General features: G+C 55.8%; 56 protein-coding genes and 1 riboswitch (2 of these 57 only partly in view). Of the genes, 29 read left to right on the top strand and 27 right to left on the bottom strand.

Going from position 1 to position 56,584, the window contains the following annotated elements; genetic code table 11:
• A protein-coding gene (locus BJP35_RS15065) for a phage integrase Arm DNA-binding domain-containing protein (RefSeq protein WP_086463358.1) crosses the window boundary here: on the top strand, window positions 1-750 show its 3' portion. It extends 390 nt beyond the left edge of the window; 750 of the gene's 1,140 nt are visible here — the last part of the coding sequence; the start codon falls outside the window, past its left edge; its stop codon occupies window positions 748-750.
• Window positions 751-900: 150 nt separating this feature from the next.
• Here BJP35_RS15065 and dcp read toward each other — a convergent pair whose 3' ends face one another.
• Entirely contained in the window at window positions 901-2,934 is a 2,034-nt protein-coding gene (dcp, locus tag BJP35_RS15060; RefSeq protein WP_086463357.1) for a peptidyl-dipeptidase Dcp, read from the bottom strand.
• 142 nt (window positions 2,935-3,076) lie between these two features.
• Between dcp and ydfG the strand changes: the two genes are divergently transcribed.
• Complete coding sequence (gene ydfG / locus BJP35_RS15055) at window positions 3,077-3,823, top strand: bifunctional NADP-dependent 3-hydroxy acid dehydrogenase/3-hydroxypropionate dehydrogenase YdfG (RefSeq protein ID WP_020884259.1); 747 nt, start codon at window positions 3,077-3,079, stop codon at window positions 3,821-3,823.
• Between the two features lie 91 nt (window positions 3,824-3,914).
• Window positions 3,915-4,601 carry a GntR family transcriptional regulator gene (locus BJP35_RS15050; RefSeq protein WP_014169893.1) on the top strand — a complete coding sequence of 229 codons (687 nt, stop codon included), beginning with the start codon at window positions 3,915-3,917 and terminating at the stop codon, window positions 4,599-4,601.
• Between the two features lie 35 nt (window positions 4,602-4,636).
• On the opposite strand, the gene BJP35_RS15045 is transcribed toward BJP35_RS15050, so the two are convergent.
• Window positions 4,637-5,068 carry a universal stress protein gene (locus tag BJP35_RS15045; RefSeq protein ID WP_014169892.1) on the bottom strand — a complete coding sequence of 144 codons (432 nt, stop codon included), beginning with the start codon at window positions 5,066-5,068 and terminating at the stop codon, window positions 4,637-4,639.
• A 289-nt stretch (window positions 5,069-5,357) separates the two neighbouring features.
• Here BJP35_RS15045 and ydfZ point away from each other — a divergent pair, with 289 nt between their 5' ends.
• Window positions 5,358-5,561, top strand: coding sequence for a putative selenium delivery protein YdfZ (ydfZ, locus tag BJP35_RS15040; protein ID WP_013096785.1), 204 nt, complete (start codon window positions 5,358-5,360; stop codon window positions 5,559-5,561).
• A gap of 43 nt (window positions 5,562-5,604) precedes the next feature.
• Here the strand turns inward: ydfZ and BJP35_RS15035 are convergent, their stop codons facing one another.
• The 5 genes from BJP35_RS15035 to BJP35_RS15015 form a co-directional block, all read right to left on the bottom strand.
• Window positions 5,605-7,068, bottom strand: coding sequence for a mannitol dehydrogenase family protein (locus BJP35_RS15035; protein ID WP_047744576.1), 1,464 nt, complete (start codon window positions 7,066-7,068; stop codon window positions 5,605-5,607).
• A gap of 220 nt (window positions 7,069-7,288) precedes the next feature.
• A complete protein-coding gene (locus BJP35_RS15030) occupies window positions 7,289-8,668 on the bottom strand; it encodes an MFS transporter (protein ID WP_014169890.1) in 1,380 nt (459 codons plus the stop codon).
• Between the two features lie 73 nt (window positions 8,669-8,741).
• Window positions 8,742-9,761 (bottom strand): Zn-dependent oxidoreductase, encoded by a 1,020-nt coding sequence (locus BJP35_RS15025; RefSeq protein WP_025204304.1) that lies wholly within the window; start codon window positions 9,759-9,761, stop codon window positions 8,742-8,744.
• Between the two features lie 14 nt (window positions 9,762-9,775).
• Window positions 9,776-10,990: a starvation-sensing protein RspA gene (gene rspA, locus BJP35_RS15020; RefSeq protein ID WP_047744575.1), complete on the bottom strand. Its 1,215-nt coding sequence runs from the start codon at window positions 10,988-10,990 to the stop codon at window positions 9,776-9,778.
• A gap of 113 nt (window positions 10,991-11,103) precedes the next feature.
• Window positions 11,104-11,430 (bottom strand): YnfA family protein, encoded by a 327-nt coding sequence (locus BJP35_RS15015; protein ID WP_025204305.1) that lies wholly within the window; start codon window positions 11,428-11,430, stop codon window positions 11,104-11,106.
• A 152-nt stretch (window positions 11,431-11,582) separates the two neighbouring features.
• Between BJP35_RS15015 and BJP35_RS15010 the strand changes: the two genes are divergently transcribed.
• Window positions 11,583-11,921, top strand: coding sequence for a DUF1283 family protein (locus BJP35_RS15010; protein WP_020884264.1), 339 nt, complete (start codon window positions 11,583-11,585; stop codon window positions 11,919-11,921).
• Window positions 11,921-12,481 (top strand): spermidine N1-acetyltransferase, encoded by a 561-nt coding sequence (gene speG / locus BJP35_RS15005; RefSeq protein ID WP_020884265.1) that lies wholly within the window; start codon window positions 11,921-11,923, stop codon window positions 12,479-12,481. Before BJP35_RS15010 ends, speG begins: the two co-directional genes overlap by 1 nt.
• A gap of 16 nt (window positions 12,482-12,497) precedes the next feature.
• On the opposite strand, the gene BJP35_RS15000 is transcribed toward speG, so the two are convergent.
• On the bottom strand, window positions 12,498-13,244 hold the full coding sequence (locus BJP35_RS15000; protein WP_032670404.1) for a YnfC family lipoprotein: 747 nt from the start codon (window positions 13,242-13,244) through the stop codon (window positions 12,498-12,500).
• A 387-nt stretch (window positions 13,245-13,631) separates the two neighbouring features.
• Here BJP35_RS15000 and catA point away from each other — a divergent pair, with 387 nt between their 5' ends.
• The 6 genes from catA (at window position 13,632) to dmsD (ending at window position 19,522) form a co-directional block, all read left to right on the top strand.
• A complete protein-coding gene (catA, locus tag BJP35_RS14995) occupies window positions 13,632-14,330 on the top strand; it encodes a type A chloramphenicol O-acetyltransferase (RefSeq protein WP_047744574.1) in 699 nt (232 codons plus the stop codon).
• A 173-nt stretch (window positions 14,331-14,503) separates the two neighbouring features.
• Entirely contained in the window at window positions 14,504-14,797 is a 294-nt protein-coding gene (locus tag BJP35_RS14990) for a DUF1161 domain-containing protein (RefSeq protein WP_014169881.1), read from the top strand.
• 145 nt (window positions 14,798-14,942) lie between these two features.
• Complete coding sequence (gene ynfE / locus BJP35_RS14985) at window positions 14,943-17,381, top strand: selenate/tellurate reductase subunit YnfE (RefSeq protein ID WP_047744573.1); 2,439 nt, start codon at window positions 14,943-14,945, stop codon at window positions 17,379-17,381.
• 10 nt (window positions 17,382-17,391) lie between these two features.
• Window positions 17,392-18,009 carry a DMSO/selenate family reductase complex B subunit gene (locus BJP35_RS14980; protein ID WP_014169373.1) on the top strand — a complete coding sequence of 206 codons (618 nt, stop codon included), beginning with the start codon at window positions 17,392-17,394 and terminating at the stop codon, window positions 18,007-18,009.
• Window position 18,010: 1 nt separating this feature from the next.
• A complete protein-coding gene (locus BJP35_RS14975; protein ID WP_047744572.1) occupies window positions 18,011-18,865 on the top strand; it encodes a dimethyl sulfoxide reductase anchor subunit family protein in 855 nt (284 codons plus the stop codon).
• A 42-nt stretch (window positions 18,866-18,907) separates the two neighbouring features.
• On the top strand, window positions 18,908-19,522 hold the full coding sequence (gene dmsD, locus BJP35_RS14970) for a Tat proofreading chaperone DmsD (RefSeq protein WP_014169877.1): 615 nt from the start codon (window positions 18,908-18,910) through the stop codon (window positions 19,520-19,522).
• Window positions 19,523-19,540: 18 nt separating this feature from the next.
• Here dmsD and atzF read toward each other — a convergent pair whose 3' ends face one another.
• From atzF to BJP35_RS14930, 8 genes are all read right to left on the bottom strand, one after another.
• A complete protein-coding gene (atzF, locus tag BJP35_RS14965) occupies window positions 19,541-21,340 on the bottom strand; it encodes an allophanate hydrolase (RefSeq protein ID WP_047744571.1) in 1,800 nt (599 codons plus the stop codon).
• On the bottom strand, window positions 21,337-24,939 hold the full coding sequence (uca, locus tag BJP35_RS14960; RefSeq protein WP_047744570.1) for an urea carboxylase: 3,603 nt from the start codon (window positions 24,937-24,939) through the stop codon (window positions 21,337-21,339). The genes atzF and uca overlap by 4 nt, the downstream gene beginning before the upstream one ends.
• Window positions 24,940-25,091: 152 nt before the next feature.
• Window positions 25,092-25,724: an urea amidolyase associated protein UAAP2 gene (locus BJP35_RS14955; RefSeq protein WP_014169873.1), complete on the bottom strand. Its 633-nt coding sequence runs from the start codon at window positions 25,722-25,724 to the stop codon at window positions 25,092-25,094.
• 11 nt (window positions 25,725-25,735) lie between these two features.
• Window positions 25,736-26,443: an urea amidolyase associated protein UAAP1 gene (locus tag BJP35_RS14950; RefSeq protein WP_040019021.1), complete on the bottom strand. Its 708-nt coding sequence runs from the start codon at window positions 26,441-26,443 to the stop codon at window positions 25,736-25,738.
• Window positions 26,444-26,456: 13 nt separating this feature from the next.
• A complete protein-coding gene (locus BJP35_RS14945) occupies window positions 26,457-27,233 on the bottom strand; it encodes an ABC transporter ATP-binding protein (RefSeq protein WP_014169870.1) in 777 nt (258 codons plus the stop codon).
• On the bottom strand, window positions 27,230-28,045 hold the full coding sequence (locus BJP35_RS14940; protein WP_014169869.1) for an ABC transporter permease: 816 nt from the start codon (window positions 28,043-28,045) through the stop codon (window positions 27,230-27,232). Before BJP35_RS14940 ends, BJP35_RS14945 begins: the two co-directional genes overlap by 4 nt.
• A gap of 17 nt (window positions 28,046-28,062) precedes the next feature.
• Window positions 28,063-29,121 (bottom strand): putative urea ABC transporter substrate-binding protein, encoded by a 1,059-nt coding sequence (locus BJP35_RS14935; RefSeq protein WP_032681129.1) that lies wholly within the window; start codon window positions 29,119-29,121, stop codon window positions 28,063-28,065.
• A gap of 57 nt (window positions 29,122-29,178) precedes the next feature.
• Window positions 29,179-29,277: riboswitch (guanidine-I (ykkC/yxkD leader) on the bottom strand.
• 216 nt (window positions 29,278-29,493) lie between these two features.
• Window positions 29,494-29,946, bottom strand: coding sequence for a MarR family winged helix-turn-helix transcriptional regulator (locus tag BJP35_RS14930; RefSeq protein ID WP_047366463.1), 453 nt, complete (start codon window positions 29,944-29,946; stop codon window positions 29,494-29,496).
• A 71-nt stretch (window positions 29,947-30,017) separates the two neighbouring features.
• Between BJP35_RS14930 and BJP35_RS14925 the strand changes: the two genes are divergently transcribed.
• The 8 genes from BJP35_RS14925 to clcB all read left to right on the top strand — a co-directional run bounded on the left by BJP35_RS14925 (window position 30,018) and on the right by clcB (window position 37,123).
• Window positions 30,018-30,308 carry a DUF1330 domain-containing protein gene (locus BJP35_RS14925; RefSeq protein WP_086463356.1) on the top strand — a complete coding sequence of 97 codons (291 nt, stop codon included), beginning with the start codon at window positions 30,018-30,020 and terminating at the stop codon, window positions 30,306-30,308.
• A gap of 106 nt (window positions 30,309-30,414) precedes the next feature.
• Complete coding sequence (locus BJP35_RS14920) at window positions 30,415-31,038, top strand: glutathione S-transferase family protein (RefSeq protein ID WP_014169864.1); 624 nt, start codon at window positions 30,415-30,417, stop codon at window positions 31,036-31,038.
• A gap of 156 nt (window positions 31,039-31,194) precedes the next feature.
• Window positions 31,195-31,938, top strand: coding sequence for a YoaK family protein (locus tag BJP35_RS14915; RefSeq protein WP_025204317.1), 744 nt, complete (start codon window positions 31,195-31,197; stop codon window positions 31,936-31,938).
• A gap of 273 nt (window positions 31,939-32,211) precedes the next feature.
• Window positions 32,212-32,922, top strand: coding sequence for an osmoprotectant ABC transporter permease OsmY (osmY, locus tag BJP35_RS14910; RefSeq protein WP_025204318.1), 711 nt, complete (start codon window positions 32,212-32,214; stop codon window positions 32,920-32,922).
• A gap of 18 nt (window positions 32,923-32,940) precedes the next feature.
• Window positions 32,941-33,840: an osmoprotectant ABC transporter substrate-binding protein OsmX gene (osmX, locus tag BJP35_RS14905; RefSeq protein ID WP_014169861.1), complete on the top strand. Its 900-nt coding sequence runs from the start codon at window positions 32,941-32,943 to the stop codon at window positions 33,838-33,840.
• An 8-nt stretch (window positions 33,841-33,848) separates the two neighbouring features.
• Window positions 33,849-34,496, top strand: a complete 648-nt coding sequence (osmW, locus tag BJP35_RS14900; RefSeq protein WP_014169860.1) for an osmoprotectant ABC transporter permease OsmW — start codon at window positions 33,849-33,851, stop codon at window positions 34,494-34,496.
• On the top strand, window positions 34,496-35,644 hold the full coding sequence (gene osmV / locus BJP35_RS14895) for an osmoprotectant ABC transporter ATP-binding protein OsmV (RefSeq protein ID WP_014169859.1): 1,149 nt from the start codon (window positions 34,496-34,498) through the stop codon (window positions 35,642-35,644). Before osmW ends, osmV begins: the two co-directional genes overlap by 1 nt.
• Before the next feature lie 168 nt (window positions 35,645-35,812).
• Entirely contained in the window at window positions 35,813-37,123 is a 1,311-nt protein-coding gene (gene clcB / locus BJP35_RS14890; protein ID WP_041162570.1) for a voltage-gated ClC-type chloride channel ClcB, read from the top strand.
• Here the strand turns inward: clcB and bioD are convergent.
• From bioD to BJP35_RS14875, 3 genes are all read right to left on the bottom strand, one after another.
• Entirely contained in the window at window positions 37,058-37,753 is a 696-nt protein-coding gene (bioD, locus tag BJP35_RS14885) for a dethiobiotin synthase (RefSeq protein WP_014169857.1), read from the bottom strand. The two genes, clcB and bioD, sit on opposite strands and share 66 nt — an antisense overlap.
• Window positions 37,754-37,883: 130 nt before the next feature.
• Window positions 37,884-39,104 (bottom strand): sugar metabolism global transcriptional regulator Mlc, encoded by a 1,221-nt coding sequence (gene mlc, locus BJP35_RS14880; protein WP_020884286.1) that lies wholly within the window; start codon window positions 39,102-39,104, stop codon window positions 37,884-37,886.
• Between the two features lie 94 nt (window positions 39,105-39,198).
• Window positions 39,199-40,131, bottom strand: coding sequence for a LysR family transcriptional regulator (locus tag BJP35_RS14875; protein ID WP_020884287.1), 933 nt, complete (start codon window positions 40,129-40,131; stop codon window positions 39,199-39,201).
• Between the two features lie 121 nt (window positions 40,132-40,252).
• On the opposite strand from BJP35_RS14875, the gene BJP35_RS14870 reads away from it, so the two are divergent.
• Window positions 40,253-41,506: an MFS transporter gene (locus tag BJP35_RS14870; RefSeq protein WP_020884288.1), complete on the top strand. Its 1,254-nt coding sequence runs from the start codon at window positions 40,253-40,255 to the stop codon at window positions 41,504-41,506.
• 1 nt (window position 41,507) lies between these two features.
• Here BJP35_RS14870 and BJP35_RS14865 read toward each other — a convergent pair whose 3' ends face one another.
• A complete protein-coding gene (locus tag BJP35_RS14865; protein ID WP_025204320.1) occupies window positions 41,508-41,870 on the bottom strand; it encodes a cell envelope integrity protein TolA in 363 nt (120 codons plus the stop codon).
• 154 nt (window positions 41,871-42,024) lie between these two features.
• Between BJP35_RS14865 and BJP35_RS14860 the strand changes: the two genes are divergently transcribed.
• The 3 genes from BJP35_RS14860 to BJP35_RS14845 all read left to right on the top strand — a co-directional run bounded on the left by BJP35_RS14860 (window position 42,025) and on the right by BJP35_RS14845 (window position 45,179).
• On the top strand, window positions 42,025-43,512 hold the full coding sequence (locus BJP35_RS14860) for a carboxypeptidase M32 (RefSeq protein WP_047744569.1): 1,488 nt from the start codon (window positions 42,025-42,027) through the stop codon (window positions 43,510-43,512).
• Window positions 43,513-43,689: 177 nt separating this feature from the next.
• Window positions 43,690-44,079, top strand: a complete 390-nt coding sequence (gene asr / locus BJP35_RS14855) for an acid resistance repetitive basic protein Asr (protein ID WP_032670412.1) — start codon at window positions 43,690-43,692, stop codon at window positions 44,077-44,079.
• A 278-nt stretch (window positions 44,080-44,357) separates the two neighbouring features.
• Window positions 44,358-45,179 (top strand): serine protease, encoded by an 822-nt coding sequence (locus BJP35_RS14845; RefSeq protein ID WP_020884292.1) that lies wholly within the window; start codon window positions 44,358-44,360, stop codon window positions 45,177-45,179.
• 1 nt (window position 45,180) lies between these two features.
• On the opposite strand, the gene BJP35_RS14840 is transcribed toward BJP35_RS14845, so the two are convergent.
• From BJP35_RS14840 to mdtJ, 3 genes are all read right to left on the bottom strand, one after another.
• Complete coding sequence (locus BJP35_RS14840) at window positions 45,181-47,343, bottom strand: bifunctional diguanylate cyclase/phosphodiesterase (RefSeq protein ID WP_014169850.1); 2,163 nt, start codon at window positions 47,341-47,343, stop codon at window positions 45,181-45,183.
• An 85-nt stretch (window positions 47,344-47,428) separates the two neighbouring features.
• Complete coding sequence (mdtI, locus tag BJP35_RS14835) at window positions 47,429-47,758, bottom strand: multidrug/spermidine efflux SMR transporter subunit MdtI (protein ID WP_014169849.1); 330 nt, start codon at window positions 47,756-47,758, stop codon at window positions 47,429-47,431.
• Window positions 47,745-48,107 carry a multidrug/spermidine efflux SMR transporter subunit MdtJ gene (gene mdtJ, locus BJP35_RS14830; protein ID WP_025204323.1) on the bottom strand — a complete coding sequence of 121 codons (363 nt, stop codon included), beginning with the start codon at window positions 48,105-48,107 and terminating at the stop codon, window positions 47,745-47,747. Before mdtJ ends, mdtI begins: the two co-directional genes overlap by 14 nt.
• Window positions 48,108-48,528: 421 nt before the next feature.
• Here mdtJ and BJP35_RS14820 point away from each other — a divergent pair, with 421 nt between their 5' ends.
• Window positions 48,529-49,572, top strand: a complete 1,044-nt coding sequence (locus tag BJP35_RS14820) for an AI-2E family transporter (RefSeq protein ID WP_014169847.1) — start codon at window positions 48,529-48,531, stop codon at window positions 49,570-49,572.
• A 96-nt stretch (window positions 49,573-49,668) separates the two neighbouring features.
• Here BJP35_RS14820 and BJP35_RS14815 read toward each other — a convergent pair whose 3' ends face one another.
• Complete coding sequence (locus BJP35_RS14815) at window positions 49,669-50,694, bottom strand: LLM class flavin-dependent oxidoreductase (protein WP_047744568.1); 1,026 nt, start codon at window positions 50,692-50,694, stop codon at window positions 49,669-49,671.
• Between the two features lie 178 nt (window positions 50,695-50,872).
• Here BJP35_RS14815 and yajD point away from each other — a divergent pair, with 178 nt between their 5' ends.
• Window positions 50,873-51,220, top strand: coding sequence for an HNH nuclease YajD (gene yajD, locus BJP35_RS14810; protein WP_014169845.1), 348 nt, complete (start codon window positions 50,873-50,875; stop codon window positions 51,218-51,220).
• Between the two features lie 56 nt (window positions 51,221-51,276).
• On the top strand, window positions 51,277-51,546 hold the full coding sequence (locus tag BJP35_RS14805; RefSeq protein WP_014169844.1) for a hypothetical protein: 270 nt from the start codon (window positions 51,277-51,279) through the stop codon (window positions 51,544-51,546).
• Between the two features lie 120 nt (window positions 51,547-51,666).
• Here the strand turns inward: BJP35_RS14805 and BJP35_RS14800 are convergent, their stop codons facing one another.
• Complete coding sequence (locus BJP35_RS14800) at window positions 51,667-52,434, bottom strand: arylamine N-acetyltransferase (protein ID WP_020884297.1); 768 nt, start codon at window positions 52,432-52,434, stop codon at window positions 51,667-51,669.
• 36 nt (window positions 52,435-52,470) lie between these two features.
• Between BJP35_RS14800 and BJP35_RS14795 the strand changes: the two genes are divergently transcribed.
• Window positions 52,471-53,979 carry a PLP-dependent aminotransferase family protein gene (locus BJP35_RS14795; RefSeq protein ID WP_047744567.1) on the top strand — a complete coding sequence of 503 codons (1,509 nt, stop codon included), beginning with the start codon at window positions 52,471-52,473 and terminating at the stop codon, window positions 53,977-53,979.
• 66 nt (window positions 53,980-54,045) lie between these two features.
• Here BJP35_RS14795 and BJP35_RS14790 read toward each other — a convergent pair whose 3' ends face one another.
• Complete coding sequence (locus tag BJP35_RS14790; RefSeq protein WP_047744566.1) at window positions 54,046-55,101, bottom strand: SDR family oxidoreductase; 1,056 nt, start codon at window positions 55,099-55,101, stop codon at window positions 54,046-54,048.
• 97 nt (window positions 55,102-55,198) lie between these two features.
• Between BJP35_RS14790 and BJP35_RS14785 the strand changes: the two genes are divergently transcribed.
• Window positions 55,199-56,080: a LysR family transcriptional regulator gene (locus BJP35_RS14785; protein ID WP_032678042.1), complete on the top strand. Its 882-nt coding sequence runs from the start codon at window positions 55,199-55,201 to the stop codon at window positions 56,078-56,080.
• A gap of 7 nt (window positions 56,081-56,087) precedes the next feature.
• On the opposite strand, the gene umuC is transcribed toward BJP35_RS14785, so the two are convergent.
• Window positions 56,088-56,584: the 3' end of a translesion error-prone DNA polymerase V subunit UmuC gene (gene umuC, locus BJP35_RS14780; protein ID WP_047744565.1), read on the bottom strand. 766 nt of this gene lie beyond the right edge of the window; 497 of the gene's 1,263 nt are visible here — the last part of the coding sequence; its start codon lies off the right edge, out of view — the gene reads right to left on this strand; its stop codon occupies window positions 56,088-56,090.

Below are 56,584 nucleotides of genomic sequence, written 5' to 3'. Positions count from 1 at the left end.
ATTCAGGAAGTCACCACCAAAATGCTGGCAGCCATTACAGACGAATATAAAGCCAGAGGCAAAGCACGAATGGCGCAAACGCTCCGCAGCGTCTGGATTGACCTATACAAAGAGGCGCAGCACGCAGGCGAAGTTGAGCCGGGATATAACCCGGCGCTAGCCACAAGAAAAGTCGTTGTCCGGGTAAGTCGTTCGCGACTAAACCTTGAGATGTGGAGGTCGATATTTGAAGCTGCCTCCAATATGGCGCCCTACGTCCAAAACTCCATGCTTCTGGCAGTTGTTACCGGGCAACGGCGGGGCGATATCGCCAAAATGAAGTTCTCTGATGTCTGGGATGGTCATCTCCACGTTGAGCAGCAAAAGACCGGAGCGAAACTGGCTATACCGCTCTCGCTACGCTGCGAGATGTTGGATATTACACTGGCGCAGGTGATCAAGCGATGTAGGGATCGGGTCGTAAGCCCCTGGATTCTCCATCACGTGACCTCAAGCGGTAATGTGAAAGCAGGCGATCAGGTTGGCGAGAACAGCCTTAGCGTCTCCTTCAAACTCGCGGTCGATAGTACTGGAATTTCCATAGAGGATGGAAAAACAATGCCGACTTTTCACGAGCAGCGTTCTCTATCGGAGCGTCTGTATGAGGGGCAAGGCATCAATACCCAGCAGCTACTAGGTCACTCATCAGACAGGATGACAGCGCACTATCATAACGATCGCGGTCTCGAATGGGTGAAAGTGAAGGTGTAGCTACGTCAATAATTGGACCGTATCCCCCTGCAAATTTCGCAGAATTTAAGAATTCATTTTGGGGAGGAATTTTGGAGGAGTTTTGGGGAAGAAAAAATCGGGCAAAATCCGGGCACCGCGCCCGGTTCTGCTTCCAGCCTGAAAAAGCCCTTACGAACTCAACCCGCGGTTATCCAGCATCGGTTCGATCTTCGGATCGTGGCCGCGCCAGTTCCGGTAAAGTTCAGCTAAATCAGTACTATTCCCGCGCGACAAAATGGCCTCGCGGAATTTCTGTCCGTTTTCGCGAGTCAAACCACCCTGCTCGACAAACCACTGATAGCCATCGTCTGCCAGCATTTGCGTCCACAGGTAAGCGTAATACCCTGCCGCATAGCCGCCGCCGAAGATATGGGCGAAGTAGCTGCTGCGATAGCGCGGTGGAACGGCGGGCAGATCCAGCCCCTCTTTGTGCAGTGCTGCTGCTTCAAAGGCGTCTACATCGTCCACAGGTTCGCTGATGCCGTGCCAGTTCATATCCAGCAGCGCAGCGCTAAGCAGCTCGGTCATGTCATAACCTTTATTAAACTGCGTCGCGTTAAGCATTTTATCGCGCAGCGCCTCGGGCATCGGCTCTCCGGTCTGATAGTGGCGGGCATAGTGGGCAAACACCTGCGGATGGCTCGCCCAGTGCTCGTTGATTTGCGATGGGAACTCGACAAAATCACGCGGCGTATTGGTGCCGGAGAGGGAGGCGTAGCGCTGGCTGGCAAACAGACCGTGCAGCGTATGACCAAACTCGTGGAACAGGGTGACCACATCGTCCCAGGAGATCAGCGCCGTCTGACCGTTAGCCGGTTTTTGATAGTTGCAGACATTGTAGATCACCGGGCGCGAGGCAAACTCATACGATTGCTCGACGAAATTCCCCATCCACGCCCCACCGGCTTTCGATTCGCGGGCAAAGAAATCCCCGTAGAACAGCGCCATCCCTTCGCCGGTGTGGTCGAAAATCTCCCACACGCGGACATCAGGATGGTAAACCGGAATATCGAAACGCTCGACAAAGCGGAGGCCAAACAGCTGGCTTGCAGCCCAGAATACGCCATCCTGCAACACCGTGTTGAGCGCAAAGTACGGCTTGATTTGCGACTCGTCGAGGGCATATTTCGCCTGGCGCACGCGCTCGGCATAAAAGGCCCAGTCCCACGCCTGCACGGTGAACCCGCCCTGCTCGTCATCAATCACTTTTTGGATATCGGCCTGCTCAAGCGTCGCTCGGGTGCGTGCGGCGGGTACAATTCCGCGCATAAAAGCCAACGCGGCGGCAGGTGTTTTCGCCATTTGATCGGCGATACTCCAGCTTGCGTAGTCCTCAAACCCCAACAATTTTGCCTGACGCGCACGCAACGCGGTGAGACGCAGGATCAGTGCCCGGGTATCGTTTTCATCCCCTTTCTGGGTACGCGTCCAGCCCGCGTTAAACAAATTTTCCCGCGTCTGACGGTCACGCAGCGCGGAAAGTGCGGGTTGTTGAGTGGTATTAAGCAGCGGAATCAACCAGCGATCGTTCAGCCCTTTCTCCGCGGCGGCATGGGCAGCCGTCGCAATCTCGTCAGGACTGAGTCCATCAAGCTGATGTGCATAATCCACGACCAGCCCACCGGCTTTGGTGGCGGCCAGCAGACGCTGATTAAACTGGCTGGTGAGGGTCGCCGCCTCGGTATTCAGCGCTTTCAGCTCCGCTTTTTCTGCATCATTCAGCCGCGCACCGGCCAGCACAAAGTGCTGGTACGTCTCTTCTGCCAGCCGACGGGATTCGGCGTCCAGCGCAGCACAATCCTGCCAGACGCTCTCCACGCGAGAGAACAGCGTGTCGTTAAGCCAGATATCGTTCGCCAGAGCAGCAAGCTCGGTAGAGATCTGCTCTTCAAGCGCCTGTAAGTCATCATTGGTGTGCGCAGAGGTCATGGCGAAGAAAACGCTGCTGACACGCGAGAGCATGGCACCGCTTTTTTCGAGCGCCAGCACGGTATTGGTGAAATCGGGGGCGGCCGTTTGCGCGACAATCGCGTCAATTTCGGCTCGCTTCTGGCGTATCGCTTCATCGAATGCCGGGCGGTAGTGGCCGTCGTTGATTTCGTCGAATCGGGGTGCCTGATAAGGCAACAGGCTGCTTTCAAAAAAGGGATTAGTGGCCGACATCTTTCACTCCTGAGTACGGTTATCTTCCCAGAGTAGGCCAGGCCGCCACTGCCTGCAATGCCGTCATACAAATGTTGCCTTAACGCATCCTTCGCGGCCGTGCTATGTTAGTACAACACAAAAAGCGTTGAGGAACAGTGAGATGATTATTTTAGTTACCGGGGCAACGGCAGGTTTTGGTGAAAGCATCACGCGTCGCTTCGTCGCCAACGGGCATAAGGTGATTGCGACGGGTCGTCGTCAGGAGCGTCTGCAGGAGCTGAAAGATGAACTGGGTGACAGCATCCTGACCGCGCAGCTTGATGTCCGTAACCGTGCCGCCATCGAAGAGATGATTGCTAACCTGCCGGCCGAATGGCGTGCCATTGACCTGCTGGTCAACAATGCCGGTCTGGCGCTCGGTATGGAGCCTGCCCATAAAGCCAGCGTTGAAGACTGGGAAAACATGATCGACACGAACAACAAAGGGCTGGTGTACATGACCCGCGCCGTGCTGCCAGGCATGGTTGAGCGCAATCGCGGCCACATTATTAACATCGGTTCGACCGCAGGAAGCTGGCCTTATGCGGGCGGTAATGTTTATGGCGCGACCAAAGCCTTCGTGCGTCAGTTCAGCCTTAACCTGCGTACCGATCTGCACGGCACCGCCATTCGCGTGACCGATATTGAGCCGGGCCTGGTAGGCGGAACCGAATTTTCTAACGTTCGGTTTAAAGGTGATGACGCGAAAGCAGACAAAACCTACGAGAATGCGAACGCCCTGACGCCGGAAGATGTCACCGAAGCGGTCTGGTGGGTGGCAACGCTGCCAAAACACGTCAACATTAACACGGTAGAAATGATGCCAGTCAGCCAGAGTTTTGGCGGACTTAGCGTCCATCGTGGCTAACATTGCCCTTCCCGGCCTGCGGGCCGGGTCTGTTTCAGGCCATAAAAGAATGGTAGTATGTTCAGGCTAACTCTCTGAGAAATGACAACTCATGGCCGCTGAATCGCAACTCAATCCTACCCAGCCTGTAAACCAGCAAATCTATCGCATTTTGCGACGTGATATTGTCCATTGCCTGATCCCACCCGGAACGCCGCTCTCTGAAAAAGAGGTGTCCGTGCGGTTTGACGTGTCCCGCCAGCCCGTGCGTGAGGCGTTTATCAAGCTTGCAGAAAACGGTCTGATTCAGATCCGCCCGCAGCGCGGCAGCTATGTGAACAAAATCTCGCTCTCCCAGGTGCGTAACGGGTGTTTTGTCCGTCAGGCCATTGAGTGCGCGGTGGCGCGCCGGGCCGCATCGCTGATTGACGATAACCAGTGCTATCTGCTGGAGCAAAACCTGCATCAGCAGCGTATTGCGATTGACCGCAAACAGCTCAACGACTTCTTCCAGCTTGATGACGAGTTTCACCAGAAGCTGGCGCAAATTGCGGACTGTCAGCTGGCCTGGGACACGATTGAAAACATCAAAGCCACCATCGACCGCGTGCGCTATATGAGTCTCGACCACGTCTCACCACCGGAAATGTTGCTCCGACAGCATCATGATATTTTCAGTGCGCTGGAAAAACGCGATCAGGACGGTGTAGAAAAAGCGATGACGCTGCACCTGCAGGAAATCAGCGAATCCGTACAGTTAATTCGTCAGGAAAACAGCGACTGGTTTAGCGAAGAGTAAAATACGCCGCCCCCGTTTCGGTTGCGGCGAAGAGATTAGCGAACCACCAGCACCGGAATACTCGCATAGCGCAGGATAGATTCCGCATTTGAACCGAGCAGATGGGTGCTGATGCTCGGGTTTTTCGACCCGATGACGATCACGTCATATTCCCCTTCTTTGCTCAGTTTGATAATTTCGTCACGCACGTTGCCAAAGCAGACCAGGCTGTGGATATTCTCCCCGGGGAGATCAAACAGCCTTTTTAGCTCGTTCATTTTCTTCCCGGATTCAGCGGTCATAAACGCTTCAAACTTTTTGATATCGGCGTTGAATCCGCGCAGCAACGAGCGGCTGCTGTTGGGGAGAATGTTCACCAGCGTAATCGACGCGCCTTCCGCCTTTGCAAGGTTGGCCGCGTGGCGAACCGCTTTGTCGCTCAATTCCATTTCAAATACATCAACAGGCATTAAAATCTTCTTATACATAAGCCTGACTCCTTATTTCTGTGAAAGGGGTATTCCCTGCTTCAAGAATGACAGCCGGAATATAAACAAACCCTAAACGCTTGCCTGCAGAAACTATCAATAAAGGAAAATAAATGTGGGCTTTGTAAATTGCTGTCGTGAACCGTCAGCACCCACCAATATTGAGAAAAAAGTGTGAGTTTGATCAAAAACAAAAAAATGAGATGCAGACAGGCGTATTTATAGTGCCCCGTGAACGGTGAAACCTGAAATAGCGCCGTAACGGATAAGTGAGAGAGGAGAAAATACCATGATGACATACGACCGTAACCGTAACGCAATTACCACCGGCAGCCGTGTAATGATCAATGGCACAGGACACACCGGCGTGATTAAAGCGATCCACAGCGAAGGGCTGGATGCCGCGCAGGTGCGTCGCAGCAAAACGGTAGAAGTGGAAGGTTGCGAAGGTAAGTTCGAACCGATTGAACTGATTCGCCTGGGTATGCACTGATTCATGCGACATCATGCCGCCGCACGCGGCGGCATGTGATGACTTAGCCGTTCGCCGCGTACTCTGCGACCGTGGCTTTTGCACCTTTTTGCACTAACGTCTGGTAAGCACGCATTACCGCATCCACAAAGACGGTTTCATGCGGGAGTTCTTTGCCAAAAATGGCCTCAATGCCCAGCAGCGCCTTCACCCGGTCTTCGCCCTCAGCACTTCCCTTCACCGCCGCCTGAATGACCGCCAGCTGCGGGTCGCTCACGTCGATAGCGTTGCCCTGCTCATCGACACCACCGACATACCGCATCCAGCCTGCAATGCCTAATGCCAGCAGCGGGAAGCTTTTTTGATGCACCAGATGCCAGCGCACGGAATCGAGCATACGCTGCGGGAGCTTCTGGCTGCCGTCCATCGCGATTTGCCAGGTACGGTGACGTAACGCCGGGTTGCTGTAGCGGGCAATCAACAGGTCAGCATAGTGGCCTAAATCAACGCCTTTCACTTTTAAGGTCGGCGCCTGCTCGTTCAGCATCAGCGCATAGGCGGCAGTACGGTAGTGCGCGTCTTCCATGCAGTCGTTGATATGCGGGTACCCCGCCAGATAGCCAAGATACGCGAGGAAAGAGTGACTGCCGTTAAGCATGCGCAGCTTCATCTCTTCAAACGGAATGACGTCTGAAACCAGCTCCGCCCCGGCCTTTTCCCACTGTGGACGGCCTGCGACAAAGTTGTCCTCGATCACCCACTGACGGAACGGTTCGCACGCCACGCCTGCCGGGTCACGAACGCCAGTCAGCTGTTCAATTTTATCCAGCGTCTCCGGTGTAACCGCGGGAACAATACGATCCACCATGGTGGACGGGAAAGTGACGCTGGATTCAATCCAGTCTGCCAGCTCGCCGTCAACCGCGCGGGCATAAGCGCAGGTCACATTACGCATGACGTGCCCGTTCTCCGGCATATTGTCACAGGACATGACGCTAAACGCGGGCAGCCCGGCAGCTTTGCGTCGCGCGAGTGCTTCGACGACCACACCCGGCGCAGATTTCGGCTGATGCGGGTTTTGCAGGTCGGCGGCGATTAACGGGTGATCGAGCATCAGTTTCCCGGTCGCTGGCGAGTGGCAATATCCCTTTTCAGTAATGGTGAGCGAGACAATCGCCACCTGCGGCTCACACAGTGCGGCCAGCACGCGTTCCAGCCCGTCAACCTGTGCATGCAGTGCGTTCCTGACCACGCCCACCACCCGCGATGTCCACGCATCGGCAGACATTTCCGCCACGGTGTAGAGATGATCCTGTGCGTTCAGATCGGCAATCTGCTGTTCACCGCCAATCAGGTTTACCTCACAGTAACCCCAGTCGCTGTTGTGTTCCGCGGCGAGAATGTCGGCGTACACCGCCTGATGCGCACGGTGAAATGCGCCAAACCCTAAATGAACAATGCGTGCCTTGAGGCAATCGCGATCGTACTGAGGAAGCGTCGCTTTCGCCTGTAATAACCGGTTTTCCATGATTAAGACTCGTTAAGTTATGTACGCTGGGATTCGCTGCCGCTCTAAACGAGCAGCAGCGCCTGCTGACTACACCAACTAGAATGGCAGTCGGGGTAAAAAAGAACTGCCATTAACCATACTGATCCTGCAGTTTGAGATTTTGATTTATATTAACTTTTACGCATGTGGTGTGACATGAACATAAAGTTGTGTGACAGGTCACTAAAGATATAAACCATTACCGCCGCGATGAAACCGCCCCATAGCCAACGGAATCACGTGCCGGCCCCTCCGCCGCATCTTCCGCCACGCTCAAATCACGATCGCAGACCTCTGGCATGCAGATGGCGGCGATCAGCCCAATCACGGAGTAGGCGATCATCATGGCGACAATTGGCCACCAGGAACCGGTCATATTGCAGAAGATCCCGGCGAGCACTGGCCCGAAACCTACCGCGACCAGCCCGCCCGCCTCTTTTGAGATAGCCATCCGGGTAAAGCGGTTACGCGAGCCAAACATCTCCGCCATCGTGATATTTTCCAGGGCAAACAGTCCCAGTACGGCGAAATTATGGATAACGATGATGGAAAGCATGATCACGCCCGGCGCATAGCTCTTATCAACGATAATCGACAGCATCGGGTACGCCAGAATAATGGCGGAGATATTGAGCAGAATGTACGGCAGACGACGCCCTACTTTATCGGAGAGCCAGCCCAACAGCGGGATAGAGATAAACCCGAGGATTGAGCTTATCATCAGCGCATCGGTGGGGATCGCTTTATCGAACAGCAGCGTCTGAACCAGATACCCGGCAAGAAACGTCTGGATCAGTCCCGAATTCCCCGCCTGACCAAAACGCAGCCCGGTTGCCAGCCAGAAGGACTTACTCTTCACCATCGCTGCAAATGATAAATCGTGTTTTGTCACCGGTGCGGTTGTCTCAGCCTCGTTCACTTTTTCAAATACCGGGCTCTCCTTCAGGTTCATTCGCAGCCAGATGGCGAAGATCATTACCACCACGCTGGCAAGAAACGGGACACGCCAGCCCCAGGCAACCAACTGTTCGCGGTCGAGGGCGAAGAACATAATTGCCCAGATAGCCGTTGCACTTAGCGTCCCGCAGTTGGTGCCCATCGCCACCAGCGAGGAGATAATGCCGCGTTTCCCTTTAGGGGCGTACTCCGCCAGCATGGTCCCGGCGCCGGAGATTTCAGCCCCTGCCCCCAGCCCCTGGATAATACGCAGCGTCACTAACAGGACGGGCGCGAAAATCCCAATCTGCGCGTAGGTCGGCAAGACCCCGATCAGGGTCGTGCAGATCCCCATCATAGTAATGGTGATAAACAGCACCTTTTTACGGCCAATGCTGTCGCCCATTCGCCCGAAGATAAAGGCGCCGACAATGCGCGCGATATAGCCTGCGCCGTACGTCCCCATCGCCAGAATCAGCGCCATTGCGGCCGATTGTTCCGGGAAGAAGATCTCATGGAATACCAGTGCGGCCCCCAGCGAATAGAGCTGGAAATCCATAAACTCCAGTGCGGTACCCAGCCAGCCGGAAACGGCGGCTTTCACCAGATCTGAAGTCGTTCTTTGTGGTTGTGTTTGCGTCATAATGGCTATCTCTGCAAGGTAAGATGCGTACCACTCAGAGTCTGTCTGCGCAGGCTCTTAACCGCGTGAATTATTATTGCCCGAACGTGAGTAAGACTTTGCAGCACTGCCGCTGATCTTTTTCAAACCGTTCGATGGCGTCTGTTACGTGGTGATAGTCAAAAGTGTGGGTGATCAGTTTGTCCGGGTCGATCAGCCCCTTTTCCAGCCAGTCGATGACGACGGGGAATTTGTTGGCATTCAGCCGTGATGAGAATATCGCCAGCTCTTTTCCGGTGATCCCCTGCTGAACAATCTGGCTTGGGTCGCTGGAAAACCCCATCAGCACGATGCGTGCCGCCGGAGAGGCAATGGTGATGGCTTCCTGTAAAATTGTCGGATGACAGGCTGCGTCAATAATAAGCGTTGGTTTGATCCCTTTTTCTTCCAGCGCCGCCTGTAACGACAGCTCCGCGTTGTTGAACACCCAGTCCGCGCCGCTGCGTTGCGCCATCGCCAGCCGTTCATTGATCCGATCGACAACGATAACCTGCTTCACCTTATAGACACCTTTCAGCGCCTGGACGGTGACAAGCCCCATGGGACCTGCGCCGTAGATCAGGGCGATATCCTGCCCGGTGGGTTGTGCGTGCCCCGTCACGTTAGCGGCAATCGTGAACGGCTCAATCATTACCGCGTGTTTATCTGGAATAGCATCCGGAACAACCCAGGCATTTTTTGCCGGTACGACGGCATACTCACTAAATCCTCCGTCGCGATGAACGCCCAGCACCACCAGAGAGGTACAGACATTGGGTTTGCCCACGGAGCACGGATAGCAGTGTCCGCAGCTGATCACCGGGTCAACCGAGACGCGCTCGCCCACGCGGGCCGGGTCAACACCCTCACCAACGGCATCAATCTCGCCAAAAAATTCATGGCCAATCACACGCGGGTATCGCGCAAACGGATTATGCCCGCGGTAAATATGGCTGTCTGAACCGCAAATACCGGCCAGTTTGACGTTGACGCGCACTTCACCTGCCGCGGGTTCCGGGAGTGGACGATCTTCAATCACCAGTGCATTGGGTTGTTGAATCACTACGCTTTTCATCGTTCGCTCCTCGTTTACCAGTTCCACAACGTGCCATCTTCGAGACGGGCAACCGGAAGATAGGCAGGATCGTACGGGTATTTCGCCGCCAGTTTTTCGTCAAATTCAATACCCAGCCCGGGTTTGTCGCCCGGATGCATATAGCCATTATCAAAGCGCCAGCTGTGCGGGAAGACCTCCAGCATCTGTTCGGAGTAACCCATATATTCCTGTACACCAAAGTTTGGCACCCACAGGTCAAAATGCAGCGCGGCGGCGTGGCAAACAGGCGACAGATCCGACGGTCCATGTGAACCGGTACGCACCTGATAAAGCGAGGCGAAGTCCGCGATGCGCCGCATGCCGGTGATGCCGCCCGCGTGGGTAATGGTGGTGCGGATATAGTCGATAAGCTGCTCTTCAATAAGCTGCTTGCAGTCCCAGATGCTGTTAAACACTTCTCCAACCGCAATCGGCGTGACCGTATGCTGACGGATCAGACGGAAGCAGGCCTGGTTTTCCGCTGGCGTAGGATCTTCCATCCAGAACATACGGAATGCTTCAATGCTCTTACCGAATCGCGCCGCCTCAATCGGGGTCAAACGGTGGTGCATGTCGTGCAAAAGATGCTCATTAAAGCCAAATTTACTGCGCACCGCATCGAACAGCTTCGGTGTGAAATCGAGGTATTTTTCGCTGGACCAGAGCTGCTCTTCCGGCCAGTTACCTTTAGTGGCGGGCTCGTAGGCCAGCCCTTTTCCTTTCGACATGCCATAGGTGGTTTTCATACCCGGCACGCCGCACTGGACGCGGATCGCCTTAAAACCCATCTCTTTATGCCGGGCGTAATCTTCCAGCACGTCATCAATGGAGTGTCCGGTGGTATGACAATAGACCATCACCCCTTCCCGGGATGCGCCGCCCAGCAGCTGGTAGAGCGGCATATTGGCCGCTTTGGCTTTGATATCCCACAGTGCCATATCCACAGCGGAAATGGCCGACATGGTGACCGGACCACGACGCCAGTAGGCGCCTTTGTAGAAGAACTGCCAGATATCCTCAATGCGGTGCGCATCACGGCCGATCAACTGCGGGCAAAGGTGATCTTTCAGATAAGAGGCCACCGAAAGTTCACGTCCGTTGAGGGTGGCATCACCCAGGCCGACGATGCCCTCGTCGGTGGTAATTTTAAGGGTGACAAAGTTACGCCCCGGGCAGGTAACAAAGACTTCAGCCCCGACAATCTTCATAATCCATTTCCTTACATCGCTCATTGTGATGCTGGAAACTTACTCTTCTGCACTACTACCATACAAGTATAATTATCATAAAATCAGCGAACGGTCACAAAAAAATCGGGCGCTCAGGCGCGCCCCCATCCGGCAACAATAATCAACATGCCGCACAGCGCAACCAGCGCCCCGGCCCAGTCATAGGCGCTGAGCTTCACACCATCCACCACGCGTAACCACAGCAGCGCGGTACAGACATAAACCCCGCCATAAGCGGCGTAGACGCGCCCGCTGGCCGCCGGGTGCAGCGTCAACAGCCAGACAAACAGGGCCAGCGCAATGCCCGCCGGGATCAGCAGGAAGACGGTTGCCCCCTTCTTCAGCCAGAGCCACGGAAGGAAGCAGCCGATGATTTCACACAGCGCAGTGGCAAAAAAAAGCAGAGTGGTTTTGAGCATATTTACGGTCATGTGATGATTTATTTAGACATCATACCTGATGATATCGTTTACTTTTCCATACCCGTGCCGCGGGTATGCCGTTATTTCTCTTTGGTGTAGAATCTGAACGGGATAACTTAATTATCTGCGCCCATTTAAAAGGAAACGCTATGACTACATTAAGCAAACGCCTTTGTCTGACAGCCCTGCTGGCGCTGTCATCGTTCGCCTTTGCCGCCTCTGCCACCGCGGAAACCAGCAAACTCATTATTGAGTCTGGCGACAGCGCGCAAAGCCGTCAGAACGCCGCCATGGACAAAGAACAATGGAATGACACCCGTAGCCTTCGCCAGAAGGTGAACAAACGTGTTGAAAAAGAGTGGGACAAAGAAGATGTCGCTTTCGACGCGCGCGATAAGTGTCAGCAAAGTGCCAACGTTAACGCCTACTGGGAGCCAAATACCCTGCGCTGCCTGGATCGTCGTACTGGCCGCACGGTAGCGCCATAATGTCAGTGCAGTGTGACGTTAAGCTCCGCCCGCTGGAGCGTGAAGACCTGCGCTTCGTCCACCAGCTCGACAATAACGCCAGCGTGATGCGCTACTGGTTCGAAGAGCCTTACGAGGCGTTTGTTGAGCTGTCGGATCTCTACGACAAGCACATTCACGATCAAAGCGAACGCCGTTTTGTCGTGGAGTGTGAAGGTGAAAAAGCCGGTCTGGTGGAACTGGTTGAGATCAACCACGTTCATCGTCGGGCAGAATTTCAGATTATCATTTCACCTGAGCATCAGGGGAAAGGTCTTGCCACGCGGGCGGCGAAGCTGGCGATGGATTACGGATTCAACGTCCTCAATCTCTACAAGCTTTATCTCATCGTGGATAAAGAAAACGAGAAAGCGATCCATATCTACCGCAAGCTGGGCTTTATGGTGGAAGGCGAACTGGTTCACGAGTTCTTTATCAACGGTGAATACCGCAACACCATTCGCATGTGCATCTTCCAGCATCAGCACCTGGCCGGACACAAACCGTCAGGCGCCAGCCTGCTGAAACCCACCGCGCAGTAACCTGCGCGGCTTTTTCTCAGTAGTATTCAATACTGTTCTTAATGGTGTACTTGCGCTCAACGGCGGGCTTCACGCTGTTGTCGGTGATCGTCAGATCGCAACTCACCGGATTATTGTGTCGATCGTAATCACAGCTCTGATTGACGTTGCCCAGCGGCTTGTCATTCAGCATGCTCACGGCGGAGTAATCCATTCTTTTGCGAAGATCTTTAGACGGCGTCGACTGGACGGATAAATGCTGGTCCCCGGAGACGGTGGTTTTCCCCAGCGGATAGCCATCCGCATCATAGCGGTACTTCACTTCCATCTCTTTGCCGTGCGCCGCCACCACAAACCCGTTATCGTCGGTATCCCACGTTACGCCCGCCGACGGTAATTCGGCCAGCTGGCATTTCCCCTGCAGTTTCACTTTTCGCTGCTGGGTTTCCGCATCAAGGTAGTAATTAGCATCCAGTACCAGCGCCACGCCGGTATTGGCCTCGAGGTCGTGCAGTTCGAGGGTATCGAAACACCCTTCCGTCGACATCGTACCGGTTACCCGTTTGGAGACTTCACCTTTGTCGTTGAACAGTGTCTGGGTAAAGTCTTTTACCGGGCCGCGCAGAGGGTCAAAATCAAATTCATTGGAGAAGCTCGCCATCTCGGGCGTAAACGACAGCGGCGCGGAAGGGTTGTCGCACCCCACCAGTGTTGCTGCCAGTAGCGTTATCGCTGCGTAGTTCTTCACATCATTTACCGAATCAGGGAGAGTATTCCCGATCATATTAGCAAATACCGTTGTTCACACGATAGCAAAATGTCAGGCGAAAAGAGACGTACAATCAATGCATTAATCTCTCTTGCCCTCTGCAAAACCTCGCCAGAACGAGAAGGCGCTGTGCCCGCTGTTGAACAGGAAACACACCTGCTTTGAGTGCATGACGGATATTCTGTGACATATTAATAACATGAAAACGCCGGCAGATTGCGCCATCTAACTTTATTCTTTGATATATTAAATGTTTAACATCCCCTTTCTTCCTCTATAAGGATGCGCTACCCTCACAAATGCGTTCGCGTCCAAAACCGCCTGGAATCTCTATGCTTTCTTTATTCATGAAAAAACGTAGGCAAAACGCTGATTTTTGATTGCTCATCAAAGGTTAAAAAAATGAAAAAAACAATCCCTGAATATACGCCTGTTGACTTATCACGTTGGGCCAGAAAAGAACATTTCGAGGTATTTCAGTCCTTTGCTCAATCTACATTTAATCAAACTGTTCAAATAGACATCACCGCATTGCTCAAGGATATAAAAGAACTGGGCTGGAAATTTTATCCGACGATGATTTCCCTCCTTTCTAAAATCGTCAACAACCATTCGGAATTCCGTATGGCCATGAAGAACAATGAACTTGTCATATGGAATGAAATTCATCCAAGCTATACCATTTTCCATAATGAAACGGAGACCTTTTCTTCATTATGGAGTCACTTCGATGGCAATATTGATCATTTCCAGAATGTTTATTCGGAAGATGTTGCTCGCTATGGTAATAGCCTTTCTTATTGGCCGAAGGAAGAGTCGCGGGAAAATGTATTTTTTGTGTCGGCGATCCCCTGGTCAAGTTTTACCAGTTTTAATATCAACGTAGCCAATATGCAGAACTTTTTTGCCCCCATGTTCACGATGGGGAAATACGACAACCAGGGTGGAAAAGTATTGTTGCCCCTCGCCGTGCAGGTCCATCATTCCGTGTGCGATGGTTTCCATGTGGCAAGATTGTTCAATGAGTTACAGGCGATGTGTGATGACTTACGGCATCACTCCGGCGAACGACAGGTGCAGAGCAAAACGCAACGCGCTTAGCGTCGCGATGCCGGGCGGGTATCACCGCCCGCAGGACGTGTTGATGGAAATTGAAATTGGGGAAAATGAGCGCAGGAAACCTGTATAAGATTGTTCAGAAAGTTATCCCCAATAACAAAAGCTTACACGAACCCTGCTAAGCTTAACCGACACACAGAGAAAAGGAGCTACAGATGAAACGGTTACCCTGGATTACCGCCCTGCTGTTAATGAGCGCTTCTACAGCGGCTCTGGCTGCCCCGGATTCCTGCGAGCGCGTAAAAAGCGATATTCAGCAGAAAATCATCAATAACGGCGTGCCCGAGTCCGGCTTTACGTTGAATATTGTGCCAAATGATCAGGCTGACCAGCCGGATGCACAGGTAGTCGGTCATTGTGCGAACGATACTTTTAAAATTCTCTATACCCGCACCGGTAGCGGTGCCGCATCAGGGATGCAGGATAATGGTCAGGGCGAACCTCAGTGATTTTAATCACTTTCTCGCGGCCAATTCCCTTTGACTTGATGAGGATTAATATTTAATACCTCCAAATAAGTAACATTCACCCCATCATTAGCCCGGTTGTAATCACGGGCGAAAATAATACGCAATTAAAATGATGGGGTGAGTTATGTCCGATGTCGAAAATCACGGCGGGATCAGCCGTCGAACGTTGGTTAAATCCACTGCAATAAGCTCTCTGGCACTTGCCGCGGGGGGGATTTCACTGCCTTTTGGCCTCAAACGCGCCGCTGCCGCGGTACAAAACGCCGTAAAGCCCGCTGAAGACAAAGTGGTCTGGGGTGCCTGCTCGGTCAACTGCGGGAGCCGTTGTGCGCTGCGTCTTCACGTCCGTGATGAAGAAGTTTACTGGGTCGAAACGGATAACACCGGTGAGGATATTTATGGCAATCATCAGGTTCGCGCCTGCCTGCGCGGGCGTTCTATTCGCCGTCGGATCAATCACCCCGATCGTCTGAACTACCCCATGAAGCGCGTAGGGAAACGCGGTGAAGGAAAATTTGAGCGTATCTCATGGGATGAAGCCCTGGACACCCTTACCCGCAGCCTGAAAGATGTCGTGGAAAAATACGGCAACGAAGCGGTCTACATTAACTACTCCTCCGGCATTGTGGGCGGCAATATCACCCGCTCCTCCCCTTATGCTTCGCTGGTCGCGCGTCTGATGAACTGCTACGGCGGCTTTTTAAGCCACTATGGCACTTATAGCACCGCGCAAATAGCCTGTGCAATGCCCTACACCTACGGCAGCAACGACGGCAACAGCACCTCAGATATTGAAAACACGAAGCTGGTGGTGATGTTCGGCAATAACCCGGCAGAGACGCGCATGAGTGGCGGCGGGATAACCTATTATCTCGAGCAGGCCCGCGAGCGCTCTCACGCGCGCATGATCGTCATCGATCCGCGGTATACCGACACCGCCGCCGGGCGCGAAGACGAGTGGATCCCGATTCGCCCGGGGACGGACGCCGCGCTGGTCGCAGGTATCGCCTGGGTACTGATCGACGAAAACCTTGTCGATCAGCCGTTCCTCGACACGTACTGCGTCGGCTATGACGAAAAAACGCTGCCGGAAGGTGCGCCTGCTAACGGGCATTACAAAGCGTATATTCTCGGTCAGGGTGACGATGGCATCGCCAAAACGCCGGAATGGGCCTCGCGCATCACAGGCATACCGGCCGATCGCATCATCAAGCTTGCACGAGAAATTGGCAGTACCAAACCGGCCTACATCTGTCAGGGCTGGGGCCCCCAGCGCCAGGCCAACGGCGAGCTGACCTCCCGCGCCATTGCCATGTTGCCGATTTTGACCGGAAACGTCGGTATCAACGGCGGTAACAGCGGCGCACGTGAATCGACCTACACGATCACCATTGAGCGTATGCCACTGCCGGATAACCCGGTGAAAACGCAAATCTCATGCTTTAGCTGGACCGACGCCATCGCGCGCGGACCCGAAATGACCGCCCTGCGCGACGGCGTGCGGGGAAAAGAGAAGCTGGATGTGCCGATCAAATTCATCTGGAACTACGCCGGCAACACCATCATCAACCAGCATTCCGACATCAACAAAACCCACGATATTCTGCAGGACGAGAGTAAATGCGAAACCATCGTGGTGATCGACAACTTTATGACCTCGTCGGCGAAATATGCTGACATCCTGCTACCCGATTTAATGACCGTTGAGCAGGAAGACATTATTCCTAACGATTATGCAGGCAACATGGGCTACCTGATTTTCCTTCAGCCCGTGACCGCGCCGAAATTTGAGCGCAAACCGATCTACTGGATCATGAGTGAAGTGGCGAAACGCCTCGGCCCGGATATTCATCAGCGATTTACCGAAGGACGTACCCAGGCGCAGTGGCTGCAGTATCTGTATGCCAAAATGCTCGACAAAGATCCGCAGTTGCCGTCCTATGACGAACTGAAAGAGAGGGGTATTTATAAGCGTAAAGATCCGGCCGGGCACTTCGTGGCCTATAAAAAATTCCGCGATGATCCGCAGGCTTATCCGCTCAACACCCCCTCGGGCAAGATTGAAATTTACTCCAGCAAGCTGGCAGAGATTGCGGCTACCTGGGAGCTCGCCGACGACGAAACCATCAGCCCGCTGCCGGTCTACGCCTCGACCTTCGACGGCTGGGACGCCCCGGAACGTCATAAATTCCCGCTGCAGCTCTTCGGCTTCCACTTCAAAGCCCGCACCCACTCCAGCTACGGCAATGTCGACGTGCTGAAAGCCGCCTGCCGTCAGGAGGTCTGGCTTAACCCCGTGGACGCGGCGCAACGCGGCATCAAAAATGGCGATACGGTGCGCGTGTTTAACGATCGCGGCGAGGTGCGCATCGAAGCGAAAGTCACACCACGCATCATGCCCGGCGTGAGCGCGATGGGCCAGGGAGCCTGGCATGACGCCAATATGAACGGCGATCGTGTCGACCACGGTTCATGCATCAACACCCTGACCACGCACCGCCCGTCACCGCTGGCCAAAGGTAACCCGCAGCACACCAATCTGGTGCAGATCGAGAAGGCGTAAGGAGTAAGTGATGACCACTCAGTATGGATTTTTTATTGATTCCAGCCGCTGCACCGGGTGCAAAACCTGCGAGCTCGCCTGCAAGGATTACAAAGATTTAACCCCGGACGTCAGCTTCCGCCGTATTTACGAATACGCGGGCGGTGACTGGCAGGAAGACAACGGTGTCTGGCACCAGAACGTGTTTGCCTATTACCTGTCGATTGCCTGCAACCACTGCGAAGACCCGGCCTGCACCAAGGTCTGCCCGAGCGGGGCGATGCACAAGCGTGACGACGGGTTTGTGGTGGTGGATGAAGATGTCTGCATCGGCTGTCGCTACTGCCACATGGCCTGTCCGTACGGTGCCCCGCAGTACAACGCCGCCAAAGGCCATATGACCAAGTGCGACGGCTGCCACACCCGCGTGGCGGACGGCAAAAAGCCGATCTGCGTGGAGTCCTGCCCGCTGCGCGCGCTGGATTTCGGTCCTATCGACGAGTTGCGTAAAAAACATGGTCAGCTGGCGGCCGTCGCGCCGCTGCCGTCCGCGCACTTCACGAAGCCGAGCATCGTGATTAAACCTAACGCCAACAGCCGCCCGACAGGGGATACCACCGGCTACCTGGCAAACCCGAAAGAGGTGTGAGATGGGAAGTGGATGGCATGAATGGCCGCTGGTGATCTTCACCGTCTTCGGACAGTGCGTCGCCGGGGCATTGATCGTTATGGGGCTCGTCTGGCTTACTGAAAAAGACGACGCGGTGAAAACACGCCTTGTCCGCAGTATGTTCTTTCTGTGGCTGGTGATGGGCATCGGATTTTTGGCGTCCGTGCTGCACCTTGGCTCCCCGCTCCGGGCCTTTAACTCGCTCAACCGCGTGGGTGCTTCGGCGCTCAGTAACGAAATTGCCGCGGGATCCGTTTTCTTTGCCGTGGGCGGTTTCTGGTGGCTGGTATCCGTTATCGGTAAAATGCCCCCGGCACTGGGTAAAATCTGGCTGGTCGTTAGCCAGATCCTGGGCGTTGTCTTTGTCTGGGCGATGACCCGGGTTTATCAAATTGATACCGTACCGACCTGGTACACGGGCTACACCACGCTGGCCTTTTTCCTGACGCTGGTATTGGGGGGGCCGCTGTTTGCAGCCCTGTTGCTGCGCGTGGCAAACACGACATATAAAAGCACATTCGCGGCCTCTGTCAGCGTGCTGGCACTCCTGGCCTGCGTGGCGGTCATCGTGCTGCAGAGCAATGACCTGGCGACAATCCACAGTTCCGTTCAACAGGCGAGTGCCCTGTTGCCTGACTATGGCGCACTGCAAATCTGGCGTATCGTACTGCTTGCCGCCGGACTCGGCTGCTGGTTGTGCCCGCTGATGCGTCGGCAGGAGCCTAAAGCCCTCGCTCTTTTTGCAGGCGTGATACTGGTCGTCGTGGGTGAACTGATTGGCCGTGGTCTTTTCTATGGTCTGCACATGACCGCAGGTATGGCGATTGCGGGTTAACACAGTAGCGCGGGCTACTCCGCGCGAGCAAGGAAGGTAGTCATGAAAGAAGTCTCACAGCGTGATTCGTTCGCGTTCAGCGCCCGGGTACTGGGCGCGCTGTTTTATTTTGCTCCGGATAGTGAGGAGACTGCGCCGCTGGTGCAGGCGCTCACCGCAGGCGACTGGATTCAGGACTGGCCGCTGGCGCCGGAAACGCTGCAGCCCGTTGCAGATGCGTTCAAAACGCCAGCAGATGAAGCATTGAAAGATGCCTGGCAACGTCTGTTTATTGGCCCTTACGCCCTGCCATCACCGCCGTGGGGTTCCGTCTGGCTGGATCGGGAATCCGTGCTCTTCGGCGACTCCACCCTCGCGCTGCGCCAGTGGATGCGTGAAAACAACATTGCCTTCGAGATGAAGCAGAACGAACCGGAAGATCACATCGGTACCCTGCTGTTACTGGCCGCGTGGCTGGCAGAAAATGGCCGCGACGCTGAACGCGACCAACTTCTGGCGTGGCACCTGCTGCCTTGGAGTACCCGCTTCCTGTCCGTGTTTGTTGAAAACGCCGGGCACCCGTTCTACACCGCACTGGGCAAACTCGCACAGCTGACGCTCGCGGACTGGCAGGACACGTTAATTATTCCGGTCGCAGAAAAAACGCTGTACCGCTAACGCCAGCACCTGGCTTGCTCACCGATTCCGGGCAAGCCAGGCTCTCCAGCCACCAAATTCCGTGATATCCCGTGCCCCCTCCAGGCCATACGCCTCGCAGATAAACCCGGTCAACCACCGTCCATCCTGCAGCTCGATTTTTCCCAGCCCCAGGGGTGCGGGGATCCCGGCGAGAAACGACCCCACTTCGCTGTGCGGTAGCTCCCAGACCTCGACCGCAATCCCGGCCCCCTGGTCTGCCACCCGAACCATTCCGGGACGTTTACCGTCCGCCAGCGCATACAGACGGTAATAAGGTGCGCTGGTGGTCGCGTCGACAAGGCGTGCTCCGCGCTCTCGTAACTGAACATTGAGCGCCAGACCGTCCATATGCGCACCGCAGACCACTATCCGCAGGCGGTCATGGGTTGCGGTGCAGGTCGGCGCGTCGTCCAGCATGGCGCGGTTGCCCGGTAACGTTAATTTTGTGTGACGTTGTAACGCATCGGCCAGACTGAGCAGATACTGATCGGTAAACGCGCGGCCAAACAGCGTGACGCCGGATGGCAGCCCATTCTTCATTTCACCGACCGGGACCGCTACGGCGGCATAGTCGAGCAGGTTCATAAAGTTGGTATAGATGCCCAGCGCCGAGTTGCTTTTAACCGGTTCATCGGCCAGCTCAGCCAGACTCACCGGGCGGGGATACGTCGGGATTAATACGCAATCCAGGTCGGCCATCATGGCATCGCACTCGGCTTTATACCGCTGGAGTTTGTACTGCGCGTCAAACGCCGCCACCGCAGTGGCTGCAGGCGCGTTTTGCAGGACATCACGGATAACCGGCAACACCGCGTCGGGCTGGCGTTCAATCAGCGCACCCGCGAGGTGATAACGCTCGGCGACCCACGGGCCGTCATAGAGCAGTTTCGCGGCCGCCAGAAACGGTGCAAAGTCGAGAGTCACGGGCACGCCCCCCAGCGCGATAAGCCTCGTCTTTGCGCGGTGATACAGTGCCTCGCTTTCTGCACAGCCGAGAAACTCCAGCGTCTCCGGCACGCCAAAGCGAAAGCCCGCAGCAGGGACACCAAAAGCCTGCGGACCGTTCCACGCCGGGTTTGACCGGCTGTATTCGTCACGCGGATCCTGTCGCGCCGTGAGTGCCAGCAGCTGGCTGGCCTCTGCTGCTGTCGCGGTGAAAAACGTGACGCAGTCCAGCGTGCGGCAGGCAGGCACAACCCCTGCCGTGGAGATGAGACCTTTGGTTGCCTTGAGGCCGACCAGATTATTCAGCGAGGCCGGTACGCGCCCGCTGCCGGCCGTGTCCGTTCCCAGTGCGAAGCTCGCCAGACCCAGGGCGACCGCCAGCGACGACCCCGCGCTGGAGCCACCGGACGGGTAATCCGGATGAACGCTGTTACGACATGGGCCATACGGCGAACGCGTACCGTTTAAGCCGGTAGCGAACTGATCGAGGTTAGTTTTCCCCAGAGGAATCGCCCCCAGCGCAATCAGCTGCGAAACTATCGTTGCATCCTGCTCTGCCCGATACGCAAATGCCGGACAGGCGGCGGTGGTGTCGATACCTGCCAGATCGATATTGTCTTTGATGGCAAAGGGCACGCCGAACAGCGGCAGCGTGTCCGGCGCTACGCCATCCAGCGCGGCGAGGTACGGCTCCAGCTCTTCAGGGGTGAGCAGATAAATAAAAGCGTTAAATGACGGGTTCAGCGTCAGCGCGCGCTCGCGTAATGCCGTTATCACCTCACGCGGGGCGATCTGGCCTTCACGGTATGCCTCTGCCAGCACAGAGAGACGTAAATCATAAAGAGGCTTCATGCTGTTTTCTCCAGAACGACCACGCACTGGCCCGCCCGCACCGACGACCCCGGCTGGACACGGACCTGACTGACCACGCCGTCCTGAGTGGCAACTAACGGGATTTCCATTTTCATCGACTCCAGCACCACCAGCACATCGCCTTCGCGCACGGTGTTGCCGACCACAACGTTCACCTGCCACAGGTTGCCGGCAACCGGGCTTTCAACACCGGATTCTCCCGACCGTAACGGCACGTCGTCACCGTCATCCGTCAGTTCATCGCTACTGTCAAAATGCGCCTGCCCGCCCGCTATCCAGCGCTCACGCTCGGCGTTAAACGCCGCCTGCTGATGCGTACGGAATGCCTCAATCTCAGGTGCTTCGTCAGCCAGAAACTGCTGATACTCCGCCAGTTTCAGCGTGGTGTGTTCAATACGCAGCGGATAACGCCCCAGCGGGAAATCCCGGCGGATATTTTGTAACTCCCCGGCAGAAACCGGATAAAAGCGAATTTGATCGAAGAAACGCAGCAGCCAGGGCTTGCCGCCGAAATCCTCTACCGTGCGATAGCGATTCCACATCTGCAGGGTTCGTCCCACAAACTGATACCCGCCCGGCCCTTCCATACCGTAGATGCAGAGGTATGCCCCGCCAATGCCCACCGAATTCTCCGCCGTCCAGGTGCGCGCCGGATTGTATTTGGTGGTCACCAGACGGTGTCGCGGGTCGAGCGGCGTGGCCACCGGCGCGCCGAGGTAGACATCCCCCAGCCCCATCACCAGATAACGGGCGTCGAACACCGTTTTATACACTTCATCAATGTTAGCCAGATCGTTTATGCGACGGATAAACTCCAGGTTACTCGGGCACCACGGCGCATCGCGGCGCACGGTGGTCATGTATTTGTCGATGGCTTTCTGACACGCCGGATCGTCCCAGGAGAGCGGCAGCCAGACGATGCGCGACGGCACGTCCAGCGAGTCCTGGTCACAAACGCCCTGCCACAGCCCGGCGATCACCTCCAGCAGGCTATCCAGGCGCAGCGTTTCCGGCTGATAATGAATTTGCAGGGAGCGGATCCCCGGCGTGAGATCGATAACGCCTTTCAGCGCCCGGTCCTCCAGCGCCTGCATCAGCGCGTGGCCGCGAAAACGCAGCACCAGATCCAGCTCAGGCTCGCCAATCTCCAGCAGCAGATGGGTATCACCCGACACTCTCGCCACCAGACGTTTATCGGCCGTCCCCTGCGTCAGCACAATCGGTGAGTCCAGACCGGCAGGTTGCCACGTGACAGGTTGCGGGGTCAGGCTGGCGATTTGGCGCTCCTGCGCCTGCGCCAGCCGTCGCGCGGTGGCAATATCCACCGGCACAAAGCGAACGTAATCTCCCGCCTTCAGTTGCCCTACCGCGTGCAGATCGGCCTCGATGATGGTGACCGGACAGACAAACCCGCCCAGGCTTGGGCCATCCGGGCCGAGGATCACCGGCATATCGCCGGTAAAATCCACCGCGCCGATGGCATACGGATTGTCATGAATGTTCGACGGATGCAGGCCTGCCTCGCCGCCGCTGTCGCGAACCCATTCCGGTTTCGGGCCAATAAGGCGTACCCCCGTCCGGCTGGAGTTGAAATGCACTTCCCATTCGGTGGCGAAAAACGTCGCGATGTAATCCGGCGTGAAATACTCCGGTGCACCGTGCGGGCCGTAAATCACCCGCAGTTCGCGCACCGCGTCCAGCCTCGTGTGCAGCGCCTGCGGCAGCGGCGCGTCCGCTACCGGCTCGGTTAACGGCGCCAGATGCAAAATGTCACCTGTGCGGAGCGCCCGTCCGGCGTGCCCCCCGAACTGCCCCAGCGTGAAGGTGCTTTTACTGCCCAGATATTCCGGCACGTTAAACCCGCCGCGCAGGCAAAGATAGCTGCGCACGCCCGCACCGCGGATCTCTCCCATACGCAGCGTCATGCCCGCACGTACGCGAAAAACGTGATTATTGGCCAGCGGTTCACCGTCCAGCGTGAGCGCAATTTCAGCGCCCGTCACCACCAGCTGCGCATCGCAGTTGAATTTCAGCGTCGGGCCGCTGAGGGTGATCTCAAGCGCGGCGGCATCATCTTTATTACCCAGCAGACGGTTACCCAGACGCAGCGCCAGGCTGTCCATTGGCCCGGATGGCGGAACGCCAACCGCCCAGTAGCCTGTGCGTCCCGGGTAATCCTGCACCGTGGTCTGCGTACCGGCGCTGAGCACCTCCAGCGTGGACGCCTGGTACATCAGGTGCTCAAGACAGCGGGTCCAGGGCTCACCTGCGGCAAACGGCGCGAAGGTCAGGATCTGCTGCAGATAATTGCGGTTGGTTTCAACGCCATAAAGACGGGTCTCCCCCAGCGCGGTATGCAGCACGCGGATGGCGGCTTCGCGTGTCGGCTGCCAGGCGATCATTTTGGCTAACATGGGGTCAAAAAACGGCGGGACTTCGCATCCGGCCTCAACCCAGCTGTCGATGCGCAGCGTAACGCGGTCATCGGGCGGGAAAGCCACGTCCGTGAGCAGTCCCGGTGAAGGCTGGAACTGACGGCCCGGATTCTCGGCATAGATCCTGGCCTGAATGGCATGCCCCTTCGGTTTCAGGGTGTCACGCAGTGTCGCCAGTGGCGGCAACGTTCCGGCGGCAAGTTCGATCATCCAGCGCACCAGATCCACGCCCCACACCTGTTCGGTCACGCCGTGCTCCACCTGCAAACGGGTATTCACCTCAAGGAAGTAAAAGCGGGCGGCGTCGCTGTCATAGACGAATTCAACGGTGCCCGCGCTGCGGTAGTTGACCGCTTTACCCAGCGTTATCGCCGCCTCGCACAGTGCCTGCGCCATGCCCGCCGGCAGGTTTGGCGCGGGCGTCTCCTCCAGCACTTTCTGGTTACGCCGCTGCACAGAGCAGTCGCGCACGCCGAGAGCAATCACCTCGCCCTTGCCGTCGCCAAACAGCTGTACTTCCAGATGGCGCGCCCGCTCAATGTACTTTTCGATAAATACACCCGCGTCGCTGAAGTTATTTTTCCCCAGACGCACTACCGCATCGAACGCGTCACGCAGCGCTTCTGCGTCATAGCAGACGCGCATACCGATGCCGCCGCCTCCCGCTGTGCTTTTCAGCATCACCGGATATCCCACCCCGGCGGCAGCGTTGACGGCCTGGTTAACATCGGCCAGCAGGTCGGTGCCCTCCAGCATCGGAACCCCGTGCGTTTTCGCCAGCGCGCGAGCGGTATGCTTTAGCCCAAACAGACGCAGCTGTTCCGGCGTGGGGCCCACAAAGGCAATCCCCGCGGCGTCACACGCTTCGGCGAACGCGGCGTTTTCCGAGAGAAAGCCGTACCCCGGATGAATGGCCTGTGCCCCGCTGGCTTTCGCGGCGGCGATGATCTTCGTGCTATCCAGATAGGTATTCGCCGCCGGGCCATCGCCCAGACTCAGCGCTTCATCGGCCTCGCGAATATGCAGGCTGCTGATATCCGCCTCGGAATAGACTGCCGCACCACGGATTTTCATGGTGCGCAGGGTGCGTAAAATGCGGCAGGCTATCGCCCCGCGGTTCGCAATCAGGAGTGTCGTCAACATAGGTCAGACTCAATCGTGGCGGGTCGTCCCGCCGAAAATCGGCTCACCCATGGTCGTCCATGGGGGAAAAAGCGGTTACGGCAGAATGCGTCCGGCACGGACTTCAAACAGGCGGTACAGCGCCTGGCGCAGTCGCTGCCAGCGGGTGGGCGTCAGTTCCATACCAGCACCTCAGCAGGCGTTGGGTTCCAGCCGTTGCAGGGGTTATTCAGCTGTGGACAGTTGGAGATCAAGACAATGACGTTGCACTCGGCGCGCAGGTCGACGTATTTCCCCGGCGCGGAGATACCATCTTCAAACGTCAGCCCGCCCTCTGGCGTCACCGGCACGTTCATAAAGAAATTGATGTTGGCCGTGATGTCGCGTTTTTGCAGACGGCCATCGTGCAGACAGGCGCAGAGGAAGTTATCGCGACAGCTGTGCATATGGCGTTTATCGAGGGCGTATCGCACGGTGTTGCTCTCCTGGGCGCAGGCCCCGCCGAGGGTATCGTGACGCCCGCAGGTATCGTCGATAATGGTCAGCAGGGGGTTACCGAGGCTGGAGTACAGGACGCTGCCACGCGTGAGATAGGCGTTGTTCTGACGGCGCAATGTGCGCTGTGCATCGTAACGTTCACGCGGGTTATCGGCATTGTAGAACAGCGTGTCGACCGCCTGGTTACCTTCCAGGTCGAGCAGGCGCAACGTCTGCCCTAGTTTCACCTCGAACAGGTACGGTTCACCTGCCGGGATCACGTGGCGAAATACCGCGTCTTGCACATGCTTTTCAGAGATCATGGTCATTTTACTGCTCCTTACAGGGCGAAAAGCCGGGTATTGGTCATGGCGCGTTCGTTTTCCGGGCGCGTCAGAAGCGCGTTAACGGCCCCCTCTTCATCCTCAGCCTGTCGCCAGCTCAGCGCGACAGGTCGTGGGGCATATTCCCGGGACGGATCCATCGGATGCTGCAGCGCGGTCATCACCACAAGCGTGTCCATGGGCGCGTACAGCTCCACGTAACTGCCCGGCTGCGAATAGCCGCCGTGGAAGGTGAACTGACCGCGGTCATCGACGGTGACTTTGCTGAAGAAGTTGACCACCATCAGCAGATCTTCGAGATTGAGATCCCACTTACCCATCTCCACCAGCAGGTTGTCCGTTCCGTTTCGGTAAAACCCGTTACGCAGTTCCTGATAGCGTCCCTGGCCATACTTTTCAGTCACCTCGGCGGCGTTCAGTACGCCGCCAAACGGGTCATGCCAGCCGCAGGTATCTGCGGTGATGCCTGCCAGCACGCGTCCCATGTCGGAGTAAAAGCAGTGTCCGGCGGTCAGTCGCGCGGTGTGCTGGCCTTTCAGGGTGTCGGGCAGGTTCAGACGTTCACTTTTCTCGTGCGGATTCAGCATCAGCAGGCTGACGTTTGCTCCACCTTCAATGTCGGTCATACGCAGGATCTGCCCGCGCTTAAGCACAAACGAGAGGTGACCGCCGCCGGGCAGGATCTCTTCACGTAACATGGTCATGGTATTCACGGTGTTAACCCCTTAATGCATAAACGTTATCGGGAGCCGTTCCACTCAGCGCGGAGAGCCGCGTCTCGTTGAGCGGAATGTCGTAGGTAATACGGGCACCAAAGGCGTTGGGCGCCTGCGGGTCGAGGCGCACTTTGTCGAACACCAGTAAGCGGGTGCCGAGGTTAAAGCCTTCCGAAAGATCGTGGGTGACCATAAAGACGGTCATGCGGGTCTCCCCCCAAAGCTGAAGCAACAAGGCGTGCATATCTTTACGGATACCCGGGTCCAGGGCGCCAAACGGCTCATCCAGCAGCAACACGCGCGGCTGCATAATGAAGGCCTGCGCAATGGCTAAACGTTGCTGCATACCGCCGGAAAGCTGGGCCGGGTATTTGTGCATCGCATGCCCGAGACCGACTTTTTCCAGCATCCCGGTGGCCCGCTCACGCGCCGCGCGTTTCTTTGCCCCAAACAGGCGCCCGAACAGCGGCGCTTGCGGCAGTTCGAGCCCTATGGTGACGTTATCCAGCACGCTGAGATGCGGGAAAACGGAGTAGCGCTGAAACACCACGCCCCGGCTGCTGTCCGGCTCGGCGCGCAACGGTTTACCGTCGAGCGTAATGGACCCTCGGCTGGGCGCTTCCTGACCGAGCAGCAGGCGCAAAAACGTGGATTTTCCGCAGCCAGAGGCCCCCACCATTGAGCAGAACTCGCCCTCTTTCACCTGCAGATTGAGGCGCTCCAGCACCACGTGGTCGCCGTACTCCTGCCAGATATTGTTGATGGTGATAAAGCTCATGCCTTCCCTCCTTCCGCCCAGGGAAACCAAGTTTTATGTAACTGGCGCAGGGCCAGATCCATCAGCCAGGCCAGCAGCGTGATCCACAGGACGTACGGAATGATCACATCCATCGCCATATAGCGGCGCACGAGGAAAATGCGATAGCCCAGCCCGGCGGTTGAGGAGATGGCCTCTGCCGAAATGAGAAACAACCATGCCGACCCCAGCAGCAGACGCAGCGAGGTCAGAAGCCGCGATAGCAGCTGCGGAAGTACCACGCGCAACACCAGCGTCCAGCTGTTGGCACCCAGCGTCTGGGCTTTGATCAGAATCTCCGGTGGGATTTCGCACGCGCGATGCTCCAGATCGCGCGCCAGCATCGGCGTGATGCCGATGACAATCAGCATCACTTTCGACAGTTCATCCAGCCCGAAAACGATAAATAGCACCGGCAGGATCGCCAGCGGCGGGATCATCGACAGCACCGTCATCAGCGGCGAGAGCGACGCGCGCCACAGTGGGAAAACACCGGCGGTGACGCCAACACAGAGGCCGATGATCGAGGCGATGACCAGCCCCGTCAGAAGACGGGCAAGGCTCACCAGCGTGTCCACCCAGAACAGATAGTCACCGCTGCGTTTATCCGGGGTAAACGCCATGCGTGATAGCGCGTCCAGCATCTGCTGCAGGCCAGGCAGCAGCTTGTCCTGCGGGTTAGCCTCCAGCCTGACCGCGGAACCGAAAAAGTACGCGGCCAGCAGCAGGACGAAAGGCAGCATCACGAGCATCAGCCGCATGCCGGGCGTGGGATGGCGATTAATTTGTCGCATGGATGTTCCGTCCGTTATTACAGCGTGCCGGCAGCGGCCATTTTCACGAAGCTGTCGTCAAAGCGCAGCTTCACGTTGCTGGCATCGCCCTGGGTGACATTGCCCGGGAAGCGCATGCCGATGAAATCCGCGCTTTGCGCCCCATCGCCCAGCAGCCCTTTATCGAACGAAAACGTGGCCACGCGCTGCATGGTTTTCGCCAGTTCCGGCGACGTTAAAAAGGCAATATTGTCCTGCGGGGTATAGAACAGATGGGTTGTTTTCAGCTGCGCCTGATAACCGGCCAGATCGGTACCGGAGGCGGCGGCCATTGCGTTGAGCACGGTGGCGTCCTGCGCTTTCATCAGCCCCATCATCTCGTACCATGCGCCGGTTAATGCTTTGCCAAGCGCCGGGTTGTCTTTCAGGGTTTCGCTGTTGACCACCATCATGTCGATAAGCTCACCCGGTACCTGAGAGGAACTGAACACTTCAGTCGTTTTTGGCGTGCCTTTGATGACCGACAGCTGCGGGTTCCAGGCTACCGCCGCCTGCACATTTGCCGTGCCAAAGGCGGAGACGATATCCGCGTCAGACGTGTTTACCACGGTGACGTCTTTTTCGGCCAGGCCGGCTTTTTCCAGGCCACGCACCAGCAGATAGTGGGAAACAGAGAGCTCAGGCAGGTAGACTTTCATCCCCTTCAGGTCGTTGAGCGTTTTGCCCTCGCCCTTCATCACCACGCCGTCGTTGCCTTCTGAATAGCTGCCGAGGATCAGCGCCGTGGTATCAACACCGCCCGCGGCCGGTATGGTCAGCGCATCCATATTGGTCATGGTGCAGCCGTCAAACTGGCCCGCAGTGTACTGGTTGATGGATTCGATATAGTCGTTGAGCTGAACAACGTTGATTTTGATGCCGTATTTATCGGCCCATTTATCGATGATTTTGCTACTGCTGAGGGTGCCCCAGGGCATCCAGCCGGCGTAGATGGTCCAGCAGACGTTGAACTCTTTCTTCACCGCAGCAAAGGTGGGGAGACTGACCAGCATCGCCAGGGAGAGTACCAGGGTGCGGAATAATGGCGTTTTCTTCATGCTTGACCTCTGAGTGGCACAAAATTAGGGGGCAGCGCGACACCTTCAGGTGCTGCTGTCTCCCGGGCTTTTGTCCCGCCGTGTAACCTCTCAGAGGTCGCCAGCTCTTGGACCAGTCATTCACCGCAGTGAACCGGAACCCTAGCCAGCTATTTTTCAAATTGTGGTGTGCTGCCCTTCAGTGTTAAGCGTTGCAAGGGATATGCCAGAATTTTTTATGTTAATTATTAAACTGTTAAGTCTGCCTGTGCAGGCTGTTTCACCGTTTTGGTGAGACACGGCGAGTTGAGTGCACCGTGCTGGTGCTCTTTGGGATGACGCGTGGTGCTGACGGCGTTGCCCACAGAACGTGTCTGCGACAGCAGGAAAGGCTCAAAATGATGTGCTGGTTTTTGCCAGGTCTTTCATCATCGTCGTCGTCAGGCTGAGCTGCTCGCTTCCCATTTTACGTGACAATTCCTCTCTTGCGGACTGCCATACGGGGATCACGGATGTCAGAAGCGCCCACCCCTGCGCGGTCAGGCTAAGTTGTTTTCCACGGCGTCCGCGCCCCCCCGTTGATTCAATAACCCCACGGGACTCCATAATCCGTATGTTTCGGCTCAGTGTGGTTGCATCCACCCCGGCCTTTGATGCAAGTCCTGCCACCGTTTCATTTACGCTACCGCCGATCCCCACCAGCAGGCTGAACTGTTCTGCCGTCAATTCATAAGGTCTGAAGCAGGCGTTGTAATAACGCGTAATAGCCCGTGCGGTTGCACGTGCCTGATACGCCGGGCAGGTCTCGGGGATGGTTTTTAGTAACGCCAGATCAACAGTGTTCATACTTTACGCTCGACAGATACGGTGAGATAAAATAGTGTATATACACTATTAACGCTATTCAAGGTATCACGATGCCCGCATTTATCCATATCAATTTACGTGTTATCGACCCTGCACGGCAGGCCAATCTTGCCCCTCGCTTCAGACTGGCACTTGAAGAGGCCGGCGGCAAAATTCTGCATTTTGGTCATGTTGTCGAACGCCTTGAAGGCGATGAAGAACCGCTACCCTTTGCTGGCATTTTTGAGTTCCCTTCACTGCAGCAGGCGCTGGCGTTTTATCATTCGGAAAAATATGCCCCGATCAAAGCTGAACGCCAGCTGGCACAGCAGGCAAAAATGTTCGTTGTCACCACTGACTAAGCGTTTCGTTTCCTTGCCTGCGGTATCGTTTCCAGATTTCTCCACCCGTTCGCCAGAACCGGTGTAGAGTTTTTAAACACTGCATCTCTAAAAGGACACCGGCATCATGTTAAGCATCCTGGGCAAGACAACCTCGATCAACGTACGTAAAGTGCTCTGGACCTGCGAAGAAGCGGGTATCGAGTATCACCAGGAAGACTACGGCAGCGGTTTTGCCTCCACGCAAACCGCTGCCTTCCGCGCCCTGAATCCCAACGCCATGGTTCCCGTGCTGCTCGATGACGAGTTCGTCCTCTGGGAATCTAACGCAATCTGCCGTTATCTGGCACGTAAAGCCGGCCGTGAGGATCTCCTGCCAACGGAACCGCAGGCCTGCGCCAACGTCGAACGCTGGATGGACTGGCAGGCAAGCGAATTCAACAATGCCTGGCGGTATGTCTTTCCGGCACTGGGACGCAATAACCCGGACTATAACGACCCGGAGCGTATTGCCGCCGGAATTAAAGCGTGGAACCACTGCATCGCTATTCTGGAGGAGCAGTTGCAACGCACTGCAGCCTATACGGCGGGCGAGGTGTTTACCCTTGCAGACGTGGTACTTGGTCTTTCGGTGAACCGCTGGAAAATGACGCCATTTGATAAGCCTGATGTGCCGGCAATTAACGCCTGGTTCGAACGGCTTAATCAGCGACCGGCATTTTTACGTCACGGGAATAACGGTATGGTGTAAGTTTTTCAGCCCACACACATTCAGCAAGGATATTTTATTTAATTACAAAACCCTGAATGCCGTTATCAGGAATAATAATTAAGCAATATCCTGGACAGCCCCTTGCACCGCTTTGCTAGCCTGAATAGTCAGGCAAAGCTCAACCCGGAGGTATTCTTGCTGATTAAACTCAAAAAAGAACGAACGCATCAGGAGGATCGCCTGCTCGCACTCTGGCTGGCGACCTCTGCAGGCTTGCTCAACGCCATCGCCCTCGGGGCATTTGGCTTTTTTCCCTCCCATATGACCGGCAATACCTCCCAATTATCCAGCGAAGTTTCCTCTACCGATCTGAATGATATTTTGTTCTTTGGCGCCATTATTCTGTCTTTTGTTGCCGGCGCAATCATGGCCCGTATCATCGTGTTATGGGGGATTATCCATAATATCAGGCTGGTTTTTTGCCAGATACTGTTGGTCGAGGGATTATTACTGACCGGCGTTTCCTGTTACGAGATGTATTTCCATGCCCTCACGACTAACCGTGAAATTATTATCTTTCTTTGTGGTCTGATGGGGATACATAATTCAACATCGACCCAGCTTTCCGGCGGCCGGGTAAGATCAACCCATATTACCGGCACGCTGACGGACGCGGGAATATCTCTGGCCTCGGTCCTGGTGGCGATGCTCCGACGGGATTATTCCAAAGATACGGCAGCGCAAAAAAGTCAGCTTAAAACCCACTTAACCACCATTTTCTCGTTTATTACCGGCGGTATCGCCGGGCTGATCCTGTTCAGGTGGATTGGGTTTAACGCCATGCTGGCGCTTGGGGTGATGCTCGTCGTTGTCGCCGCCTTTTCCATCATCAGCACCTCAGTGCGCGTTCGCCGGGTTCGCGCCGCCTTCAGCCGATAATGAGGGTCACAGGCGTGAGGAGACGCTCACGCTTTGTGACGCCGTCACATTTTAAATTACGCTTTAGGACAATTCTGTCTGCCCCACAGCCAGCCCTTGCTCCATAAGGCTTAACCTAAGGTTGTCACTAATTTCATAGGGTTACTGATTTTCCCCCTTCGCTGGAACCCATCCCAAACGCTTGCTATAGGTCATCTACCCCTGCCGAAACATGGCATAACAACAGGCAACCCGTGGTTGCTATAACGCATGCGCACAGGGAGACACATCGCAATGCACCCATTACTCAAACGTTCGCTGCTTTTTGTCGGCGCCATTATTGTGGTCGTTGCCCTCCTCACCTGGGGAATTGGGCTGGATACAATTAAGGCGCGTCAGGTTGACCTGATTTACCTCGGGCAACAGCATTTAATCCTGGTATTCTCATCCATGTTCTTTGCCCTGCTGATAGGTATTCCCAGCGGCATTTTGTTGAGCCGCCCGTCAGCACGCGGTATCGCTGAATACGTGATGCAGATCTTTAACGTCGGTAATACCCTGCCGCCGCTGGCCGTTCTGGCGCTGGCAATGGTGGTGATTGGTATCGGTGATACGCCTGCGATTATCGCCCTGTTCCTCGCCTCGCTGCTGCCGATAGTGCGAAACACCTATGCCGGACTGTGCTCGGTTCCGGCGTCGTTACTGGAAGCGGCTAATGGCATTGGGATGACGAAATGGCAGCGTCTGCGCCAGGTCGAACTTCCCGACGCCTGGCCGGTAATGCTCTCCGGGATCCGCATTGCCACCGCCATCAACGTGGGTACCGCCCCGCTGGCCTTCCTGATTGGTGCCAGCAGCTACGGCGAACTGATTTTTCCCGGTATCTACCTCAACGACTTCCCGACACTAATCCTCGGCGCGGCGGCCACCGCCCTGTTTGCTCTGATCCTCGACACCCTGCTGGCTGCGCTGGGTCGCGTGATGAGTCCACATCTCGCTCGATAACAATAACAAGGAGCTTTTATGAGACTGATATCCAGCCTGACGGCGCTGTGTGCCGCGGCACTGTTCACCAGCCAGGCGATAGCGGCCCCGCTGATCCTGGCGACCAAGAGCTTTACCGAGCAGCACATTCTCTCGGCCATGACCGTCCAGTATCTGCAAAAGAAGGGGTTTCAGGTCCAGCCACAGACCAATATTGCCACGGTCATTTCCCGCAACGCGATGATCAACAAACAAATTGATATGACCTGGGAGTACACCGGCACGTCGTTAATCATTTTTAACCACATCAACAAGCGCATGTCGCCACAGGAGTCTTACGAGACGGTGAAACGCCTGGACGCGAAGCACGGTCTGGTATGGCTCAACCCCGCCGATATGAACAATACCTACGCCTTCGCCATGCAGCGTAAACGCGCCGAAGCGGAACACATCAACACCATGTCTGAAATGGTCGCAAAGATTGAGCAGATCCGTAAAACCGATCCGGATAAAAACTGGCTGCTCGGTCTGGACCTCGAATTTGCCGGACGCAGCGACGGGATGAAACCGCTGCAGGCGGCATACAACATGGAACTGGATCGCCCGCAGATCCGCCAGATGGACCCGGGCCTGGTCTATAACGCGGTGCGGGACGGTTTCGTCGATGCCGGGCTTATCTATACCACCGACGGGCGGGTAAAAGGCTTCGACCTGAAGGTGCTGGAAGATGATAAAGGCTTCTTCCCGAGCTATGCGGTCACTCCCGTGGTGCGTAAAGACACCCTTGACGCCAATCCGGGTCTGAAAGAGGCGCTGAATACTCTCTCCGCCCAGCTCAATAACGACGTTATCACCGAACTGAATAAGAAGGTGGATATCGACCATCAGTCACCGCAGCAGGTCGCCCGTGATTTCCTGCGTAGCAAACAGTTGCTGTAGGAGGCGCTTTGGAGACGATTCACTACATTCTGGATAACTGGGACTATCTGTTAACCCTGACGCTGCAACACCTGTGGCTGGTGGCGCTGGCGGTTGGGCTAGCCATACTCATCGGCGTCCCTCTGGGGATTTTGATTGTCCGCCACAAATGGCTGGCGACGCCGGTGCTGGGGATTGCCACCATCGTGCTGACGATACCGTCCATTGCGCTGTTTGGCCTGATGATCCCGCTCTTTTCGCTGATCGGTCAGGGCATTGGTGCCCTGCCCGCTATCACGGCGGTGTTTCTTTACTCGTTGCTGCCAATTGTGCGTAACACCCATACCGCGCTGGACAGCCTGCCGCCGGGCCTGCGTGAAGCCGGACGTGGTATCGGGATGACCTTCTGGCAGCGTTTGCGCTGGGTTGAAATCCCGATGGCACTGCCGGTGATTTTTGGCGGTATCCGCACCGCCGTCGTGATGAACATCGGCGTGATGGCCATTGCCGCAGTGATTGGCGCTGGCGGCCTTGGCCTGCTGCTGCTTAACGGCATCGGCGGTAGCGATATTCGAATGTTAATTGCGGGTGCGCTGATGATCTGTCTTTTAGCGATTGTGCTCGACTGGCTGCTGCATCGTCTGCAGGTCGTCCTGACTCCAAAGGGGATACGATAATGATAAAACTGGAAAACCTCACCAAACAATTTTCACAGAAACACGGCCAGAGCGTTAAGGCCGTCGACAACGTCAACCTCAACGTGCCTGAAGGGGAAATGTGCGTCCTCCTCGGCCCGTCAGGCTGTGGGAAAACCACCACCCTGAAGATGATTAACCGTCTGATCGCGCCAAGCAGCGGCACGATCCTGATTAACGGTGAAGACACCAGCGGGATGGATACCGTGACCCTGCGCCGCAATATTGGCTACGTTATTCAGCAGATTGGTCTGTTCCCGAACATGACCATTGAGGAGAACATCACCGTGGTGCCGCGCATGCTGGGCTGGGATAAAGCCCGATGTAAAACCCGCGCTGAAGAGCTGATGGATATGGTGGCCATGGACCCGCATAAATTTCTCAACCGCTATCCGCGTGAAATGTCCGGCGGTCAGCAGCAGCGTATCGGCGTGATCCGCGCCCTGGCGGCGGATCCTCCGGTACTGCTGATGGATGAACCGTTCGGTGCGGTGGACCCGATAAACCGCGAGGTGATCCAGAACCAGTTCCTGGAGATGCAGCGTAAACTGAAAAAGACCGTGATGCTGGTCAGCCATGACATCGACGAGGCCCTGAAGCTTGGGGATCGTATCGCCGTCTTCCGCCAGGGGCGTATTGTCCAGTGCGCCAGCCCGGACGAACTGCTGGCAAAACCGGCGAATGAGTTCGTCGGCTCGTTTGTCGGCCAGGACCGTACGCTCAAGCGTTTGCTGCTGGTATCGGCAGGCGATGTCACCGACCAGCAACCGACCCTCACCGTGCGGGGCTCTACCCTGCTTTCTGACGCCTTTGCGATCATGGATGACAACGATATTCGCGCCATTACCGTCGTGGACGATCGGGGTAAACCGCTGGGCTTTGTGAAGCGTCGGGAAGCGCGTAATGCCAGCGGCACCTGTGCCGATATCCTGCATCCGTTCCGTATGACTGGCAAAGCGGAGGATAACCTGCGCGTGGTGCTTTCACGGTTGTATGAGAGCAACACCAGCTGGATGCCGATTGTCGACGAAGAGGGCCGCTATAACGGCGAGATCTCACAGGATTATATTGCCGAGTATCTCAGCTCCGGCCGTACGCGCCGGGCGCTGAATATTCACAGCGAGAGTTAAGCGAAAACACTCCGCCGGGCGGGCCAGACGTATGGCGCTGACCTGCCCGGCGACACGCTCCCCCACAGCGCATTTGCTCAGGCCGACACGGTTCATCGCACGCATACCTTTTGCTAACCCCGCGATTTCCCCTCACAATATTGTATCTCCCACGTTTAATTGCGGCCCATGCAACGTCTTCACGCTTATCCCGACATCCGCGCGATGTTTCGCAGACTTCTGATTGCCACCCTTATCGGCATACTGGCCGCGCTGGCCGTCGCGGTGTTCCGCCACAGCATGTATCTGCTGGAGTGGCTGTTTCTCAGTAACAACAGCGGCAGTCTGGTGAATGCCGCGGCGGCGTTATCCCCGTGGCGTCGCGCGTTGACGCCCGCGCTGGGAGGGCTGGCGGCGGGGTTACTGTTGTGGGGATGGCAGCGGCTTACGGCGCAACGACCTCATGCGCCGACAGATTATATGGAAGCACTGGAGACGGGCGACGGCCAGTTTGATTATGGCTCGAGCCTCGTAAAATCCCTTGCGTCACTGCTGGTTGTCTCCAGCGGGAGCGCCATCGGCCGCGAAGGTGCCATGATCCTGCTTGCGGCACTGGCCGCCTCCTTTTTCGCCCAACGCTTTACGCCGAAATCCGAATGGAAATTATGGATTGCCTGCGGAGCCGCGGCCGGGATGGCCAGCGCCTATCACGCGCCCCTGGCCGGCAGCCTGTTTATTGCCGAAATTCTGTTTGGCACGCTGATGCTGGCCTCGCTCGGGCCGGTGGTGATTGCGGCGGTGGTAGCCCTGCTTACCACGCGACTCTTAGCGCCCGGTGCCGGTACGCTCTATGACGTCCATCTGAGTGGCCTACTCAGTGCGGCAGATTATGGCCTGCTTGTCGTGACAGGCCTGCTGGCGGGACTGTGCGGACCGCTGCTGATGTGGCTTATGGCGTTCAGCCATTCGTTATTTCTGCGTCTCAGGCTTTCGCCGCCCTGGCAACTGGCGCTCGGCGGAGCGATCGTCGGGCTGCTGTCGCTCCTGACGCCTGACGTGTGGGGGAATGGCTACAGCGTGGTTCAGGCTTTTCTGCTCGCCCCACCGCTGCTGTCCGTGATAGCAGGTGTATTTATCTGTAAATTGCTGGCGGTACTGGCAAGCAGCGGTTCTGGCGCGCCGGGCGGGGTTTTCACACCGACGTTGTTTGTCGGCATGGCCACAGGAATGCTGTTTGCACAACTCTTCGGGCTGTGGTTTCCGGGGTCTGAAACGGTGATTTTGCTGGGGCTGGCAGGCATGGCGACGTTACTCGCCGCGACGACCCATGCGCCCATTATGTCTGCGTTGATGGTCTGTGAAATGACCGGGCAGTATTTTTTGCTGCCCGGTTTGCTGATTGCCTGCGTGATCGCGTCCGTCTTGTCGCGGACGTTACGCCACGACTCGATCTACGGACAACATGCGACCGAGGGAAGAGAGATCGATGTACTGCGCTAATTCACGCTGTTCGGCACGCGGCAAATAAGGCAGCTCGCCCACCAACGGTCCCGGCAGTTTTTTGCTCAGCACGTCGATGATTTCCGCGTAGTGCGCCAGGCCCGGGTTGATACGGTTTGCGACCCAGCCAATCAACGGCAATCCATCATTGGCAATCGCCTGCGCCGTCAGAAGCGCATGGTTGATGCACCCTTCCTGAATACCGACCACCATGATCACCGGCAGTTGCTCCTGCACCACCCACTCAGAAAGCGGGCGCAGATCGTTCATCAGGCTGCGCCATCCGCCGGTACCTTCCACCACGACATGGTCGGCCATCTCGCTCAGGTTCGCCAGACCGTCGGACAACAGGGTGTAATTAATCAGACCGCTGTGCGCCACGCTGCTTTCATCTTCGCTTAAGGCAATGGGATTGATCGCGTGATATGGCAGTTCCAGTGACGAGACGCTTTGTAACACCAGGGCGTCTTTATTCCGCAATCCTTCGGGCGTCTCTTTACTGCCTTTTGCGACCGGTTTGTACCCTGCAACGCGTTTACCGCTTGCTGCCAGAGCCTGTAGCAACGCGCGGGATACAACGGTCTTGCCGACAGAGGTATCTGTACCCGTAACAAAGAAACGCTTAAGCATGACTCATTCCACCTCTTGGGTATGCTTCGAAAATATAAACCAGAGAAATAATTCAGTGGGGGAAGTCTACGGGATGCGTGCGCTACCCAGCTTGAGATAGCGCAATTTTTCGTACATCTGCGGAAAAGAGTTAACCCTGTAACAGGCGGATCAGCAGCGAGCCGTTATACATGGCGTCCTTGACCAGGGCTGCACCAGCCATGGTGCCCTGATTGGAAAACTGGGTGCTTTCCACGGCAATATTTTTGCTGTAGGCCGGGAGCGCCTGTTGATGAATACAGGCCGAGATAGCCGGGAAGAGAATTTCCGCCGCCTGACTCAGCGGTGAGCCAATCAGGATTTTTTGCGGGTTGAAGAGATTCACCATAATGGCCAGAATGCGGCCAACGTTATTCCCCACTCCGGTAATAATATCCTTTGCCAGCAAATCCCCCTGACGCGCTGCGGCGCAGAGTGAATCGACGGTCAACGGTTGTCCGTGCAGCGAAGAGCTCATGGACTGGCTGAGCCTGACCTGCGCCAGCTCCAGCACGCTTTCCACGCTGGCGATGGTTTCCAGACAGCCATGGTTGCCGCAGTAACAGCGCTTGCCGTAGGGATCGACCTGCGTGTGGCCGATTTCGACCAGGCTACTGCTTCCGGCATGCAGAAGGCGTCCGTCGGTGATGACGCCCGCCCCGACGTTATGGTCAATCACCACCTGAATCACGTCCCTTGCGCCGCGGGATGCGCCAAACAGCGCCTCCGCCATCGTCCAGGCGCTGATGTCATGCTGAATATAGACCGGCACGCCGGTGTGATTTTTCAGCACCTCGCCCAGCGGCATCTCTTTAACATCGTCGTAGAACGGCATGCGGTGCACGATTCCATTTTCGGTATCAATAATACCCGGCATGGTGATCGCAATGGCCGTTAAGCGTTCAAGGCGTTGCTGATGGCGAATAAAGAAGTGATCGATATGGGTGACAATGGCATCGAGGAGCGATTGTTCAGCCTTGAGCGGCAGTTCCAGCCGGTCTTCTACCACCAGCTTGCTGCTTAGATCGCGCAGGGCAAGGAAGATCTCTCCCCGGCTAATGCGCAGTGACAGGTAGTGCCACGCTTCGGTCTCCACCACCAGGCCGACCGCCGGACGGCCGCGGCTGCCCGGCTCCTGAATTTCCGTCTCCTGGACCAGGTGGGCTTCCAGCATTTCACGAACAATCTTGGTAATACTGGCAGGTGCCAGTTGTGCCAGGCGCGAAAGATCGATACGCGAAACCGGGCCAAGCTGATCAATCAGGCGATAAACCGCGCCAGCGTTGGTCTGCTTAATCTGATCAATGTGCCCTGGCTGACTATCAGCAACCACCTCGTACTCCCTTATTTTCGAGCATCGAAATAAACTGTGGGCTATGGTGAAGCACTTCAATGGCCGTCGTCAAATATTTACTTAGCCATGTGATTTACTGCACATTTTTACCCACTTTTCCCTCTAAATATTGTCCTGCAGAGGCGCTTAACAGCTGTGCTTTAAACCGCTGCGCTGCATGGCTCTGCTCATGATGTTTCGACCATACCAGCCACATTTCCGAAACAGCATCGTCTTCAGCGATAGCAACCCAGCGCATTTCACGCAATTGTACCCGTTTAAACGAGGCCGGAAGAATAGAGACCCCCAGCCCCGCCGCGACCAGTCCAATAATGGTCATTGCTTCCCCGACTTCCTGCGTAATGATCGGGGCAAGATCGTAGCGTCGTAACAGGCCCAGAATATCGTCGTACAGACCGGTACCTACCTGCGGGTCGAAAAAAACAAACGGCTCTTTTGCCAGCTCTGCCAGCGTGACCGCCGAACGCGAGGCGAGCGGATGATCGTGCGGGATCATTGCCATCAACGGTTCGCGCAGAATAACCTGCCACGCCAGCGTATCCGGGAGTTGGGTGTTACGCATCAGACCTAAATCAAGAGAACCTTCATTCAGCGGAGCGATTTGCTCGCGGGTATTAATTTCGCGCGTCTGAATATGCACATCCGGAAAATGCCGGCGAAACGACGACAGGGTCTGTGAAACAGCGCTGATAAACGGTGCAGACGAGGTAAACCCAATCCGCAACTCTCCGGTTTCCCCGAGATAAAGCCGCTCTGCCCGGGCTGCCGCCTCATCCACCATACTGAGAATTTGTCGGCTGTCGGCCAGAAATTGCTTCCCGGCCGCCGTCAGGCTCACGCTGCGGTTGGTCCGTGCCAGAAGGCGCGCCCCGACCTGTTGCTCAAGGATCTGGATCTGCTGGCTTAGCGGGGGTTGTGAGATATTCAGTCTTGCCGCCGCGCGGCCAAAATGAAGCTCTTCAGCGACGGCGACAAAGTAGCGCAGATGACGCAGTTCGATATTCATATTTTTAAAGTATCATTTGAGATTATTAATATATTAGACAGAATATTTACATTTTCCTACTCTGATCGTGTGGTCATACCCGTCACCCGAAACCACGGGGATGTTTAAGCAAGGACATTGTGTGAGTCGTACATCTACCATTGATATCGATCCGGCCAGAGATATTGATGATTTACCCGCAGCATCGCAGCCGGTTCAGTTCATTAAACGTGGTACCCCCCAGTTCATGCGCGTCACGCTGGCGCTTTTCTCAGCGGGTCTGGCAACCTTCGCCCTGCTCTATTGCGTTCAGCCGATCCTGCCCGTTCTTTCCCATGAATTTGGCGTATCGCCTGCCAGCAGCAGTATTTCGCTCTCCATCTCTACCGGCATGCTGGCGATTGGTCTGCTTTTCACCGGGCCACTTTCCGACGCCATTGGCCGTAAACAGGTGATGGTTACCGCCCTGATGCTGGCTTCGATTTGTACGTTACTCTCCACGATGATGACCAGCTGGCACGGTATCCTGGTGATGCGCGCGTTAATTGGGTTATCCCTGAGTGGCGTGGCGGCGGTCGGGATGACCTATCTCAGCGAAGAGATCCACCCGAGCTTTGTCGCCTTCTCTATGGGGCTGTACATCAGCGGGAACTCGATTGGCGGAATGAGTGGACGTCTGCTGAGCGGGGTGTTTACAGACTTCTTTAACTGGCGTATTGCGCTGGCGGTGATCGGCTGCTTTGCCCTTGCGTCTGCGCTGATGTTCTGGAGAATCCTTCCGGAATCACGTCATTTTCGTTCCACCTCCCTGCGCCCGAAAACGCTGTTCATCAACTTCCGTCTGCACTGGCGTGACAAAGGGTTGCCGCTGCTGTTCCTGACCGGCTTTCTGCTGATGGGCTCTTTCGTTACGTTGTTTAACTATATCGGCTATCGCCTGATGCTCTCCCCGTGGCACCTGAGTCAGGCGGTGGTGGGTCTGCTCTCTGTGGCGTATCTCACCGGTACGTGGAGTTCACCTAAAGCCGGAGCGATGACGGCCCGCTTTGGACGCGGTCCGGTTATGCTGGTCTCTACCGCCGTCATGCTGCTCGGCCTGTTGATGACCCTTTTCGCCTCCCTGTGGCTTATCTTCGCCGGGATGCTGCTTTTCTCTGCCGGTTTCTTCGCCGCTCACTCGGTGGCCAGCAGTTGGATTGGGCCACGCGCTCGCCGGGCCAAAGGCCAGGCGTCGTCTTTGTATCTGTTTAGCTATTACCTCGGTTCCAGCTTTGCGGGGACGCTGGGTGGGGTGTTCTGGCATAACTATGGCTGGAACGGCGTGGGCGGTTTTATTGCGCTCATGCTCTGCGGGGCGCTGTTGGTAGGGACCCGTTTACACCAGCGTCTGCACTGATTCAGGGTTTGAAATCGAGCGTGTAGTTTTCCCCGATACGCTCATCAGGTACCACTGGGAGCACATGATCGTCACTGGCAGACTGTAAGGCCGCAATGGCGGCCTTACACAGCTCAGGATCGCTGCCTTTTACCACCTGAATGTGGGTCACATAGGCCGCGCCTTTGGGCTGGTGAATCTTTAACGAACAGAGCTTCCCTTCATACTGCTCTGTGGTTGTCATCCTTTGTTTTACTGTTTCCACATACGCAAACGCCCATGCGTGCGCGGAGTCTTCTTCGGTGTTGAACGGGATCACGTCATGATGATGTGTCTGGCACCCCGTCAGCAACACTGCAATCCCTACACTCACAACCTTGTTCATTTTCCATCCGGCAGTCGTTTTTTTAGGGTTATAACACAGCGTTACTGAACGAAATAGCACCAAACTCTAAGGGGTAATGGCTTGGATTCAGGCGGGAATTTTGATACTACTCACTCTTCATGCCTGAAACATCGCCTTGCAAAGAGAAAACGAAATGAGCGAAAACAGCCACTACCAACAACTCACCCGCACCTTCCAGCGCCTCTCCCGTTTCTCCCACCTCTCCTCCATCGCCAGCTGGGATATGTTTACCATGATGCCGCCGGGAGGCAGTGCCGCGCGCGGTGAAGCGCTGGCCGAAATGAGCGTTCTGCAACACCAGATCCTGACCGATAAAAAGGTGGGTGAATGGCTGTCCGCCGCGGCCGGTGAGGACCTGAATGATATTGAACAAGCCAACCTGCGTGAAATGACGCGTCATTACCAGCAGGCGTCGCTGTTGCCGGAAGCGCTGGTGGAAGCCAAATCGCTGGCAGGCAGCAAATGTGAGCACGCCTGGCGTACCCAGCGCCCGGCCAATGACTGGCAGGGGTTTGCCGCCAACCTGAAAGAGGTCGTCAAACTGAGCCGCGAGGAGGCTCGTCTGCGTGCTGAAGCCAAAGGCTGCAGCCCTTACGACGCACTGCTGGATATTTTCGAACCGGACATGACCAGCGCGCGCCTGGACGTACTGTTCGCGGATATGAAATCCTGGCTGCCGGACCTGCTGGCAAACGTTGTGGAAAAACAGGCTCAGCAGTCATTCGTTCCGCCGCAGGGCCCCTTCCCGACGGCAACGCAGCGTGAACTTGGGCTTGAAGCCATGAAGATGCTCGGCTTTGATTTTAACGGCGGTCGCCTGGACGTCAGTGCACACCCGTTCTGCGGTGGCGTGCCGGAAGATGTGCGCATCACCACGCGTTATGATGAGGACGAGCTGCTCAGCGCGCTGTTTGGCGTGATCCACGAAACCGGACACGCGTGCTACGAGCAAAACCTGCCGCGAACGTGGGCCGGTCAACCTGTCGCGCTGGCCCGTTCAACGGCGATCCACGAATCCCAGAGCCTGTTCTTTGAGATGCAGCTGGGGCGCAGCGACGCTTTCCTTAAACATCTCCTCCCTGCGGTTCACGCCCGTTTTGGCAGTCAGGCGGCGTTCAGTGAAGAGAACTTTATTGCCTGGAACCAGCGCGTGAAGCCGGGCTATATCCGCGTCGATGCCGACGAAGTCAGCTACCCGGCACATGTGGTGCTGCGCTATGAAATTGAACGTGCGCTGATCAATGGCGATATTGAGGTGGATGACATTCCGGCACTGTGGGATGAGAAAATGCAGGCCTGGCTCGGGTTATCAACCAAAGATAACTACCGCAACGGCTGTATGCAGGACATTCACTGGACCGACGGCGGTTTTGGCTACTTCCCGTCCTACACGCTCGGCGCGATGTACGCCGCGCAATTGTTCCATGCGGCCAAAACGGCGCTGCCGGGTCTGCAGTCCTCCATCGCTGAGGGCGATTTCTCCGCCCTGTTTGACTGGCTGCGTCAGAACATCTGGCAGCACGGTAGCCGCTTCACCACTTCGCAACTGATTACCCAGGCGACGGGTGAAGACCTGAATATCCGTTACTTCCGCGAACATTTGACGTCCCGTTATCTGTAATCCAGCGGCCGGAGTACGCTCCGGCCGTTTTCCTTTTGCGCACCCTGTACCGCCCTTTGTACATTCCGTTACACGCCGATACCAATCACTCACGGAAACCCCGAATTTACAGGGATATAGTTCTTTCAACGGCCCCGCAGTGGGGTTAAATGAAAAACCAAATTCGAGGGTATGAACATGAAAAAAGTATTAGCTCTGGTTGTTGCCGCTGCTATGGGTCTGTCTTCTGCTGCGTTTGCTGCTGAAACCACTGCTGCACCGGCTGCTGCTGCGCCAGCTGCAACAACGACTGCTGCTCCGGCAAAAACCGTACACCACAAGAAACACCATAAAGCCGCTAAACCTGCTGCAGAGCAAAAAGCCCAGGCTGCTAAAAAACACCACAAAAAAGCCGTTAAACAAGATGCCGCTAAACCGGCTGTAGAGCAGAAAGCGCAGGCCGCTAAAAAGCACCACAAAAAAGCGACCAAACCTGCTGTAGAACAGAAAGCCCAGGCGGCTAAAAAGCATCACAAAAAAGCAGTAAAACACGAAGCTGCTAAACCAGCTGCACAGCCAGCTGCGTAAGAGTACAAGCTTAACCGTGCCTTTCGGGGCACGTTGGTAAACCGGCGCTGAACCGGAAAGGTCCAGCGCCGTTTTTTTTATCCGGAGGGCGTATGCTGCGGCGCTATCGGTTTGAGCTGATTCTTATCCTGCTTATTTTATGCGCGCTCATCGCAAGCCATTTTTATCTTTCCTGATCGTAGCACGCTGATTTTACTCCCACTTTAGCGCTGTCCCGTCTATAGTATTTTCATAGGGTTCACTTTTAATAATCATAATTGCCCCCACCAGAGTGTGATATGCGTAAATCTGTTGTGTTGTTACTGGGAACGTTTGGTCTTTTTTCTGGATTCTCACATGCGGATGATGGCGGTGATGAAACCATTAGCGCGAAAGAGCTTAAAACGCTGTTTTTCGGTCATGACGATCGTACGCGCGTCGCCGATCCTACCCAGGCACCCTGGGACGCTATCGGGCAACTGGAAACCGCCAGCGGTAATTTATGTACCGCTACGCTGATTACCCCGCAACTAGCCCTGACGGCTGGCCACTGCCTGCTGACACCGCCAGACGGCAAGCCAGACAAAGCCGTTGCCCTGCGATTTGTGTCGCAAAAAGGGATGTGGCGTTATGAAATTCACGGTATTGAGGGACGGGTTGATGCTTCTCTCGGCAAACGTCTGAAGCCCGACGGTGACGGCTGGATAGTGCCTCCGTCAGCGGCATCCTGGGATTTTGGCCTGATCATTTTGCGCTACCCGCCCTCTGGCATTACCCCGCTTCCGTTATTTGACGGAGACAAAGCCGCGCTCACTGCCGCACTGAAAGCCGCCGACCGTAAGGTGACGCAATCAGGCTACCCTGTCGATCATCTGGACGCGCTTTACACCCACACGGACTGTATTGTCACAGGATGGGCGCAAAACAGCGTGCTCTCACATCAGTGCGATACGTTACCCGGTGACAGCGGCTCGCCGCTGATGTTAAAAACGGATAACGGCTGGCAGCTGATTGGTGTTCAAAGCTCTGCGCCAGCGGCAAAAGACAGATGGCGTGCAGATAACCGGGCCTTAGCCGTGACCGGTTTTCGTGACAAGCTGGAAGCACTGGCGCAGCAGTAACTCAGCACTGTCTGACCTGACGTAACGCCCTGATTGATTCAATCGGCATCGGCTGGCTGAACCAGAATCCCTGCAGCTGATCGCAGCCAGCCAGCCGTAACAATTTCATCTGCTTTTCGTTTTCCACCCCTTCAGCGACCACCGCCATGCCCAGGGCATTGGCGATCCTCACCGTGCCGCTCACCAGCGCCGCTGCCTGCTCATCGTTGTCCACCAGCCCGGCCAGTGATTTATCGATCTTAATGGTGTCGAAATTAAAACGCCGCAAATAGCCAATACTCGAATAGCCCGTGCCAAAATCATCCAGCGCCACCGCGGTGCCCAGTGCTTTAAGGTTGGCAATCGCCGTGCGGGCACGCTCGGGGTTTTCCAGCACATAGGTCTCCGTGACTTCGAGCTGGAGTCGCCTGGCCGGGAAACGGGTGCTTTCCAGAACCCAGGCCACTTTTTCTTCGAATTCAGGGTCGCGAAACTGCGCCGGGGAGATATTAACGGAGAGCTTCAATTCGCTGTACGGCTCCAGATCCTGGCAGGCACGCTGCAAAACAAACTGACCCAGTTTGTAAATCAGCCCACTCGTTTCCGCAATGGAAATGAAGGTATCTGGACCGAGTTCGCCTTCCGGACGACGCGGCCAGCGAACCAGCGCTTCCACACTGCTCATTTTCTGACTGCGGGCGTCAATAATCGGCTGGTACCAGACCTCAAACTCGTCTCGCTCCAGTCCGTTACGGATCTGGTTTTCAATCGCAAGCTTGCGTTCCCGGGCGTTATTCAGCGCCGCGTCATAGTGGGTGACACGCCCTTTCCCGCTAATTTTGGAATGGTACATGGCGATATCGGCGCGGCGAAACAGCTCGGAACTGGTGCATTCAATCAGGGTTCCGCTGGCAATCCCGATGCTGGCGCCGATATGAATAGTGCGCTCCCCCAGACGAATAGGGGTATTGAGAAAATCCAGTACCGATTCGGCAAAGGTGGTCGCCAGCGCTTCTGCCCCTTCACCGCCGATGGTCATGGCAAACTCATCGCCTCCCATGCGCGCCAGCATCCCGCCCGGTGGAACGCATTCATTCAGCGTTTTGGCGATGGTCACAATGAGATCGTCACCGACGCTGTGGCCGTAGATATCGTTGACGTCCTTGAAGCCATCCAGATCGATAAACACCACGCTTTTGACGTCAATATCACCACGCAAACTCACGCGGTCCAGCGCTTCAATGAGTGCGCGGCGGTTCGGCAGATGGCTTAGCCAGTCCGTTCTGGCGACCAGACGCGCCTGGCTTTCTCCGCGGGCCAGTTTGTACAGGCCCACGCAGCTCACCATAATGAACAGCAGGATCAGCACCGATGCCAGCACCACTATCTGCGTAATATCGGATGATGCGGCCCGGGCCGCCTGCGCGCCAGGAAGGCGTGCCTGCCAGTTGAGGTACCCCAGTAACTCCCCTGCAGAACTGCGCAGCGGCATACTCAGACTGTTGATTTTATCCGGGGTAAAGTTGAGGTTATCAATCTGAAAGGTCTGCCCCAGATCGGATAATATGCCGCCATTCAAATGGCGGGTAATCACCAGATAGCGGCGTGTACCGTCGTTAACCTGCAATCGCCCGATCATGGGTCGGATCAGCCCTATTCCGACAAACGCGACGCCGTGACGCGTTCGGGTGATCCCGGCATAAATATTCTTCTGGCTGGGTAATTCACGTCCGTGCTGCTGAATAAGCGCTTGCAGGCCTTTGCCAAAAAAATCGAGATTCGTCTCCGCAAAAGGCTGGCTTTGAAACGATCCCCAGATGACGTTGAAATGCTCATCCAGCACGAAAGTGCCGTCATAGAGGTTATTGACTTTAAAGCCCGCTCCCCAGGTGTTGTATAACCATTCGGTATCGAGCTTTGGGCGGTAGACCTCGCGTACCGCATCGTCCCAGACGGCATTATCAATCACCAGGGTCGAGACACGGTTAACCGACGTTTGTATCGCACCCTGCACGGAAAGCGTGGTGCGGTGCTCGTCAATTTCATTGGTTTTGGTGCTGATCAGGTGCAGAGATAAATAGAGCAGCGCGACAATGGAGATGATTAAGCCGATCCCCGCCATGAAGATCATGGCAAACAATGTTCTCGCGGTGGGAATATTGCGCCAGCTTAATGTGCGATACATTAGCCATCCTCTTCAATGTTTTGCTTTTTTTAAGAGTAATACAGGCAGCGAATTTCGCTGCCTGTAAATAATGGCTTAACGTGTATCAGGCGAGTTTTATCATGATCATGCCGGCAAGCAGCAATATCAGTCCAATCCAACCTTTGTTATTTAAACGCTGACCGAACAGCACCCAGCCGGCTGCCAGGGTGGCGGCAATACCAAACCCGCCCCACAGCGCATAGGCCACGGACAGATCGATACCCTTCACCGCCTGTGACAGGGCGCTGAACGCCCCCAGTACGGCGGCAATCGACAACAGTCCGTAAATTTTACGACGAAAACCGTCAGAGAATTTTAGCAGGACGTTCGCTAAAATCTCCAGCACGATGGCAAACCCCAACCAGGCCGCGTGGATCCATTCAAACTGCTGCATGGGTCTGCTCCTTCGGCTGCTTAGTCGGTTTGCGTGTACCCGATTTAATCAGCACGATACCTGCTACCAGCGTCGTTAACCCGGCAATCTTCATTGTTGATAATGTTTCGTCAAATAATAAGACGCTGAACAGGGTGATCAACAAAATACCGATCCCTTCCCACAGTGCATAGGCCACACCCAGCGCAATTTTCTTCACTGCAAACGACAGGAAAATATAGGAAAGTGAAATCATCACCAGCATTAAAATAAAGCCGGTATTGCCATCGCTGACGCTTGCCCATTTCATCGACAACGTGCCGGTAATTTCAGCGATAATAGCAAGGGCTAATAAAATCCAGTAAAACATGTTTTTCTCCTGCTTGAGAATATAATCCATCGTGGCCTGCTGCGTGCAGCAAACCCAAAAATATGAAATTAAATCAGACAGCTAAGCGCGTAGCGCCAGCTCAGGCAGAAGATGTGACTATAGCGCGTTGCGCCAGTGTTGCTCACCAGAAAGAAGGCAGAAGGAAGTGAAAAATACAGCGGTGTTGTTTGAAGAATACGTCCTGAACAAATTGTCCATAAAATTACAATTATCCGCGTTGTTGCTTCTCGTCTTTGCGGATGAAAATTGTCCTCGGTAGTTGAACACGCCAAATTTGTACCATAAGTAAGGCTTTTACTCAAAGTCTTTTCAATTCTTTACCCATCCCGTTTGATTTTGGTTAGTTTATTGAAACGGCTTTCGCCTTTATTATAAATAAAAATATTATTCAGGAACCCCCATGGCTAAACCCATCATTACCCTGAACGGGCTAAAAATTGTCATCATGCTGGGCATGCTGGTGATCATACTGACGGGCGTTCGTTTTGCCGCCGACATCATCGTGCCGTTTATTTTGGCCCTGTTTATTGCGGTGATCCTTAACCCGCTCATACAGCGCATGACGCGGTTCCGCATCCCGCGCGTGCTGGCAATCACGATGCTTATCAGCATCATTATTATTGCCATGGTGCTGCTGGTCGCTTATCTCGGCACCTCCCTGAATGAACTGACGCGAACGTTACCGAAATACCGCTCGTCGCTGGCGATACCGCTGTTGCAGCTTGAACCCTGGCTGCAGCGTGCGGGAATCGAAGTGTCCGTTGAGGAGTTGCTGAAGTACATTGATCCGAATGCCGCCATGACCCTCGTCACCGGCCTGCTGGCGCAGCTCTCTAACGCCATGACCTCGATTTTCCTGCTGTTTTTAACGGTGGTGTTCATGCTGCTGGAAGTGCCGCAACTGCCCGCAAAACTGCAGCAAATAATGGTCCGTCCGGTTGAAGGCATGGGAGCGATTCAACGCGCGCTGGATAGCGTCTCCCGCTATCTGGTCCTGAAAACCGCCATTAGCCTGGTCACCGGGGCCGTGGTCTGGGGAATGCTGATGGCGCTGGATGTCCGGTTTGCGTTCGTCTGGGGATTACTGGCCTTTGCGCTCAACTATATCCCCAACATCGGTTCGGTGCTGGCCGCTATTCCCCCTATTCTGCAGGTGCTGGTGTTCAGTGGGTTCTATGATGCGCTGATTCTGCTGGCCGGGTATCTGGTGATTAACCTGGTGTTCGGGAATATTCTTGAGCCACGCATGATGGGGCGCGGTCTGGGATTGTCCACGCTGGTGGTATTTCTGTCCCTTATATTTTGGGGATGGCTGCTCGGCCCGGTCGGCATGTTGCTCTCCGTTCCGCTGACCATCATTGTGAAGATTGGCCTCGAACAGACGGCGGGCGGGCAAAGTATTGCCGTGCTGCTGAGCGATATGAGCCATAAGCCAGTCGAATAACCTCCGCAGATACCTGTCTCGTCCCCCTTACCGGCGGTGACGAGACAGGCAGGTGTTACGGCTTTCGCGCGCGGTGCCCGACGCACAACAAAATGGCTACTCGCGCCATCCCATTGCCGGTGCAACATGCTTCAGAATGGATTCGATAACATGCGCGTTGTAATCCACTCCGAGCTGGTTCGGCACGGTGAGCAATAAGGTGTCCGCTTCGGCAATCGCTTCGTCCTGTTTCAACTGCTCAATCAGCTTTTCAGGCTCAGCGGCATAGCTGCGTCCGAAAATTGCGCGCGTTTTCTCATCAAGGTAACCCACGCTATCGCTGTCATTCCGGCTTGCGCCGAAGTACATGCGGTCACGATCGTCCATCAGCGCGAAAATACTGCGGCTGACCGAGACGCGCGGATGACGAGTATGCCCGGCTTCCGCCCAGGCCTGTCGGTAAGCGCGGATCTGTTTTGCCTGCTGAATATGGAATGGCTCACCGGTTTCATCATCTTTCAGGGTTGAGCTTTGCAGGTTCATCCCCAGTTTTGCAGCCCATACCGCTGTCGCGTTCGACCCTGCGCCCCACCAGATGCGCTCACGTAAACCTTCGGAATGTGGCTCCAGGCGCAGCAGTCCCGGTGGATTTGGGAACATGGGTTGTGGGTTCGGTTTTGCAAACCCTTCTCCGCGCAGCACCTCAAGCAGTACCTCGGTGTGTCGGCGTGCCATATCTGATTCATTTTCCCCTTCCTGCGGGACATAACCAAAATGACGCCAGCCATCAATGACCTGCTCCGGAGAGCCCCGGCTGATCCCCAGCTGCAAACGTCCGCCGGAGATTAAATCCGCCGCGCCCGCATCTTCCGCCATGTACATCGGATTTTCATAGCGCATATCGATCACGCCAGTACCGATTTCGATGCTTTTCGTTTTGGCACCGATCGCCGCCAGTAAGGGGAACGGAGAGCTGAGTTGACGGGCAAAATGATGCACACGGAAATAGGCACCGTCTGCGCCCAGCTCTTCAGCGGCGACGGCCAGGTCGATGGATTGCAACAGGGTGTCCGCCGCGGAACGCGTGCCGGACTGGGGTGACGGTGTCCAGTGACCAAATGACAAAAAGCCGATCTTTTTCATAACGAGATATCCTGATGATGCTTTGCGTTATCTCTACTTTACGCATTACCCGGGGAGAATAAATGCCCTTTATTTAACGGAATAATTCAAATAAATTGACTGAATTGAGCGGATCGCAATGACGCCCCATAATGAGATATAGTGCGTCTTTCTTTTTCCCTGGCAGGTAAAACCGGCAATGGCTCTGATCCCTAAAAACTACGCGCGACTGGAAAGTGGCTACCGTGAAAAGGCATTAAAAATCTATCCCTGGGTCTGTGGACGCTGCTCACGCGAGTTCGTCTATTCAAACCTGCGCGAGCTCACGGTTCACCATATCGATCACGATCATACTAATAACCCGGAAGATGGCAGCAACTGGGAGCTGTTGTGCCTGTTTTGCCACGACCATGAACACTCGAAATACACCGAAGCAGATCAGTACGGTACTACCGTTGTGGCGGGTGAAGACGCGCAAAAAGACATGGGCGTGGCCACTTTCAACCCGTTTGCCGATCTAAAAGCGATGATGAATAAGAAAAAATAATTCCCTAATATTGCCCCTCTTCGTCATATGGGCCTCACAGTTACAGGTAAAAGGATATGGATACACTCCGTTGCTACTGGGACGTTTTTTTCAATGCTTATGGCTCACTGCTCACGAAAACCGTGCTGGTATTACTGCTGGTGTGGTGGTGTCATCAAACCCTGCAGCGCTTCAGAAAAGAAGCCCCTGACGCTACCGGCCCCATTGCCGAGGCCAATGCCAGAGAACGCTACCAGTGGCGCTACTTGCGGTGGGCTTTAAGTAGCATCCAGGGCATCCTTTCCCTGTATATTATAGGGTTGATTATTACGACGCTTTTTACGTAGCGGATACGGTTTCTGCCCTGAAGACGTCTCAGGTAGCCTCTGTATTTAACAGTCCGCATTGTCGATGATAAGCCGGGGACGCATGCGCAGACTCGATACAGTCCAGCGTCCCCCTGCGGATCACTCAACCGTCAGCGCAAAACAATTTTTCAGTACAGAGGCAATATCATCTTCTGCCAGCTGTTGCGTTTCCACGCCCTGCGCGGTGATCGTTTTCAGCACGTTACCCAGCAAAATCTGGCGTCCTTCAGGGCGATGCTGTACGACGAGCAGCTTCTGCACAAAAATGGCGTCCGGGTGCGTGGAGTTAAGGTAGTTGGCAGGCACGAAATCAATCCACTCCTGAGGAGAGAGGTCAAAGCCGTACTGACTGGCCCATTTGCCCTCCACCCATGCCTGAAGCAGATACTCACCCTCAGCGTTACGGGTCAGCCGGAACGTGTCGAAATCCTGCCGGATATCCGTATCAAGCATGTCTAACGCCATCGGCGCACGGATGCCGTAGCTACCGAACCCGAGGTCACAAAGCCACTGACGACCGTCAATCTCAGCAATGAGTGCCATATGGGTTTTAGGCCGACGCACCGGGTAGAACATCGGGCGCGCCGCGACAAAACGCCAGCGAATGCCCAATGCCTCCAGCGCCATCGCAAATAGCCCATTCACCTCATAGCAGTAACCGCCGCGCTTCTGCCTCAACAGCTTATCGGCAATGTCTTCGGGGACCAGCGAAACGACTTTACCCGCCTGTACATCCCCATTTTCAAAGGGTATCGAAAAGAGCTGATGGCGCATCAGCGCATGCAGGGTTGCAGTATCGGCAGCCGCCGGGCCGGTATAGTTTATGCGCCTGAAATAGGCAGAAATATCGAAATTGTCGCTGTGCATAGTGCCTCCTTGTCTGGAACATGCCGGACACTATAGATGGGGCACTTCATTGGCTGTATAGTCAGTTTTATCGAAAATTTGACTGCACAGATCCCCATGGCCGCCACGTCCCCCCATTACCGTCGGATTGCTGAGATGCTGCGTCTTACGCTGGCTTCAGGCGCGTTGCAAATCGGCGACCGGATGATCTCTGCACGTAAACTGGCCGAGCGCGAACAGGTCAGTCTCCCGACGGCACTGGAAGCACTCCGCTGCCTTGAGGCCGAAGGCCTGATCGTTGCGCGTCCGCGTTCGGGCTACTACGTCCGTCAGACCCGCCTGTCCCGATGCGTGCAGCCCACCCGTTCCCTGCCCGGCCCCGTGCCTGTGACAATGTCAGCCGTCGCGCGATCGTTATTCAGTAGTGCAGAAGCCCGGCTGGTACCGCTGGGGGCTGCCTTGCCCGACCCCGCGTGGCTACCAGGCGATACCCTGCAACGTGCGCTGCAGTCTGCAGGTCGACGTCTGGAAGCGCGTGGGCAAAGCTATAGCCTGCCTCCGGGACGGGTTGATTTGCGCAGTAAGATTGCCGCCCGGGCAGCGCAGTGGGGCGGCCGTTTTGGTGCAGAGGATCTCATCATCACCGCTGGCGCGACACAGGCGCTTCGTCTGGCGTTGCGGGCTGTGTGCCAGCCTGGCGACGTGGTGGCGATAGAACAACCCGCCTATTTCGGTACGCTGTTGCTGCTGGAAGATTTGGGCCTGAAGGCGCTGGAAATCCCAACCGATCCTCAAGAAGGGTTGTTGCTGGCGCCGCTCGCCGATGCTATTCGGTGCCATCATCCAGCGGCCGTTCTGGCCTCGCCCACCGTGCAAAATCCGCTGGGTGCCAGTATGTCCGTCACCCGCAAGCAGGAACTGGTTGCCCTGCTGGAAGATGCAGGCATCCCGTTAATTGAGGACGATGTTTATGGCGATCTGGTCGGCGAAGGGCAACGTCCTCCGGCCTGTAAAGCGTTCGACCAGAGCGGGAATGTCATTTACTGCAGTTCATTGTCTAAAACGCTTGCGCCCGGATGGCGCATCGGCTGGATTGCGGCCGGACGTTACCACGCCCAGGTCCTGCAGGCGCGTATGGCCGGAGACTGGGCAGGCGCGCCGCTGTTTGAGGCCGCAACGAGCGAAATCCTGGCCAGTGGAGACTACGATCGTCATCTGCGGCGGCTAAAGCGGCGCATCGCAGAAGGGATTGGTGCCGTCATTGCGCGCGTCAAGGCAAGCTTCCCTCCCGGCACGCGCGTTAACGTGCCGGCTGCCGGTTTCCTGTTGTGGGTTGAACTTCCACACCAGGTGAATGCACTGGAGGTGCACCGCCGCGCGCTGGCACTGAACATTGGCGTTAGCCCCGGGCCGCTGTTCTCCCCCCGCGCACACTTAACGAATTACCTGCGATTAAATTGTGCCAACGAACCCACGCCCCTCCTGCTGAATGCGGTGGATCGAATTGGCGCGCTTTGTCATGAACTGGCCAGCTCCTCTGGCCTTATTCCAGAAAGTGAACATTGAGCGCTCTTTACCCCCTGCATCCGGGTTCGCGTTTTTTACTGCCGTCAGAAACGCATTCCCCTTTTTTTACGGAATAATACGTGCCGCTCTTAGCTGCGAGAACAGGCTGAAAAACATCTCATCGGTTGCCTGCATTCGCGTGAACCCTGACCGGCGGAGCTTACTGCCGTCGCCAAACATGTCGTAATTCCAGCTAAAGACAAAATCGGCAAAATGCCCGTCGTTCAGCTGCAAAATATCCGCCTCCACCAACCGATCCCCGGCAATGTCGCGCCATAACGCACGATAGTCCTTAAACAGCTGATGGAATGACAATCTGACCGGCGGCGCAGAGTCCAGTTCAAACCAGCGTGCGATGCGCGGCCACAGCTCGCTCCAGCGCCAGATGTCCCCATTATTCACGTTGAAAGCCTGGTTGTTAGCCCTACGTGATGTGGCTGCCCACAGCGTTGCCTCCGCCAGCAATCCGGCGTCAGTATGATCAACAATGCTGTGCCAGGTCTGTTCCGAACCGGGAAAACGCAGAGGTAAACCCAGAGCCTTACACAGGGACGCATACAGTGCGATGCTCAGCGCAAGGTTCATGGTATTGCCTGGCACCGAACTGCCCACCACGCCTGGCCTGATGGCATTCCAGTGCCAGCGTTTTTCCCGCTGAAAATCACGGAGCCACGCGAGCTGAGCGGCGTTAAATTCTGCCCCGGGTACGCCCGGATCGCTTTCGCGTGCCGGGGTTTTGAACGGTCCCAGGTGCGCGCCATACACTTTGTATCCCTGCATCAGGCTTACCGTCTGCAAAGGTGCCGTTTTTTCAATATTGCTGACCAGGTTGCGCAACATCGTGACGTTCGGTTCAACCATTTCCGTCCAGCTCCCGGCATTCATCCAGGCGCTGTAAAAAATATGGGTGATCTCGCCAGCGGCTTGCAAAGCCCTGGCGCTATCCTCCGCATCCAGTAAATCAACGTTGATCAGCGAAATAGCATCAGGATGGGATAAGGCATGGCGGCTCAGGCCAATCACCTGCCATTTGTTGTCCAGGAGCGTTTTGACGAGCTGTCTGCCTACGATCCCGCTGGCGCCAGCGACCAGCGCGACGTTTTGTGGCTGCATCTTATTCACGGTGTTTCTCCAGTTAGGGTGACAGACACAGTGTGATATATTATTTTTTCCCTACATATCCCCTGAATTCGATGGCACTTATAAGAAAAAACATTAAATGAACAATAAGCTCAACGCCATTTCCACCTTTCTGCGCGTCGCAGAAGCGGGTTCCTTTTCGGCAGCCGCTCGCCAGAGCGGAATGAAGCAGTCTGCCGTCAGCCAGCAGATTGCCGCCCTGGAACAGGAGCTCGGGGTGGTATTACTGCATCGGACAACGCGAATGATGAAGCTCACCGAGCAGGGTGAACGTTATCGCCGTGATATGCAGCTTTTGCTGGATGCCATGCAGGAAGCGGAGAGACGGTTGAATCCTGCCGATCATCAGTTTCAGGGCAGCGTCCATGTTCAGTTGCCAAGCGGTCTGGGGCAGATCGTTTTGCCCCCTCTGCTGGCGCTTCAGCGCCTGCATCCGGCATTGCACCTGACGTTGTCCCTGGATGACCGCATCGCCGACCTGGTGAGCGAAGGGGTGGATGTCGCGCTACGCCTTAGCGCTGAACCTCCACAATCGCATGCGGCACGTCTTCTGATGCGGATTGAAACCGCGCTGTTCGCTGCTCCCGGCTTTCAGGCGGTACACTCCGTCAGCGAACTGGCGGCACATCCCCATGTGCGATTTAGCGGCATCCCGCGGGATGCGCCTCTACGGTTGATCGCCGGTGAGGAAACAATTGACGTGAAAGTGCATACCGTTTTTCGTGCCAACACCAGTGACGCCCTGTTACAGGCGCTGGAGTCAGGCATCGGGATTGGCGGCATGCAGCTGCCGCTTGCGGCAAAGGCGTTGCAAGCCGGCACGCTGGTGCCGGTATTACCGGCCTGGCGGTTACCTGACCGGTATCTCTATGCCGTCTACCCCGACGCCCGCTTTATCCCACAACGCGTCAGAAGCGTGATACAGGTGATCGAACAAATCCTGCCGACGCTTGCCAAATAACCGGCGTCTACTTCGCTACCGGCAAATCCGCGTACCGCGTCGTATAAGCCGGTGACAACATCTCGCGCTTCATCGCCCAGGATTTCTCAATCCCCTGCCCGGCAAACCATATCTTCCCTTTCCCGGAATGATTCACGCTGTCGATCAGCGCCATCAGCGCCGCGCTGTTGGCGCGCAAACGGTTATCGTCAAATAAATTCAGCTGGGCGACGCCGCTACTGAAAAAGTCCGCCAGCATCACCCCCGCTTTCATGTAGCGATAGCCGTCAAGCCATATGCGCCCCAGCGCATCGGTGGCGGCACGGATGATATCGCGCGAGTCATTGGTGGGCGTCATCAGGGTGACAGACGCCTGATTGCCGTAATAAACCTCGTTGTCCGCATGCGGGCTGGTACGCAAAAACACGCTGATAAAGCGACAATATTGATGCTCGCTGCGCAGCTTTTCCGCAGCCCGTTCAGCGTAGGCGCAAATGGCCTGGTGCATCTCCTCGTATTGCGTAA

Origin of the sequence: Enterobacter sp. J49 (assembly GCF_002148625.1) — a bacterium.
Classification (GTDB): Bacteria; Pseudomonadota; Gammaproteobacteria; order Enterobacterales; family Enterobacteriaceae; genus Enterobacter; species Enterobacter ludwigii.
This window is presented reverse-complemented; position numbering and strand designations above follow the sequence as displayed.

Bases quoted from the DNA above. Each gene is read 5' to 3' on its own strand.
- BJP35_RS14785 (WP_032678042.1), top strand. From the start codon at position 55,199: ATGAACAATAAGCTCAACGCCATTTCCACCTTTCTGCGCGTCGCAGAA.
- ydfG (WP_020884259.1), top strand. From the start codon at position 3,077: ATGATTATTTTAGTTACCGGGGCAACGGCAGGTTTTGGTGAAAGCATC.
- BJP35_RS14920 (WP_014169864.1), top strand. From the start codon at position 30,415: ATGTTAAGCATCCTGGGCAAGACAACCTCGATCAACGTACGTAAAGTG.
- osmV (WP_014169859.1), top strand. From the start codon at position 34,496: ATGATAAAACTGGAAAACCTCACCAAACAATTTTCACAGAAACACGGC.
- speG (WP_020884265.1), top strand. From the start codon at position 11,921: ATGTCAGTGCAGTGTGACGTTAAGCTCCGCCCGCTGGAGCGTGAAGAC.
- rspA (WP_047744575.1), bottom strand. From the start codon at position 10,990: ATGAAGATTGTCGGGGCTGAAGTCTTTGTTACCTGCCCGGGGCGTAAC.
- dcp (WP_086463357.1), bottom strand. From the start codon at position 2,934: ATGTCGGCCACTAATCCCTTTTTTGAAAGCAGCCTGTTGCCTTATCAG.
- BJP35_RS15035 (WP_047744576.1), bottom strand. From the start codon at position 7,068: ATGGAAAACCGGTTATTACAGGCGAAAGCGACGCTTCCTCAGTACGAT.
- clcB (WP_041162570.1), top strand. From the start codon at position 35,813: ATGCAACGTCTTCACGCTTATCCCGACATCCGCGCGATGTTTCGCAGA.
- BJP35_RS14945 (WP_014169870.1), bottom strand. From the start codon at position 27,233: ATGAGCTTTATCACCATCAACAATATCTGGCAGGAGTACGGCGACCAC.
- BJP35_RS15050 (WP_014169893.1), top strand. From the start codon at position 3,915: ATGGCCGCTGAATCGCAACTCAATCCTACCCAGCCTGTAAACCAGCAA.
- ydfZ (WP_013096785.1), top strand. From the start codon at position 5,358: ATGATGACATACGACCGTAACCGTAACGCAATTACCACCGGCAGCCGT.
- BJP35_RS14865 (WP_025204320.1), bottom strand. From the start codon at position 41,870: ATGAACAAGGTTGTGAGTGTAGGGATTGCAGTGTTGCTGACGGGGTGC.
- BJP35_RS14980 (WP_014169373.1), top strand. From the start codon at position 17,392: ATGACCACTCAGTATGGATTTTTTATTGATTCCAGCCGCTGCACCGGG.
- asr (WP_032670412.1), top strand. From the start codon at position 43,690: ATGAAAAAAGTATTAGCTCTGGTTGTTGCCGCTGCTATGGGTCTGTCT.
- BJP35_RS15015 (WP_025204305.1), bottom strand. From the start codon at position 11,430: ATGCTCAAAACCACTCTGCTTTTTTTTGCCACTGCGCTGTGTGAAATC.
- BJP35_RS14935 (WP_032681129.1), bottom strand. From the start codon at position 29,121: ATGAAGAAAACGCCATTATTCCGCACCCTGGTACTCTCCCTGGCGATG.
- bioD (WP_014169857.1), bottom strand. From the start codon at position 37,753: ATGCTTAAGCGTTTCTTTGTTACGGGTACAGATACCTCTGTCGGCAAG.
- yajD (WP_014169845.1), top strand. From the start codon at position 50,873: ATGGCTCTGATCCCTAAAAACTACGCGCGACTGGAAAGTGGCTACCGT.
- BJP35_RS15045 (WP_014169892.1), bottom strand. From the start codon at position 5,068: ATGTATAAGAAGATTTTAATGCCTGTTGATGTATTTGAAATGGAATTG.
- BJP35_RS15000 (WP_032670404.1), bottom strand. From the start codon at position 13,244: ATGATCGGGAATACTCTCCCTGATTCGGTAAATGATGTGAAGAACTAC.
- BJP35_RS14875 (WP_020884287.1), bottom strand. From the start codon at position 40,131: ATGAATATCGAACTGCGTCATCTGCGCTACTTTGTCGCCGTCGCTGAA.
- mdtJ (WP_025204323.1), bottom strand. From the start codon at position 48,107: ATGTTTTACTGGATTTTATTAGCCCTTGCTATTATCGCTGAAATTACC.
- BJP35_RS14840 (WP_014169850.1), bottom strand. From the start codon at position 47,343: ATGTATCGCACATTAAGCTGGCGCAATATTCCCACCGCGAGAACATTG.
- atzF (WP_047744571.1), bottom strand. From the start codon at position 21,340: ATGAAGCCTCTTTATGATTTACGTCTCTCTGTGCTGGCAGAGGCATAC.
- BJP35_RS14955 (WP_014169873.1), bottom strand. From the start codon at position 25,724: ATGACCATGATCTCTGAAAAGCATGTGCAAGACGCGGTATTTCGCCAC.
- osmX (WP_014169861.1), top strand. From the start codon at position 32,941: ATGAGACTGATATCCAGCCTGACGGCGCTGTGTGCCGCGGCACTGTTC.
- BJP35_RS15010 (WP_020884264.1), top strand. From the start codon at position 11,583: ATGACTACATTAAGCAAACGCCTTTGTCTGACAGCCCTGCTGGCGCTG.
- dmsD (WP_014169877.1), top strand. From the start codon at position 18,908: ATGAAAGAAGTCTCACAGCGTGATTCGTTCGCGTTCAGCGCCCGGGTA.
- BJP35_RS14975 (WP_047744572.1), top strand. From the start codon at position 18,011: ATGGGAAGTGGATGGCATGAATGGCCGCTGGTGATCTTCACCGTCTTC.
- BJP35_RS14990 (WP_014169881.1), top strand. From the start codon at position 14,504: ATGAAACGGTTACCCTGGATTACCGCCCTGCTGTTAATGAGCGCTTCT.
- BJP35_RS15030 (WP_014169890.1), bottom strand. From the start codon at position 8,668: ATGACGCAAACACAACCACAAAGAACGACTTCAGATCTGGTGAAAGCC.
- BJP35_RS14795 (WP_047744567.1), top strand. From the start codon at position 52,471: ATGGGGCACTTCATTGGCTGTATAGTCAGTTTTATCGAAAATTTGACT.
- BJP35_RS14930 (WP_047366463.1), bottom strand. From the start codon at position 29,946: ATGAACACTGTTGATCTGGCGTTACTAAAAACCATCCCCGAGACCTGC.
- BJP35_RS14800 (WP_020884297.1), bottom strand. From the start codon at position 52,434: ATGCACAGCGACAATTTCGATATTTCTGCCTATTTCAGGCGCATAAAC.
- BJP35_RS14820 (WP_014169847.1), top strand. From the start codon at position 48,529: ATGGCTAAACCCATCATTACCCTGAACGGGCTAAAAATTGTCATCATG.
- BJP35_RS15025 (WP_025204304.1), bottom strand. From the start codon at position 9,761: ATGAAAAGCGTAGTGATTCAACAACCCAATGCACTGGTGATTGAAGAT.
- BJP35_RS14845 (WP_020884292.1), top strand. From the start codon at position 44,358: ATGCGTAAATCTGTTGTGTTGTTACTGGGAACGTTTGGTCTTTTTTCT.
- BJP35_RS14925 (WP_086463356.1), top strand. From the start codon at position 30,018: ATGCCCGCATTTATCCATATCAATTTACGTGTTATCGACCCTGCACGG.
- BJP35_RS14940 (WP_014169869.1), bottom strand. From the start codon at position 28,045: ATGCGACAAATTAATCGCCATCCCACGCCCGGCATGCGGCTGATGCTC.
- BJP35_RS14805 (WP_014169844.1), top strand. From the start codon at position 51,277: ATGGATACACTCCGTTGCTACTGGGACGTTTTTTTCAATGCTTATGGC.
- BJP35_RS14815 (WP_047744568.1), bottom strand. From the start codon at position 50,694: ATGAAAAAGATCGGCTTTTTGTCATTTGGTCACTGGACACCGTCACCC.
- osmY (WP_025204318.1), top strand. From the start codon at position 32,212: ATGCACCCATTACTCAAACGTTCGCTGCTTTTTGTCGGCGCCATTATT.
- BJP35_RS14860 (WP_047744569.1), top strand. From the start codon at position 42,025: ATGAGCGAAAACAGCCACTACCAACAACTCACCCGCACCTTCCAGCGC.
- uca (WP_047744570.1), bottom strand. From the start codon at position 24,939: ATGTTGACGACACTCCTGATTGCGAACCGCGGGGCGATAGCCTGCCGC.
- catA (WP_047744574.1), top strand. From the start codon at position 13,632: ATGAAAAAAACAATCCCTGAATATACGCCTGTTGACTTATCACGTTGG.
- ynfE (WP_047744573.1), top strand. From the start codon at position 14,943: ATGTCCGATGTCGAAAATCACGGCGGGATCAGCCGTCGAACGTTGGTT.
- mdtI (WP_014169849.1), bottom strand. From the start codon at position 47,758: ATGCAGCAGTTTGAATGGATCCACGCGGCCTGGTTGGGGTTTGCCATC.
- BJP35_RS14950 (WP_040019021.1), bottom strand. From the start codon at position 26,443: ATGACCATGTTACGTGAAGAGATCCTGCCCGGCGGCGGTCACCTCTCG.